Raw genomic sequence first — 56509 nt, forward strand, 5'->3', positions numbered from 1 at the left:
CTCGGCGTCGCCCGCGGCCAGCGCGTCGACGATGCCGGCGTGCTCCTCGCAGACCCGGTCCTGCCGGTCGGTGGCGCGGTAGAGCGCCTCGACGCCGACGAGGATCTGCCGCGCGCGGAGCTTCGCGTACGTGCGGCTCATGAGCTCGCTGCCCGCGGCGTCGACGAGGAGCTGGTGGAAGCGGCGGTCGTGCTCGATGAACTCCCGGCCGCTCTCGCGCGGCGGCGTCGCGACCATCGCGCGCTGCTGCTCGAGCACCTCGCGCATGGCGTCGAGCGGCGTGCGGTCGTGCTCGACGGCGCTCGTGGCGGCGTGCCGCTCGAGGACGCCGCGCAGCTCCATCAGTTCGGCGATCTGGCGGCCGGTGATGACGGGGATCCGGGCGCCGCGCTTCGGGATCATCTCCACCAGGTCGTCGGCGGCGAGCAGCAGCAGCGCCTCCCGGACGGGCGTGCGCGAGACGCCGATGCGCTCCGCGAGCTCCTGCTCGTTGAGGAACGCGCCCTGCTGGTCCGGGTCGGTAAGGACGTGCGCGTGCAGGAACTCGTAGGCCCGCTCGCGGCCGGAGAGGGCGCTCGCCGAGGTGCCTGGATCGCCCGCCTGTTCTCGCATACGATATGTATACATCACGAGGAGGACCATGAAGATCGCGCTCGCCCAGATCATCAGCTCGCCCGATCCCGCAGAGAACCTGGCACGGATCACCGCGTTCGCGGAGGACGCCGCGCGGCAGGGCGCCGAGCTCGTGGTGTTCCCGGAGGCGGCGCAGCGCGCGTTCGGGAACCCGCTGCCGGAGATCGCCGAGCCGCTGGACGGGCCGTGGGCCTCCGGGGTGCGGGCGATCGCCGACCGGCTCGGCGTGACGATCGTCGCGGGGATGTTCACGCCCGGCGCCGACGGGCGCGTGCGCAACACGCTCCTGGTGGCCCGGCCCGCGGGAGCGCCGGCCGCGGGTGCCTCCTCGTACGACAAGATCCACCTCTTCGACGCGTTCGGGTTCCGCGAGTCCGACACCGTCGACCCGGGCGAGGACGTCGCCGTGATCGAGGTCGCCGGCACGCGCGCATCCCTCGCCACCTGCTACGACGTGCGCTTCCCCACGCTGTTCCTGGCGGGCGCCGACCGCGGCGCCGTCGTCAGCATCGTCTGCGCGAGCTGGGGCGCGGGCCCCGGCAAGGCCGACCAGTGGGACCTCCTGCTGCGGGCCCGCGCGCTCGACTCCACGACCTTCGTGGTCGCGGTCGGCCAGGGCGACCCCGCGACGCTGCCCGCCGGATCCCGCGGCCACGACCCCGCGAGCGGCGCGCCCACGGGCATCGGCCGCAGCGCCGTGATCTCCCCGCTGGGCGAGGTGCTGCACCGCCTCGGCGGCGAGGAGGAGCTGCTCGTCGTGGACGTCGACCCGTCGGCCGTGGAGGCCGCGCGCGGCACGCTGCCCGTGCTCGCGAACCGGCGCCGGGGGCTCGAGCAGGCGGTCTGACGCCCACCGCGGATCGGTTCCCCGCGACCGCTCCGCCTCCCGCTCAGCCGGGCGCCGGGCCCGCCGGCGCCCCGCGGCTGCGCACGCGCGACGCCCGCAGCGCCGCCGCGGCGGGGAGGCCGACCGCGCCCAGCGCGCCGACGAGCGCGAGGACGCCCCAGCTGCCCGCGGTGCCGACCGCGGCCACCGCGGCCCCGGACACGGCGGGCGTGATCGCCGCGGTGAGCCCCCAGGACGAGCCCACCATCCCGAGTGCCGCCACGTGGTCGGCGGCGGGGACGCGGGCGAGGATGGTCGGCACCATGCCCGCCGTCACGAGCAGCTCGCACGCCGTCCAGCCGACGCCGAACGCGAGCCAGCTGTCGGTCGCGGCCGTCGCGACCGCGGTGAGCGCGCCCGCGGCGAAGCCGGCCACGAGGTAGGCCGGCGCCCGCTCGTCGCGCACCACGCGGAGCAGGAGCGGCTGCAGGCCGATGAGCAGCACGACGTTGGTCAGCGCGGCGTACACGTACGACCCCGGCGTGGCCGTCGTCAGCGCGAACTGGATCGCGAGGCCCTGCATCAGCGCCGTCCCGGCCAGGGCGACGAGGAGCGACGAGCCCAGGCGGCGGATCGCGGACGGCGACCCGCCGCCGGCCGGTTCGGGGTCGCCCGCCGCACCCGGGGCGGAGCGCGGCACGAGCAGCGCCACGACGAGCAGCAGCGCGCCCTCGACGAGCATCAGGGGCCCGTAGCCGATCCCGGCCGCCGTGACGAGGCCGGCCACGCCCGTCGCGACCACGCTGCCCACGTTCGCCGTCCAGGAGATCGCGGACTGCGTGCGCGCCTGCCGGTCCCCGTCCACCTGCACCGTGATGAGCGTGCCGATGAGCGAGCGCGCCAGCCCCGCCGCCCCGCCCACCACGAGCATGACCGCGGCCAGCAGGAGGGCGGATCCCCCCACCGCGGCGGGCAGGACGAGGAGCGCGGCGCCGTCGAGCGCCAGCGTGCCGATCAGCAGGGGACGCAGCGCGCGGCGCGGCGCGAGGAGCCCGGCCGCGGCGGGGAGCACGACGGATCCGACGCCGGCCGCCGTGAGGATCAGCGCGACCTCGCTCGTCGTGTAAAGCTCGCGGAACCACACGACCGCGACGATCGACGTGAAGCCCGCCGCTCGCACGAGCACGAGGAGCGCGAGCAGGCGGCGCGGCAGCCGCGTCACGCGCGGGCCCCCGCGCCGACGACCCAGGCGACGAGGGCGTCGAGCCGCGCGCGGTCGGTTCCCGCGGCCACGGCGTCGAGCCCGCCGCGGTCCGGCGCGGCGAGCAGCGACCGGGTGAGCCCGCCGAGGTCGAGGGCCGCGAGCTGCGCCGCCGTCCGCCGCCCGGCGGCGGGGTCCGCGTCGGGCCCGGGCATCGCGTCCGCGTCCGGGCCCGCGCATCCGGCCAGCGCGGCCACGCGCGGCGCCTCCCGGGACCCGAGCGCCGCGAGGTCGCGGAGCAGCAGCGACGCGTCGCGGCGGGCCAGCGCGAGGCGCAGGATCCCCCAGCGCACCGCGGTCGGCCCGTGCCGCTCGACGAGCGCCGACGCGGTGATCCCCGCGGCCGCCGCCTCCCGCGGGGACCGCCCCTCCACGCGCAGGTGGTGGTGCACGTGGAGCACGTCGGCGGTCGGCGCGTCGAGCGCCTGGCACAGGAGCGGCACGAGGGTGAGGTGCAGGTTGAGCAGGCCCTTGCCGAGCACCTGGATCCGCGTCGCCGCCTCCGCCCACCCCGCGTCGGGCCGCGGCGCCAGGTAGCTCGCCGCCGCCACGAACCCCGAGTGGATCACCTGTCCGGGGTCGCCCGGCACGGGCACGCCGTGCCCGCCCGTGCGGGACGCCGACCGCGAGACGCTGAGCGTCGCGGGCGGGGCCGCGCTCGCGCGCCCGAGGGCCGCGGCCGGGCCCCGGAGGTCGACGCGCGCGCGGAACGCGGCGATCCCCTCGGCGAACGGCGCGACGCGGAGGAACCAGTTCGGCTCGCCGTCGCCCGGGGGCGCCGGGCTCCCGCACCCCGCGCAGGCGGAGGTGGCGGAGGCGTCCGGCAGGGCCCCGCACCGGGAGCATCGGGGCCGGGCGTGCACCCCGCGCTCGAGCGCGCCCCGCGCCGCGAGCGCGTCCCACGCGGCACGGGCGTAGTCGGCGACCGCGGGCTGCGCCGTGGATCCCACGACGACGTCCCCGCCGGCCACGGACCGCGCGAGGGCCCCGAGGTGCGCGAGCGGCGGAGGCGGTCCGCCCGCGAGCGCGGGGATGCTGTGCTCGTCGCGCGTGGCGACCACCGCGGGGGCCCGGCCCCCCGGGCCCCCGCCGAGGATCGCCCCGAGGGCCCCCGCGACGACGAGGTCCGTCGCCCAGCCCGCGTGGTCGTAGGAGTGCGCGGACGCGGGCGGGACGGTGATGACGGCGCCCGGCCCCATCAGTATAGCGCGTTGCCGATGTAATTGGGCAGCGCCTGCAGCCGGCGCTCGAGGTCGTCGAGGTCGGCCGGGTACTCCTCTCTATAGCGCTGCGTGATGCGGTCGACGCCGTGCCAGTCCCGCGGCGGGCCGTCGGGGGAGTAGCGGTCGGCGACCTCGGAGTAGAGGGGCGTGCCCGGCCGGAGGAACAGCTGGTTGAGGCCGAAGTAGCCGGGGATGGTCGCCGCCCAGTCGACGATCTCGCCCGACTGGCACGTCGGGTCGTCGGGCAGCCCGAGCAGCACGAAGGCGAACGGCGTGATCCCGGCGTCCGCCAGCCGCTCGACGGCGAGCTGGATCTTCTCCGCCGGGATCCGCTTGCCCACGCCCGTCTCGCTCACCGCCGGCGACTCGGCACCGAGCCACATGCCGCGGCACCCGGCCTCCGCCCACGCCTCGACGTCGGTGCGGAGCACCACCTCCGTGCGCGTCTGCCCGGTCCAGCTCACCCCGCGGCCGGTCAGCCGCTCGCAGAGCTCGGTGTAGAAGGTCTTGTGCAGGCCGAAGACGTAGTCGAGGAAGAACACGTCCGAGACGCCGCGCGCGGTCTGCTGCTCGATGGAGGCGAGCGTGGTCTCCACCGGCTCGGCGCGCATCCGCGTCCCGAAGGGCAGGTGGCAGAACGTGCACCCGTAGGTGCAGCCGCGGACCCCGAGGGCGATGCCGCACGTGCTGCGGTGCAGGGATCCGTCGGTGAAGGTCTCGGCCGTGTAGAGGGAGGGGTCGATGAGCTCGTAGTCGGGCACCGGCATCTCCTCGGGGCCGAGCGGCGGGAAGACGCCGGAGAAGGGGAGCACGCGCGACAGCGGGGTGCCACCCGCCTCGAGCAGGCGGACGGCGCCGATCGCGGCGGCGTCGGACTCGCCGCGGGCGACGAAGTCGACCCCGAGGTCGTCCAGGGTGGCCTGCGGCAGCTGCGTGCCGTGCGGGCCGACGGCGATCACGTCGGCCGCGGGCCAGCGCTCGCGGAGGCCGGCGACGCAGGCCCGGACGGGCGACAGGTCGAGCGGGTAGCACTGGGCGCGGTCGGCGATGGCGGTGACGACCACGACGTGGTCCGGATCGGTCCCTGCGGGCGGTTCGTCGGCGACGCGCTGGTCCCAGATGACCACGTCGTGCCCGGACCGCTCGAGCACGGTGGCGGCGATGAGGGCGTCGAGGGGGTGCTGGAGGAAGTCGCGGGAGAACTCATCCTCGACGATGGCGAAGGCGGTGGACGGCATGGTGGATCCCTTCCTAGAGAGGTGCGTTGGTGTCGTTCAGGTGCTGCTGGAGGCGGTCGATCAGGTCGACGGTGCGGAGGGAGCCGGCGTCGAGGCGCGGGGGCGACGCCGCCCGGGGGTCGGCGAGGAAGGCGCGGAGCTGGACCACGTGCGGGGCGAGCCAGTCCGACGGCGCGGTCGTCGCGGGTCCCTCGCGGGCGTACAGGCCCGCGTCGGGGACCTGCTCGGGCGACGGCGCGAGGTCGAGCACGGCCGTCTCCGACTCGAGCACGACCGAGCCGGCCGTGCCGTCGAACGCCAGCCGTGGCGCGCGGCCCGGGAACGCCTCCGTCGTGTACCGCACCGTGGTGAGGCAGCCCGACGCGTGCTCGAGCGCGGCGGTGAAGGCGCCCTGCCGCATGCCGGGGCCGCGGCAGGGCGCCCGGGACGCCGTGACGGAGATCCGGTCGACGGGTCCCAGGCACCAGACCGCGAGGTCCAGCTGGTGGTACGCGAGGTTCCACAGCTCGTGGGTCGTGCGTGCGGGCGACGCCCGGAAGTAGGCGTCGGAGCGCCAGAGGGGGAGCTCGACGAGGGCCGTGCGGATCCGGCCGAGGTCGCCCGCGCGGATCCTCTCCCGGACGCGCCGTACGTCGTCGACCCGGCGCAGCTGGCTGATCACCTGCAGGGTGCGCCCGGCGGCCGCCGCGTGCCGGTCGAGCGCCCGGGCGCCCGCGGCCGTGAGCGCGGCCGGCTTCTCCACGAGCACGTGCGTGCCCCGGTCGAGCGCGCGGTGGGCGAGCTCCTCGTGGGTGTCGGGCGGGGTCGCGATGAGGACGGCGTCGAGCGAGGCGTCGTCGAGCACGGCGTCGGGGGAGGCCGCCTCGTCGCGCGGGTCGAGCGGCCGCCAGCCCGGCGGGAGCCGGCGCGCGCCGATCCGCAGTCGGCCCACGAGGGGCGCGAGCGCGGGATCCGTGCGGAGGAGCCGGTGGTACGTCGCGCCCATCGCCCCGAGGCCGACGAGCCCGACGTCCCGGGCCGTCACGGGCGGGACCCGGCGTCGCCGCCGACGACCGGCACGGCGCGCGAGCCGAGCAGCAGGCGCGTGTGCTCGATCATGTCGAGGTCGACGTCGATGCGGCGCGGGCGTCGCGTGACCAGGCGCAGCAGCGCGTCCCGCATCGACACCCGCAGCGGGTCGTCCGGGATCGTCCGCACGCGCCGGCCGTCGGGCGTCTCGTGCACGAGCAGCGCGGTCTGCGCGCTCGGGAACGTCCGCTCGTCGGCGTACGAGGGCGCGAGCCACAGCGTGATCCGCTCCCGCCCGTCCGACAGCCGCACCACCCGGTGGTTGGCCGGGTCGCACGCCGGGTCGTCGTCGGGCTCGAGCGGGACCGAGGGGGACGCCCCCGCGATGCGGCTGTGGAGCACGAGGTCCCGTCCGTCGGCGCACACGGCGGCGAACCGCGCCTCGACGAGGGACCCGCCCTCGTCGACGAGCTCGAGGCGCCGGGCGTCCGGATCGGTCGGCACGAGGTCGTCCCGGCTCGCGCCCAGCGCCCGGGCGATCGCGTAGAGGTGCGGCCACTCGTAGCCGAGCACCCCCGCGATCCGGTCGGTGAAGCGACCGCGGGCCTCGTCGGGCCGCCGGTCCTTGACGAAGCTCACGGTGAGCGCGTGCCGCGGGCGGATCCGCGCCTCGTGCCCGAGGGCCCGGATCGCGACGCTGTCCTGGTACTGCGACGCCACCTCGAGCACGACCCCGGGGTGCTCCGCGATCAGCGCCCGCAGCGCGTCCAGCTGCTCGGGCGAGCAGACGGGCTTCTCCACGAGCACGGCCGCGTCGGGGCATCGCGCGACGATCTCCCGGAGCCGGTCGAGGTGCGTCGCGGTCGGCGTCGCGATGATCCAGACGGCCGTGTCCGCGGGGGCGCCCGCGAGATCGGGGGAGGTCGGCCAGGGCACGGCGCGCGGGTCGAGGCGCGGATCCACGATCGTGACCTCGTGCCCCATGCGGTCGAGGAGGGACGCGCGCAGCAGGCCGATCCGCCCGCCGCCCACCACGGTGACGCGCACGCTCACGCGCCCCGACGGAAGTGGTGCTCGTAGTACCTCTCGTAGACGCCGGAGGTGCGCACCCACCCGTCGACGTCCGCGAGCGGCACGGGCGCGCCGGGCCGGGCCTCGACGCGCTCCATGAGGCGGCCGAGGACGATCCACGTGGCCGCGCGGTACATGTCGTACCCGCCGTTCGGGATCCCCTCGAAGCGGTGCAGGTTGAACGACCGGCCGTCGCCGAGCACGACGGGACCGTCGTCCGGCCCGTCCGCGAGCGCCGACAGGTCGGCGGTCGCGAACGCGGTCACGTAGGAGGTCCGCGGCAGCGCCCGGAGCGTCGCCGCGTCGGCGATGGGCTCGCCCGTGCTGGAGACGAGCAGCGTGGGCGCCATCGCGACGGCCTCGCCGATGGACGGGGTCGTCTCGAAGCCGTCCTCGGCCGCAGCGATGAGCTGGAGGTGGTCGGTGTCGACCACGACCACGCGGCAGCCGAGGGCGCGGAGCCCGCGGGCGATGCGCGCGCCGAGCGAGCCGAAGCCGACGCTCACGACGCGCATCCCGATGAGCTTCTCGCCGCGGAGCGCCTCGCGCAGCCGGCGGATGCAAGAGTCGGCGATCTCGTTGTAGCCGATGCGCTGCTTCACCTCGGACCGCGCCATGTTCGCCACCGGCAGGTCGCGCGCGAGCGGGCTGCGGGCGAGGCGCTTGAGCCCGCTCACGGTCAGCTCGACCGCGGCATCCGGGCGCTGCTGGAGCACGGACCGTCCGTCGGCGCCGGTGAGGCCGAGCAGCCCGCCGTCGTCGATCATCACCACCCGCTGGCCGGATCCGTGCGCGTCGGCGACGAACCGGTCGACGGCGCGGGCGGACTCCTCCGCGCGCGCGGCCTCGGCGCCCGACGCCGTGCCGTCGACGGCGGCGTTGTCGAGCTTCCGCACGTCCACGCCGTGCGCGCGCAGGGTCGCGGCGATGCGCGCCCGGTTGAGCGTGCGGTCGCCCTTGTCGAGCACCATCACCTCCTCGGGCGCGATGCCCGCGGCGAGCAGCGCGCGCACGAAGCCGAGCGAGTTCTCCACGAGGTGGTCGCGGAAGACGATCCGCCAGCCGCCCGGCGCGATCGGGTGGGTGCGGGCGGCCCAGTCGAGGACCGGCATGGCGGCGGACAGCGTGGCCTGCTCCTCCTCGGACAGGCGCCGGTCGTGCCGCTCGACGGCGTCGCGGAGGAGCTCCGCGACCTCCGGGTCGTCCGCCCGGACGATCGCGTGGAAAGCCCGGCTCCGCGGGTTCGCCGGGAGGAGGGAGCGCGGGGCGACGCCGCCGAGGTGGATCCCGACGTGGACGCGACCGCCCGTCGGATCCGTCCACGATCGCTGGCGGAGGTCGGCGTCGTCGTCGTCCGGCGCTGCCGGACGATCGGGGTCGGGGAGCAGGCCCAGCTGATGTGCCGTCGCGTCGAGCGCGGCCATCAGGGGGCGGGGATCGGCGACGCCGGCGATGCTGCGATCGCGGGCCGTCGCGGGAGCGGTTCCTGCAGGTGACGTGGTCGAGAGCATGTTCACGTTACGTGACGGTAGGTCCCCGTCCAGCCCGGCGGAACCGGCTCCGGCTCGATTTGCGCGAACTCTTTGTGGGCCCTAGTATGCGCGGGCCCGGCCTCCGAGATGACCGGGCCCGCAGGTGCGCGACGGGGTCAGCGCCCGACGGGGCCCATGTCCGCGTAGCGGTCGCCGACGGGCGTCGGCAGCGACGAGAGGCGCGCGAGCTGCTCGGCGCTGAGCGTCACGGCGTCCGCCGCCACGTTCTCGTCGAGGCGCGTCACGCGCTTCGTGCCGGGGATCACGGCGATGTCGTCGCCCTGCGCGAGGATCCACGCGAGCGCCACCTGGGCGGGCGTCACGTCGAGCTCGCCCGCGACGTCCTTCACGGCGTCGACGATGCGCATGTTCTGCGCGAACGCCTCCTCCGCGAAGCGCGGCGACGAGGAGCGGTAGTCGGCCTCGGAGAGGTCGGCGACGCTCGAGATCGCGCCGGTGAGGAAGCCGCGGCCGAGCGGCGAGTACGCGACGAGCCCGATGCCGAGCTCGCGCAGCACGTCGAACACGGGGCCCTCGGGGTCGCGGGTCCAGATGGAGTACTCGCTCTGCAGCACGGAGATCGGGTGCACGGCGTGCGCGCGGCGGATCGTGTCGGGCCCGGCCTCGGAGAGCCCCAGGTGCAGGACCTTGCCCTCGTCGACGAGCTCCTTCATCGCGCCGACGGACTCCTCGATCGGCACGGCCGGGTCGACGCGGTGCTGGTAGAGCACGTCGATGCGGTCGGTCCCGAGGCGCTGCAGCGAGGCCTCGACGGCGATCCGGATGCTCGCGGGCGAGCTGTCCATGCCGCGCTCGTAGTCCTCGGCGTCCTTGCCCGGCGCGTGCTTGAGCAGGCCGAACTTTGTGGCGATCACGACGTCGTCGCGACGGTCCTTCAGCGCGGATCCGACGAGGCGCTCGTTCGTGAACGGCCCGTACGCCTCAGCGGTGTCGAAGAGCGTGACGCCCTGGTCGACCGCGCGGTGGAGGGTGCGGATCGACTCCGCCTCGTCCTGCCCGGCGCCGTCGTAGAAGGCGCTCATGCCCATGCAGCCGAGGCCGATGCGGCCGACGTCGAGGCCCGTGCCGGTGTGGATGTGCTTCATGCGGTGCTCCGTTCTCCTGCGGCCGGATGGGCCGCCTCTCGAGCCTAGGCACGCTCCTGACCGCGACGCGCCGCGTTCACGTCGTGTTTTGAACCACTCAAGGGAACTGTGCTTGACTCGGCGCATGCCCACCGACCACGCGCACCACCACGCGCCGCCCCTCGACGCCGACGCCCTGCGCGTCGCGCTCCGCGAGGCGGGTCTCCGCGTGACCCGGCCGCGCGTGGCCGTCCTCACGGCGGTCGACGCGAATCCGCACTCGGACGCCGACGAGGTGCTCCGGGCGGTCAAGGGCGAGCTGCCCGGCACGAGCATCCAGGCGGTCTACGGCGTGCTCGGCGCGCTGCTGGCCGGCGGGCTCGTGCGCCGCATCGAGCCCGCGGGATCATCCGCGCGCTACGAGCGCCGGACGGGCGACAATCACCATCACCTCGTGTGCACAGGTTGCAGGACGATCGTCGACGTGGATTGCGCGGTGGGGGAGTCCCCCTGCCTCACGCCGTCCGACTCGGCGGGGTTCCTCGTGGCCAGCGCCGAGGTGACGTACTGGGGCCTGTGCCCCGCATGCCGGACCGCAGCCGCGGATCCCGGTTCCACCGTCGCGGCCTAGCGGTCGCCACCGGCCCGCCCCTCGGCCGACCACCCGAGCCAGCACCTCCCCGTACCACCGCTGACAGGAGAAACACCATGACCGACCAGAAGTACACGACCACCGACTCCGGCGCCCCGGTCGCCAGCGACGAGCACTCGCTCTCCGTCGGGCCCGACGGCGCCATCCCGCTGCACGACCACTACCTCGTCGAGAAGCTCGCGCAGTTCAACCGCGAGCGCATCCCGGAGCGCGTCGTCCACGCCAAGGGCGGCGGGGCGTTCGGCACCTTCCGCGTCACGGGCGACGTGAGCGCCTACACGCGCGCCTCCCTCTTCCAGCCCGGCGCCGAGGTCGAGATGCTCGCGCGCTTCTCCACCGTCGCCGGCGAGCAGGGCAGCCCCGACACGTGGCGCGACCCCCGCGGCTTCGCGCTGAAGTTCTACACGGACGAGGGCAACTACGACCTCGTCGGCAACAACACGCCCGTCTTCTTCATCCGCGACGGGATCAAGTTCCCCGACTTCATCCGCTCGCAGAAGCGCCTGCCGGGCTCGCACCTCCGCGACCACGACATGCAGTGGGACTTCTGGACGCTCTCGCCCGAGTCCGCCCACCAGGTCACCTGGCTCATGGGCGACCGCGGCCTGCCCTCCTCGTGGCGCCACATGGACGGCTTCGGCTCGCACACCTACCAGTGGATCAACGCGGCCGGCGAGCGCTTCTGGGTGAAGTACCACTTCAAGACCCAGCAGGGCATCGAGATCCTCAAGCAGGAGCAGGCCGACCAGATCGCCGGAGAGGACGCCGACTTCCACATCCGCGACCTCACCGAGGCGATCGACCGCGGCGACTACCCGGAGTGGAAGCTCGAGGTGCAGATCATGCCCTACGAGGAGGCGAAGTCGTACCGGTTCAACCCGTTCGACCTCACCAAGGTCTGGTCGCAGAAGGACTACCCGCGCATCGAGGTCGGCACCATGACCCTGAACCGCAACCCGGAGAACTACTTCGCGCAGATCGAGCAGGCCGCGTTCGCGCCCTCGAACTTCGTGCCCGGGATCCAGACCAGCCCCGACAAGATGCTCCTCGCCCGCATCTTCAGCTACGCCGACGCGCACCGCTACCGCGTGGGCACCAACCACGCGCAGCTGCCGGTGAACGCGCCGAAGTCGCCCGTGCACAGCTACTCGAAGGACGGCCAGGGGCGCTACACGTTCCAGGACGCCGGCACGCCCGTCTACGCGCCCAACTCGCACGGCGGCGCGCACGCCGACCCGGCTCGTGCCGCGGAGAGCGCCGGCTGGGAGCAGGACGGCGAGCTCGTCCGCGCGGCCGCCACGCTGCACGCCGAGGACGACGACTTCGTCCAGGCCCGCATGCTCGTCAACGAGTCGATGGACGACGCCCAGCGCGAGCGCCTCGTCGGCAACATCGTCGGCCACGTGAGCAAGGTCACGAGGCCCGAGCTCCGCGCCCGCGTCATCCAGTACTGGACGAACGTGGACGGCTGGCTCGGTGCCGCCGTCGCCGCGGGCCTGCCGCCGCTCGCCGGCGACGCGCCGGTCGCCGAGGCCACCCCCGGCCCGACGCGCGACGCCGAGGAGGTCGGCGTCGCGGCCCACTGAGCCGCGGCGGTGATCCGCTGATCGAACGACACGACGCCCGTCCCCTCGGTGAGGGGGCGGGCGTCGTCGTGTGCGGGCCGGACATGCGCACATGTCCGCCGTCCCGTCGGCGCCCCGCTCAGGCGAGGGGCAGCTCCATCTCCAGGTCCTTCTGCGTGCGGTCGAGCGCGTAGGGCACGCTGCGGCCCGTGAGGACGAAGCCGCGGCGCTCGTAGTAGGCGCGGGCGCGCGGGTTGTCCTCGTGCACCTCGAGGCGGAGGGCCCGCGCGTTCGGGCGCTCGCGGGCCCAGGCGATCACGGCGTCGAGGAGCATGTCGGTGACGCCCGCGGCGCGGCCCCGGGCGTCCGGCGTGATGTAGACGCTCACGAGCATCACGACGGCGGGGTCGGTGGCGACGTACGCGTTCATCGCGCCGAGCCAGCGTCCGGTCGTGGGATCCACCGCGGCGTAGGCCGTGTTGCCGGGGCGCGCGGAGCGCAGGGTGCGGGCCTGCCAGTCGGCGTCGGGCCGGGTCAGCGCGCTCTCGAGGGTCTCGAGGTAGGCGAGCGGGGTGTCCTCGAGCATCTCGAGGCGGAGCGTGCGGTACTCGCGCCAGTCCTCCGGCCGCACCCGGCGGATCACGGCGGTGGGCGCGCTCACACCAGCTGCCCGTTCACGTGCAGAGCGCCCGCGGGGAAGGCGTCGGCGGGGGAGGTGACGGGCAGGATCATCCAGCCGTGGTCCTGGTGCACGACCTCGGCGGCGCCGAGCAGGGTGAAGCCGTTGTAGTGGCCGGTGCGGTCGGGGAGCGGGATCCAGCCGTGGCGCTCGTAGTACCCGGTGGTCTCCGCGCCCGTCTCGAGGAGGCCGAACGGGACGGCGAGGCGGGCGAGCGCGCCGCGGATCCCGTCGGCGAGCAGCGTGCCGATGCCCTGCCCCTGCCGCTCCGGGTGCACGGCGACCATGCCGGTGGATCCCATGAGCAGGTCGTCCGCCGGGTCGCCCTGGCCGTCGCCGAGCTCCGCGAACACGCGCCGGAGACCCGCGTGCGCGACGATCTCGTCGCCGTCGTGCACGAGGACCCGCAGCTCGGGCTGCGCGCCCGCCCAGCTGCGCGCGCCCACGTAGCCCGCGGCGAAGTCGGGGAAGGCGAGGGCCAGGAGCGCCGCGATCCGCTCGTGGTCGGCGACGTCGAGCGCGCCCTCGCGGACGACGGAGAGGCGGGGTCCCATGGGTCGAGGCTAGCGGCCGGTCACGCGGGTGTCCGGGCCCGGACCGCGGCCCGGTCGCGCGGCCCGCCCGCCCGTAGGGTGGAGCGCATGACCACCCCGCAGTCCGTCTGGCAGGACAAGCTCGGCCGCCTCTCCATCCGCTGCGTGCAGATCCTGGCGGTCCTCGTGGTCGCCATCGCGATCGTGTACGCCGCCATCTCGCTCAAGCTCGTCGTGATCCCGGTGATCATCGCGCTGATCCTCGCCTGCGCCGTGCGCCCGATGGTGCTCTGGATGGAGCGCCGCGGCGTGCCGGACGCGCTCGCTGCCGCCATCGCGCTGCTCACCGGCCTCGTGCTCTTCGGCGGCGCGATCACGGCCGTCGTCTTCGGCGTGCAGAGCCAGTGGCCGACGCTCGTGAAGGCCACCAGCGAGGGCGTCGACCAGCTGCAGACGTTCATCCAGGAGGGCGGACTGCCCATCGACTCCGCGCAGATCGACTCGATCCGCCAGTCGGCCGTCGACTTCCTCACCAGCAGCCAGTTCGGATCCGGCGCCATCGCGGGCGTCTCCGTCGCCGCCGAGGTCGTCACGGGGGCGATCCTCGGGCTCGTCGTCTTCTTCTACTTCGTCAAGGACGGGCCGCGGATCTGGGCCTTCCTCATCCGCCCGTTCCGCGGTCGAGGCCGCAAGCGCGCCGTGCGCGTGGGCCACGAGGGTTCGAAGGTGCTCGGCGGGTACATCCGCGGCACGGCGACCGTCGCGCTCGTCGACACCGTCTTCATCGGCGCCGGCCTCTTCATCCTCGGCGTGCCGCTCGCGCTGCCGCTGTCGCTCGTGGTGTTCATCGGCGCGTTCGTGCCGATCGTCGGCGCGACCGTCGCGGGCATCCTCGCGGCGCTCGTCGCGCTCGTGACCAACGACCTGCTGACGGCGATCATCGTCATCGGCATCGTGATCGCCGTGAACCAGCTCGAGGGCAACCTGCTGCAGCCGGTCGTGCTCGGCAACGCGCTCAAGCTGCACGGCCTCGTCGTCCTGCTGGCCCTGACCGCCGGCACGATCCTCGGCGGCATCATCGGCGCGATCCTCTCGGTGCCGCTCACCGCCGTCGCCTGGACCGCCTGGAAGATCATCATGGAGCCGGACGAGGAGGAGCCGGAGCCGCCGGCACCCGCGCCCCTCGAACCCGTGACGAAGGCGGCGCGCGGGCTCACCGCGATCCTCACGGGCCGCACCGCCACCGCCACCCGCGCCGAGCGATGAGCGCGTCCGGCGCCGCGGCGGGCCTGCAGCGCTCGCCCGGCTTCGCGGTCGCCGCGCGCCTCGGGCACGCGGTCAACGGCCTGCTGCACCTCCTCATCGGCGTGGTCGCGTTCCGCCTCGCGACGGGCGGCGGCGGCTCGGCCGACCAGTCGGGCGCGCTCGGCTCCATCGCGGGATCGCCCGGGGGCCGCGTGCTGCTGTGGGTCGTCGTGGTCGGCCTCCTCGGGCTCGGCCTCTGGCAGCTCGTCGAGACCGTGCTCACGCGCGGCGAGAACGCGAAGCGCACCTGGGCGGCGCGCGCGAAGGAGCTCGGCAAGGCCGTGGCGTACTTCGCGATCGCGGCCACCGCGCTGCGCTTCGCGACGGGCGGATCCAGCGACTCCTCCGAGCAGACCCAGTCGCTCAGCGCCAGGCTCCTCGCGGCGCCCGGCGGCGTCGTGCTGCTCGTGGCCCTCGGGCTCGCCGTCGTCGCGGTGGGCGTCTACTTCGGGTTCAGGGGCGCGACGAAGCGCTTCCGCGAGGACCTGGCCGTGCCGTCGGGGTCGCTCGGGCGCGGGATCACGGCGCTCGGCGTCGCGGGCTACGTCGCCAAGGGCGTCGCGCTCGTCGCGGTCGGCGTGCTGTTCGTCGTCGGCGCGGTCACGGCCGACCCGAGCCGCGCGACCGGTCTCGACGGCGCGCTCCAGTCGCTCGCGGGGCTGCCCGCGGGCGTCGCCGTGCTCGCGATCACCGGGCTCGGCCTCATCGCCTACGGCCTGTACTGCGGCGCCCGCGCGCGCTACGCGAAGCTGTGACGAGCCGTCCGGCCGTCGCGCTCGACGGCGTGCGGCCGGATGAGGTGCACGTCGTGCGGGTCTTCGTCGATGCGGACGGGCGTCACGGCAACGAGCTGGGGATCGTGCTCGCCTCGCCCCGCACCGTCGGCCGGGAGCTCGCGATCGCGCAGGCGCTCGGCTTCAGCGAGACCGTCTTCGTCGATGCGGTGGACGCGCCGGGCGCGGAGCCGCGGGGCGCGTCGATCCGCATCCTCACGCCCGCGCGCGAGCTGCCCTTCGCCGGGCACCCCACCGTCGGCACCGCGTGGTGGCTGGCGTCGCGCGGCGTGCCGGTCGACCACCTGCGCGTGCCGGCCGGGATCGTGGCCGTGACCCACGACGCGGGCGTCGAGCGCGTGACCGCGGACCCGGCCTGGGCGCCCGTCTTCGCCTGGCGCGAGCTGCCCTCCGCCGCCGAGCTGGCCGCGCTCGACCTCGCCGCGGCGGTATCCGAGGCGGGCGCGGACCACCTCTACGCGTGGGCGTGGATCGACGAGTCGGCCGGCTGGATCCGCTCGCGCATGGCCGCTCCCGCCCTCGGCATCGCCGAGGACGAGGCGACCGGAGCCGCCGCCCTGCGGGTCACCGCGCACCTCGGCCGCGGCCTCCGCATCACGCAGGGCCAGGGCAGCGAGCTGGTCACGCGGCTGCTCGACGACGGCCGGGCCGAGGTCGGCGGCTGCACGGTCGCGGACCGCGTGATCCCGCTGCCCTGAGCCGGGACGCGCCCGCCGCCGTCCCGCTAGGCGGTCGCGGCGTCCGCGTCCTCCGTCGCCGGCTCCTCGCGCGGGATGACGAGGATCTCGGAGATCCGCCGCCGGTCGAGCGCCGTCACCTGGAGGGTCACGCCGTCGACCTCGACCGTGTCGCCGACCTGCGCGAGCCGGCCGAGGTTCTCGATGACGAAGCCCGCGACCGTGTCCGACGCGGAGTCGGGCAGCTTCACACCCGTCGCCTCCTCGAAGTCCTGGAAGTTGAGCCGGCCGTCGATCGTGCCGCCGTCCTCCGCGAGGTCGCGTGCGGCCGAGTCGGTGTCGTACTCGTCGAAGATCTCGCCGACGACCTCCTCCACGAGGTCCTCGAGCGTGACGATGCCGTCCGTGCCGCCGTACTCGTCCACGATCACGGCGATCTGGTGGCCCTCGGCGCGCATCATCGTGAGAGTCGGCAGCACGCGCGCGGTCGCCGGGAGGTACGGGATCGGGCGGAGGATCTCGGAGACGGGACGCTCCGGATCCGCCGCGATCGCCTGGTACAGGTCGCGCACGTGCACGAAGCCGATGACGTCGTCGATGGTCTTGTCGACCACCGGGTAGCGCGAGTACGGCCGGTCCTGCACGTCGATCCCCGCCTCGCGGACCGTGCCGGTGCCGTCGAGCGCGGCGATCTCGGGCCGCGGCTTCATCACCTCGCTGAGCTGGCGGTGGCGGAGCGAGAGCACGTCGTCGAGGATCCGGCGCTCGTCGTCGGGGAGGCCCTCGTGGCTGGAGACGATGTCGCGGAGCTCCTCCTCGCTCATCTCCTCGCCGGTCTTGTGCGGGTCGCCGCCGAGGAGGCGCACGACCACGTTCGTGGAGACGGACAGCAGCCAGATCACCGGGCGCATGAGGATCGCGAAGCCGTTGAGCACGGGCGCGACGCCGTACGCGAAGCCGGCGTTGCGCTGGATGGCGAGGCGCTTGGGCGCCAGCTCGCCGAGCACGAGCGACAGGTAGGCGATCACCAGCGTGAGCAGGAGCGTCGCGATCGTGGACGCGAGTCCGGACTCCAGGCCCCACGATTCGAGCACCGGAACCACGGACGGCGCGATCGACGAGGCGCCGTACGCCGCGGACGCGAAGCCGGCGACGGTCACGCCGATCTGCACCGCCGCGAGGAAGGTGTTGGGGTTCCGGGCGAGCGCGGCGACCTTCTCGCCGCGGCGTCCGCGGGCGGCGAGGGCGTTCAGCTGGCCCTCGCGGAGGGTGACGAGCGCCATCTCGGTGGCGGCGAACACGCCGCCGACGAGGACGAACACCACGACCAGGACGATGTTGAGGACGAGGTCGCCGTTCACGAGCGGGGGCCGGTCGGGCGGGTGCCGGTCGAGCGGGTGGCGCCGATCCCGGTGAGGGGCGTGATGGCGCGGAGGGTGCGGGGCGTGCCCGGGGTCATCCGGGCGCCGGGACTGTGGCTGTCGGGAGCGGGCTCCCGCGCGGTTCTGTGCATGGACCGAGGGTAGTGGAGCAGGTGGGGAAATAGCCCGGCGGCGGCAAGGCTTCGGCAAGGCGGGGGCCGTGCCCTACGGTCGGGGCATGGATCAGATGGCGTTCGACGGGTCGTGGATCGGCAGCTCCGGGTGGCTCACGCTCGCCCTCGTGAACGCGGGGCTCGCGGAGCAGAAGGGCCGATCCCGGTGGAACTGGTTCCTCGTCTCGATCGTGCTCGGGCCGATCGCGACGTTCTTCATCGTGACGTGGGAGCGCGTCCCGGCCAAGGGCTCCGCGCCCCACCCTCTCGAGGCGCCGACGAACGGGCTCCTCGCCGTGGGCGTCGGCCTCGCGGCGCTGGCGGTCGTCAGCGCCGTGGTGGCGGGGATCGGCGGCGACACCGGCCTCTGGGTCCTCGCGGCCGCGCTCGCGGTCGCCGGGACGGCCTCCCTCGTCCTGCACGTGCTCGCGCACCGGCGCTGGGCGGCGCTGCAGGCGGCGCGTGTCCGGACCCCCGAGGTCCGACCTGACGCGCAGCCCTAGCGGTCGCCGCCAGGCGGGGTGCCGCCCGGGTCGCCGGCGCCGCCGCCGGAGGGCGCGGATCCCGCCGTCGGCGTCGTCGCCGAAGACGTTGTCGGAGTCGAGCGAGACCTGCGCGAGGTTCGCGCTCGATCCGGCGTACTCGTCGAGCGCGTGGACGGTCCTGCACGCGTCCTCGGGCAGGGCGACCTGCGAGGTCGCGATGGTCCTCGTCGCGTCGGTGATGTCGCCCATGCTCGGGTAGACCTCGAAGTGGATGTGCGGCCAGCGGCCCGTGTAGCAGGCGGGGAACACGGACGTGAAGGACACCGTGCCGTCGTCGCCCGCGAACGGCACGTCGCCGGTCGCCGTGTCGAGGATCGTGAGCGTGAGCGCCATGGGCACGCCCGCCGCGGTGGTGCCGCCGTCGAGGCTCGAGCGGATGTCGCTGCGGACGATGCCGGAGCGCTCCAGGACGTCCGGCCCGTTGGACCCGTCGCCCGGGTACGGCCCCGCGGTCTCATCCGGGATCTCGCCCGTCCGGGCGGCGGCGCTCTCCGTGCCGCCGGATCCCGCGGCCCCGGCCGGTCAGGCCGCGAGGGCGACGGATCCGATGCCCGCCCCGAGGTAGGCGAGCACGGCCCGGCGGCTGAGCAGCGTGCGGAGGTCGAAGCCGGCGCCCTGGTCGACCGCCTCCTCGTCGGCGCGGGCGAGCAGCCGGCCCTCGGAGGCGGGGCCGTCGGGCGTGCGGTCGGGTTCGGGGATGCGGGTCACGGGTCGTATCTCCTGGTCGGGCGTCCGGGCGGTCGGGACGGCACCACCGTGCCGGGCGGTCCGATGGACCGGCCATGGCGATCCGATGAGCCGGCCATGAGGGCGTGGCGTCCCGGAACGCGGCTCAGCCCGCGGGCACGCACGGGCTGTCGCAGCCCGCATCGCGCCGGCGCTGGCGCTCCCGTGCGCGCGCCCGCTCCAGCAGCGACACGTGCAGGTACCCCGCGTAGCCGCCGGGCGTGCGCCCCTCGCGGCGGCTCGAGGTGAGCACCTCGCCGGCGGCCGACGCCGTGATCCGCGCGTCGAGGTCGCGGAGCCGGCTCACGAGGTCGACGTCCTCGTGCTCGGCGACGGCCGGGAACCCGCCGGCCGCGACGTAGGCGTCGGCGCGCACGCCGAGGTTCGCGCCGTGCACGTGCCCGTTGGCGTGGCCGGGCACGCGGGTGGCCCGCCAGGCCGCGATCTGATCCGGGCTGAGGTCCTCCAGCTCGGGGCGGACCGTGCCGACGACCACGTCGGTGCCGGCGTCCGCGAGCTCGAGCTGGCTGGTGATCCACGCGGGCGGCACCGCGGAGTCGGCGTCGGTGCACGCGATCCAGTGCTCGGCCTCGTCGCCGTCCCAGCCCGCGCGGGCCGCGTCGACCCCCTGCGCGCGGGCGGCGCCCACGCGTCCGGCCGCGCTCTCGATGACCTCGACGCCGGCGGCGCGCGCGACCTCCGCGGTGCGGTCCCGGCAGTCGTCGGCGACGAGGATCACGCGCACGCGCACCCCCGCCGCGCGCGCCCGGGACGCGGCGACCTCGACCGATGCGAGGCAGCGGCCCACCAGCTCCTCCTCGTCGCGCGCGGGGATGACGACCGTGACCGCGCGGATCCGCGGGGCCGGCTCCGCCCCGACCGCCGCGGCCGACCCGCCCGTCACCGCAGCCCCGTGCGGGTCGCGACCGAGCGCGGATCCGCCGACAGGACCTCGAGCAGGAAGTCGTCCTCCTCGTGCCGCATCAGCGTGTGCAGGCCGGGGACGGCGGCGAGCCGCGCGTGCACCTCGTCGCCCGCACGCCGGAAGTCGCCCTCCGGGTGCCGCCAGTGGCAGGCGACCAGGGTGCCCGTGGCGCCGAGGGAACCGGGCAGCGCGGCGAGCACGCGGTCGAAGGCGGCGTCGTCGAGGTAGTAGCCGATCTCGCTCATCACGACGAGGTCGAAGGTGCCGGCCGGCCAGTCGTCGCCCACGTCGCGCACCTCGAGGCGCACGTGCGGCGCGTCGGCGAGGCGGACGCGCGCCCGCTCGACCGCGGTCGGCGCGACGTCCACCGCGAGCAGCTCGTCCACGCGCTCGGCGAGGCCGGCCGTCGTGACGCCGATCGAGCAGCCGATCTCCAGCGCCCGCCCGTACCGCTCGTCGGGCAGCGCCGCGAGGGTGGCGAGGCGCTTGCGGCGCTCGTACCAGCGGGTCGTGACGCGCCAGGGATCCTCGGCGCGGGCGTACGCGGCGTCGAAGCGCTCGGCGGCGGAGGGGGTCGCGGGCGCGTCGGCCACGATCAGCACCTCCCGGTCGCGGTCGGCGTGCCGGAGGAAGCCGGGCTGCAGCACGGCCGCGTCCTCGGGCGCGTCGGAGAGCGGATCCACCTGGCTGGCGTGCGCGCGGATCGCCGCGCGCTTGGCGTCCCGCACCCGCGCGTCGAGCGGCAGCGCGCGCATGGCGGCCCACGGCACGCGCGGGTCGTCGGGTGTCGCCCAGTGCCACATCCACACCGGGTACTCGACCAGCCGGATCCCGCGCCCGGCGGGCAGCGCGCCCACCAGCTCGGCGACCACCTCGCCCGTGACGCGGTGGTCCCGGTGCCCGTCGCCGCGCCAGGGAGCGGCGACCCACGTGCCCGGCGCGGCGTCGGCGAGGAGCGCAGCGAGGTCGTCGCGCACGGCGTCGCGGCGTTCGCGGATGCCTCCGTCGGGGTGGCCGAGGAGCACGAGGCGGGCGTCGGGCGCGACCGCGTCGAGGGCCGCGCGGGCCTCCTGGCGGCGGAGGGCGACGAGCTCATCGGGCGTGCGGGTGGGGGATCCGGGGTGCGAGGCGGCGCCGTCCGTCACGATCACGAGGGTCACCGGCACGCCGCGCGCGGCCGCCGAGGCCATCAGCCCCGCGGCGCCGATCGACTCGTCGTCGGCGTGCGCGGAGACCACGAGGAGCGCGGCCATCCCCGCGAGGTCGGGGGCGTCGAGCGCGCCCCAGCGCGGATCCGCGTCCCAGACGTCCGCGTCGGTGCCGGGCTCGCGCGCATCGAAGGCGACGCCCGTCGCGGCGGTCGTGGCGGTATCGGTCGCGGTCGCTTCGGTTGCGGTGGCCTCAACCGACCGCCGCCCGGCCGCCTCCGCGAGCGCGCCACCCAGCGAGGCGTCGTCGCGCTCGGCGTGGTGCTGCCGTACGTACAGCCCGAGGTCGGCCACGCGCTTGGCGTGATCCGCGTCCTGCGCGAGCGGGGCCGGCCCGAGGGCGTGCGCGACGTGCGTCAGCGTCTCGTCCACGGCCCGCGCGACGACGGCGCGTACCCGCTTCGCGAGCAGGCGCCCCTCCTCGCCCGAGGCGAGCCCGCGGTCGACCAGGCCGGCGGCCTCGGCGAGCGATGCGCGCGCGCCGTCGAGCGCCGCGTCGACCGCGCCCAGGTGCATGAGCAGCAGGCGGTCGGCGCCCTCACGGGACGCCGCCCGCAGCAGCGTGCGCGCCAACCCGACCGCGCCGCCGTACCAGCAGGCCGCGACCTGGATCCCGCCCCAGTGGAACCCGGGCCGCTCGAGATACCAGCCGGGCGCGCCCACGCGCCGCGCCGGCACATCCTGCATGCGCAGCGGCCCGCTCGGGACCTCCACGAGCCCGCGGGCGACCCAGGCGCCGGGCACGACCTCGACGCCGGGCTGGCGGAGGTCGACGGCGAAGAGGCCGCGCGATCCGTCGTCGACGGCGGCGGTGATGAGCGCGTGCGTCAGCGACCCGGCGAGCGAGCACCACGGCTTGGTCCCCGACAGCCGCACCGCGTCTGGCCCGTCGGCGTCCGTCAGGGCCGTCAGCGGATCCCTGCCGCCCTCGGCCGCGAACACGCCCCACGTGCGCGGCTCGGCGTCGCCCTCGCGCGCGGCGCCGGTGCCCGCGATGGCGCGGCCGCCCGCGGCGTCGCGCTCCTGGTCGAGGATCGCGAGCGCGTCGAGGTGCGGCTCGACCGTGCGGGCGAGGCCCAGGTCGGCGGCGGCGAGCGTCGCGAGCGCCTCCCAGAGGTCCGCCGTGCCGCCGGCGCCCGGCCGGGCACCGCCGTCGCCGAGCGCGACGGCGAGCGCCAGCGCCCGCTCGGTCGTCCATCCCGCCCCCGGTGGCGTCGCCGCGAGCGACTCGCGCACGAGGGAGACGGCTGGCCCGGCGGCGGCGTCGCCCGGCGGCACCGCGCCGGAGGCGAGGCGGACGCGCGCCGGGGCGGTCGCGTCGGGGGTGGATGCGGGCAGAGGACCGGATGTCACGGGGAGGGGCGCCAAATCGTCGAGGGGTCGTCCGGGCGGGGCCCGATCGTCCTTCGAACCTACAAGCGTCCGAGGTCGGCTGCCCGCCGGCGGCGCGGCACCGCCCCCGTGTGAGATCCTGGCGGCCTCGGATCCCCCGGTCACGTGGGTGTGGGACCCTGACGGCGGGGCTGGGGCGCGATCCGCACCGACCACGCACGACAGAGGGGACCCACCATGGACCAGCACACCGACCCGCACGCCGCCGAGGCCACGACCGAGGGGCCGGCCGACCAGCCCACGCCCGAGGCGGTCGAGGAGTTCGAGCGCCTCGCCGTCCTGCGCATGGGCGGCCAGGACATCGAGGGAGCCCTCGACGAGCTCCCCGACGCGGACGCCCGCGAGGTGGCGGAGGTCGCCATCGACCGCGTCGTCCGCGGCTACGACCACCTGTAGATCCGCGCCGGGCGTCCGCCGACCGGCGGCGCCTAGCGCCCGGTGAGCCGCGCGATGAGCTCCCGGTACCGCTCCGCCGTCCGCTCCACGATCTCCTGCGGCAGCACGGGCGGCGTGCCGGTGCGATCCCAGTTCGCCGCGAGCCAGTCCCGCACGATCTGCTTGTCGAAGCTGTCGGTGCGGTTGCCCGTCGCGTACGCCTCGGCGTCCCAGTAGCGCGACGAGTCGCTCGTGAGCACCTCGTCCGCCAGCGTGGTGATGCCCGTGCGCGGGTCGATGCCGAACTCGAACTTGGTGTCCGCGAGGATCACGCCGCGCTCCTCGGCGATGGCCGACGCGCGGCGGTAGACGTCGAGCGAGAGGTCGCGCAGGCGCGCCGCCTCCTCGTGCCCCACGAGCTCCTCGGTGCGCGCGAACGTGATGTTCTCGTCGTGCTCGCCCTGCGGCGCCTTCCACGCGGGCGTGTAGATCGGCTCCGGCAGGCGGTCGCCCTGCGCGAGGCCGGCGGGCAGCGGGATGCCGCACACCGTGCCGTGCTCGCGGTACTCCTCCCAGCCGGATCCGGCGAGGTAGCCGCGCACGACGCACTCGATGGGCAGCATCTCGAGAACCCGGCAGAGCATCGCGCGCCCGCGCACCTCGTCCGGGATGCCGATGCGGTCGAGGGTGTCGCCGTCGACGAGGTGGTTCGGCACGTCGAGCCGGTCGAACCACCAGAGGCTGAGCTGCGTGAGGAGCTCGCCCTTGCCGGGGATCCCCGGCTCGAGCGCGAAGTCGTAGGCGCTCACGCGGTCGGTCGCGACGACCAGCACGTGCGGCTCGCCCTCGAGCGCGCGGTCGTCGGTGTCGTCGACCGCGGGGCTGAACAGCTCGCGGACCTTGCCCGAGTAGGCGTGCTCCCAGCCCGGCAGGTCCCAGTCGACGGCGTGGCCGGCGGGCGTCCCGGCGCTCATCGGATCACCTGCGCCGCGATGTCGGTGCGGTGCTGCGACCCGTCGAGCGACAACCGCCCGACGGCCTCGTAGACCCGCGACCGCGCCTCCACGAACGAGGACCCCGTCGCGACGACGCTGAGCACGCGCCCGCCGGTGACGACGAGCCCGGCGTCCGACTCGGCGGTGGCGGCGTGCGCGATGCTCACGCCCTCGACCCGCTCCGCCTCCTCGACGCCCTCGATGACGCGTCCCGTCAGCGGCGCCTCCGGGTAGCCCTCGCTCGCGACCACCACGGTGACCGCGACGTCATCGGAGAACTCCGGCCGCGCGACGCCGCCGAGCTCGCCCGACGCGGCCGCGAGCAGCAGCTGCGAGAGCGGCGTGACGAGGCGGGGCAGCACGACCTGGGTCTCCGGATCCCCGAAGCGCGCGTTGAACTCGATCACCCGGATCCCGTCCGCGGTGAGGATGAGCCCGCAGTAGAGCAGCCCGATGAACGGCGTCTGCTCTTCCGCGAGCTTCCGCACCGTGGGGAGCGCGATGGTGTCGATGACCTCGTCGACGAAGCCGTCCGGCAGCCACGGCAGCGGCGAGTACGCGCCCATGCCGCCCGTGTTGGGCCCCGCGTCGCCGTCGCCCAGGCGCTTGTAGTCCTGCGCGGGCGAGAGGGGGACCACATCGTGCCCGTCGGAGAGGAGGAACAGCGACACCTCCTGCCCGGCCAGGAACTCCTCGACGAGCACGGTGCCCTGGCCGAGGTAGTGGCGGGCGTGCTCGAGGGCCAGCGTGCGGTCGGCCGTGACCAGCACGCCCTTGCCGGCGGCGAGGCCGTCGGCCTTGATGACGTAGGGGGCGCCGTACTCGTCGAGCGCGGCCTCGACCTCGTCGACCGTGCCGGCCTGGGCGGCGCGGCCCGTGGGCACGCCCGCCTCCTCCATGATGCGCTTGGCGAAGGTCTTGGATCCCTCGAGCGCGGCGGCCGCCCGGCCCGGCCCGAAGACGGGGATGCCGCGCGTGCGGAGCGCGTCCGCGACCCCGGCGACGAGCGGCGCCTCTGGCCCCACGACGACGAGCTCGACGCCCTCCGCGAGCGCGTGCTCCGCGACCACCGCGGGGTCGTCGATGTCCATCTTCACGACGGGCACGACGCGCGCGATCCCGGCGTTGCCGGGTGCCGCGACGATCTCGTGGCCCGCGTCCTCTCGGAGCAGGGCCGTGACGATGGCGTGCTCGCGCGCACCGGAACCGAGTACCAGGATCTTCACGCCCCCACCCTATCGACGCCGACCCCACCGGACCGGGCCCCTGGGGGCGCCGCCGGGAGCGCCGGATCCCCGCCCCGGGAGGGGGAGAGGAGGATGGGAGACCGACCCGCCGCGGGCACGTCACGGGTCGGCTCCCTGCCCTCTCCGGCGTTCTTCGGGTCCGCCGGCGGGCGCATCGTCCCTGCCCTCCCGTCGCCCGGGGAGACGACGGGAGGGAGGACGTCCTGCCGTGCCGAGCGGGTCGTGTCACCGCCGGGCACTTCCATACACGGTAATGGATGTCCCCCAAAGTGCGGACCCGACGCGACGCCCCAGTAGGAGGGGTGCGGCGACCCGGGACGGGCTGCGCGACCTCGCCGCTCTGGCATCCTGGGGCGATGGCCAAGGCGCGCATCCACCCCACCGTCGGACAGCCCGCCGTGCGGGCGGCCCTCGCCAAGGGCGCCGACGCCGACCGGGAGACGCGGGCCACCGCGGTCCGCTTCCTGCTGCAGGCGTTGGCGGATCTCGCGCCCGGCGGCACGGTCGAGGTGCGCGTCCCGCCGTTCGGGGCCGTCCAGTGCATCGAGGGCCCGGGCCACACGCGCGGCACGCCCCCGAACGTCATCGAGACCGACCCCGCCACGTGGATCGCGCTCGCCACGGGCGGCACGACCTGGGACGCGGGCGTCGAGGCGGGCGCCGTGCGCGCGTCCGGGCTCCGCGCCGACCTGCGCGGACTCCTGCCCGTGCCGTGGGAGCTCGCCGCCGACCGCTGAGCGCCGGCCAGCGCCGCCGCGGTTCGTGCGGGGTCGGCGGCGCGGGGGATGATGGACCCATGACCAACGCCCGACCCCAGCCCGACGACGAGCGCCGCACCGAGGTCCTCGTGCGGCGGTCCCCCCGCTACTTCCGCTTCATAGGGGTCGGAGCTGTCCTCGGGATCATCGTGGCGATGGTCCTCACGCTCACGTTCCCGCCGAACCCGGAGTTCTCCGAGGCCCAGGTGCTGGCGTTCCTCGCGCTGTTCGCGGTCGTCATCTTCGGCGGGCTGGCCGCGCTCCTCGCGCTGGCGCTCGACCGCGCGGCGTCGCGCCGGTCGCGCGTCCTCACGGCCGAGCGCGAGCCGGGCGAGCCGGGCGCCTGATCCCGCATCCGACCTCCTGGCCCCGCGTCGCGCCGATCAGCTGAGCTGCGTGCGCTCCAGCCAGGACAGGTACTCCGGCGTCACGTTGCCGGTGATGTACTCGCCCGTGAAGCAGCTCATCTCGAGGTCCTCCACGCCGGTGGATCCCTCGAGGATCGCGTCGCGCATGTCCGCGACCTCCTGGTAGATGAGGTGGTCGGCGCCGAGCTCGGTCGCGATCTCGGGGATCTTCCGCCCGTGCGCGATGAGCTCCTGCCGCGACGGCATGTTGATGCCGTACACGTGGGGGTAGCGCACCGGGGGAGCGGCCGAGGTGAACGTCACCTTGTTGGCGCCGGCCTGCCGGGCCATGGTGACGATCTCGCGGCTCGTCGTGCCGCGCACGATGGAGTCGTCGACGATGAGGATGTTCTTGCCCTGGAACTCCGAGCTCATCGCGTTGAGCTTCTGGCGCACGGACTTCTTGCGCTGCGCCTGCCCCGGCATGATGAACGTCCGGCCGACGTAGCGGTTCTTGTAGAAGCCCTCGCGGTACTCGATGCCGAGCGTCTGCGCGACCTGCATGGCCGACGGGCGCGAGGAGTCCGGGATGGGCATGACGACGTCGATGTCCCCCGCGGGGCTGTGCTCCGCGATGGTGGCGGCGAGCCGGTTGCCCATGCGCAGGCGCGCGTCGTACACGCTGATGCCGGACATGACCGAGTCGGGCCGCGCGAGGTAGACGAACTCGAACGCGCACGGGATGAGCCGCGGCGTCGGGTGGCACTGGCGCGCGTGCATCTCGCCGTCCATCGTGATGAACACGGCCTCGCCGGGCGCGACGTCGCGCACGATCTCGTAGCCGAGCGACTCCATGACGAGCGACTCGCTCGCCACGACCCACTCCATCCGGCCGCCCTCGAGCTCGCGGCGGCCCAGGGTGAGCGGGCGGATCCCGAACGGGTCGCGGAACGCGAGCATGCCGTGCCCGGCGATCATCGCGATCGAGGCGTACGAGCCCTCGACGCGCTCGTGGAGGCGCTCGACGGCGGTGAACACCTGGTCGGGGTCGAGCGCCATGCCGGACACCTGCGACTGCAGCTCGTGGGCCAGCACGTTCACCAGCAGCTCGGTGTCGGAGCTCGTGTTCGTGTGGCGGCGATCCACGTGGAAGAGCTCCTGCGCCAGCTCCCGCGTGTTCGTGAGGTTGCCGTTGTGCACGAGGACGATGCCGTAGGGCGCGTTCACGTAGAACGGCTGCGCCTCGTCCTCGTCCGTGGCGCTGCCCTTGGTGGCGTACCGCACGTGGCCGAGGCCCATGGTGCCGAGCAGCGATCGCATGTCGCGCGTGCGGAAGGCTTCGCGGACCTGACCGCTGAGCTTCTTCACGTGGAAGGTGTTGCCCTCCGCGGTGGCGATGCCGGTGGAGTCCTGACCGCGGTGCTGCAGGAGCAGGAGGCTGTCGTAGACGAGTTGGTTGACGGGTTCGGACGATACGACGCCGACGATGCCGCACATGCTTCGGCTGACTCCTGAAGAGTAGAAGAGGTGGGGGAGCCGCCAGTCTCCCACACGGGAGCGACGCGCCCGGCCGCTACTGTGTCTCAGGTGACCACCAAGAGCTCGTATGCAGAGGCCGGCGTCGACACGGAGGCCGGCGATCTCGCGGTCCAGCTGATGAAGGAGGCCGTGTCCCGCACGCACGGCCCCGAGGTCGTCGGCGGATTCGGCGGGTTCGCGGGGCTGTTCGACGCGAGCGCCCTGACCCGGTTCCGCCACCCGCTCCTCGCGACGTCGACGGACGGCGTCGGCACCAAGGTCGCCATCGCGCAGACCATCGACAGGCACGACACCATCGGCCAGGACCTCGTGGGCATGGTCGTCGACGACATCGTCGTGGTCGGCGCGCGTCCCCTCTTCATGACCGACTACATCGCCTGCGGCAAGGTCGTGCCCGCGCGCATCGCCGACATCGTCGCCGGCATCGCGCGCGCCTGCTCCGACACCGGCACCGCCCTCGTCGGCGGCGAGACGGCCGAGCACCCGGGGCTCCTCGGGCCGGACGACTACGACGTGGCCGGTGCCGCGGTGGGTGCGGTCGAGGCGGACTCGGTGCTCGGATCCGAGCGGGTGCGCGACGGCGACGTCGTGTTGGCGCTCGCCTCCAGCGGCCTGCACAGCAACGGCTTCTCGCTCGTGCGCCACATCCTCGCCACCGCGGGCATCGGCTTCGGCGACACCTCGGCCGAGCTCGGCGGCGTGGTCGGCGAGGTGCTGCTCGAGCCGACGCGCCTCTACACGACGCCGCTGCTCGACGTGCTCGCGCAGCCGGAGCTCGGCCCGGCCGTCCACTCCATCAGCCACGTCACGGGCGGCGGCATCGCGGCGAACCTCGCGCGCGTGCTGCCGCGCGGGTCCTTCAGCGAGCTCGAGCGCTCCACGTGGTCGCCGCCCGCGGTCTTCCGTGCGCTCGCCGGCATCGCGGGCTCGACGCTCGAGAGCGCGGAGGGCACCTGGAACCTCGGCATCGGCATGATCGCCGTGGTCGACGCCGCGGCCGCCGACGGCATCGCGCGCGCGCTCACCGCCGCGGGCATCCCCACCTGGGAGGCCGGCCGCGTGACGATCGGCGACGCCCCGGCGGGCGCCGGCTTCGAGCAGGGCGCCAAGGGCGTCGACGGCGGGGCCGTGCGCCTCACCGGCCGCTACCGCGACTGATCCGCGTCGCGCTGGGTGCGTCCGCCCCGGGGGACGGCGTCGCGCCCGTGCCGACGAGCGACCGCGGGCGCACATGAGCGGACCCGCCTCACCAGGAGGCGGGTCCGACGCTCATCCGACCGGGGCCGGAGGCGGGATCAGGCGCGCTTCTGCTCGTCGCCCGGGACGTAGGCGTCCGGCTCGTCGGCGTACTCGTCCCACTTGGCGGCCTCGGCCGCGTACTGCTCGTCGACCGCCCCGTGGGTGGTCAGCTCGCGCTCCAGCTGCGTGTAGTCCACATTGGGACTGAACGACTTCAGCTCTCGCGCGATCTTGGTGTGCTTAGCTTTTTGACGGCCGCGCCCCATGCGAGACCCCCTCACGACTCAGGCCCCGACGGGCGGTGACAACGCTGGATGCAGCGGACAGGGATTGGAGAAAACCTAGGGGCTACCCTAACATGGGGCCCTAGTCGCCCCGGGCGTGTCCTCCCTGTCCGGAGAGCGTGCACGGGCATCGTACGACCTCGTCCCGAAATCGCCCTGCGCCCGCGAGCGGGCGCTAGCCTGGTCGTCCCATGACCTCCGAGCCGACAGAGACCCAGGTCGTGGTCATCGGTGCCGGACAGGCCGGCCTCTCCGTCGCGTACCACCTGCAGCGGCTCGGCCTCCGCATGGGCGCCGACGCCGTCGTGCTCGACCGCGGGCCCACGACGGGCGGTGCCTGGCAGCACCGGTGGGCGGCGCTCCGCCTCGGATCCGCGCACCGCGTGGCCGACCTCCCCGGCATGTCCGAGCTCGGCATCTCGTTCGCGACGGCCGACCGTCGTCTTCCGGCGCGCGACGTGGTGCGCGACCACTACGCCCGCTACGAGCAGCACTTCGACCTGCGGGTCGCGCGCCCGGTCGAGGTGCGCGCGGTGCTCGACGCGGACGTGCCCCCGCAGGCCGCGTCGCGTCGCCGGGCCGCGCACCCCTCCGACTCCGTCCGCCCGCTCCTCGTGCGCGCCACCGACGGCGACCGCGTCGCCCGGTTCGTCGTCAACGCCACCGGCACGTGGGGCGCGCCGTTCATCCCCTCGTACCCCGGGCTCGGGTCCTTCCGGGGTCGGCAGCTGCACACGTCGGGCTATCGCGCGGCGGCCGACCTGCGGGGGCTCCGCGTGCTCGTCGTGGGCGGCGGCACCTCCGCCATCGGCTTCCTCATCGAGCTGGAGGGGGTGGCGGCGCGCACCATGTGGTCGACGAGGCGTCCCGTCGACTTCCTCAAGGCGGGCGAGCTCGACGTCGAGGCCGCCGTGCGCGCGGTCGACCTGCAGGACCGGGCCGCGCGCGCGGGGGAGGCGCTGCCGAGCATCGTCAGCGGGACGGGGGTGCCGCGCACGCGGCGCATCGTCGCGGGGATCCGGCGCGGGGTGCTCGACAGCAGGGGCCCGGTCGCGCGCTTCGAGGAGGACGGTGTGGTCTGGGCGGACGGCGGGCGTGACCAGGTCGACGCGGTCATCTGGGCCACCGGGTTCCGGCCGGAGATCCGGCACCTCGCACCGCTCGGCCTGCGCGAGAAGGAGGGCGGCGTGCGCGTCGAGTCCGGCGTCTCGGCGCGGGATCCGCGCGTGTTCCTCGCAGGCTACGGACCGCAGGCGTCGACGATCGGCGCGAACCGCGCGGGTCGACGCGTGGCGCGGCAGGTCATCGCGGCCCTCGGCTGAGGCGTCGCGCCGGGGCCCGCGGAAGAGGGGGCGTGGGGGCCCGCGCCGTCTGCGGGAACTCGCGGCGAGGCCCCCGCGTCCATCCGGACCTCACGGGTCGGTCCGGACGTGACCCGACCGGTCCAGGGTGCGCCGACATCGGCGCACCCCGGGGCCTGGTCGACCTGCACGAGCTCTCGGGGAAGAGTTCGTACACCAACGAGTCTATAGCCGTGTCCTCCTTTTCGAGGACACGGGGCCCGGCCGCGCGCGTCGGTCGCCGCCGAGCTCGGCTCCGGGACGCGTCGCTGCCCGGCTCCGCGGCGGGACCTAGGGCGTCCTTCGGCCGCTCGTGTGCTTCACGGGCGTCGTCGGCGGCGGGCCGGATCGGCGGACGGCGGGGCGCACGGGCTCGCCACGGCGATCCTGCCCGGGCACCGGCCGCGACCGACGGCCGTAGATGAGCTCCGACGAGTCGAGCAGCCACGGCACCAGCGCCAGCGTGACGCCGTGCACGAGGAGCAGCTTCTGGCGGATCCGTCGGGCCTTGTGGTTGTGCAGCAGCGTCTCCCACCAGTGGCCGACGATGTAGACGGGCGTGTAGACCGTGATGATCTCGCTGCCGTGCTCGGCCCGGCGGGACTTCAGGTACTTGATGAGCGGGAAGCTGATGTCGCGGTAGGGGGAGGCGACGATGCGCAGCGGCATCTCGATCTCCATCTCGATCCACTGGCGCTCGAGCAGCTTGGTCGCCTCGTCGTCGACGGAGACGTGCACCGCCTCGATGCTGTCGTGGTTGGCGGCGATGGCGTAGTCGAGCGCCTTGAGGACCGGCTTCTGCATCCGGCCGACGAGCACGACCGCGTGGTCGCCCGTGGAGCCGAAGACCGTGACGGGGTCGACCTCGATCTCCTTCTCCACGTCGCGGTAGTAGCGGTTCACGCCGAGCATGAGGAGGAACAGCACCGGCATGATCGCGAACACGAGCCAGGCGCCGTGCGTGAACTTGGTGATGGTGACGACGATGAGCACGAGCGCCGTGAGCAGCGCTCCGAACGCGTTGATGGCGAGGCCGCGGATCACCTCGCCGCGGTTCGCGCAGCCCTCGCGGAGCATGCGGGTCCAGTGCACGACCATGCCCGTCTGCCCGAGCGTGAACGACACGAAGACGCCGATGATGTAGAGCTGGATGAGTTGCGTGAGGTTCGCCTGGTAGACGACGAGGATGAGCGTCGCGCCGAGCGCCAGCAGCAGCATGCCGTTGCTGTAGACGAGGCGGTCGCCGCGGGTGAGCAGCGACTTGGGGGCGTAGGCGTCCTTCGCGAGCACGGAGCCGAGCAGCGGGAAGCCGTTGAACGCAGTGTTGGCCGCCAGGAGCAGCACCGCGGCGGTCGTCGCCTGCAGCAGGTAGAACATCACGCTGCCGTTGCCGAACGTGGCCCCGGCGACCTGCGCCATGAGGCTCTTCTGCGGCTCCGTGGCGCACCCGGTCCAGCCGATGAGGTCGCACGGGTGCTCGCCGTAGTGCACCTGCGCGATGAGCGCGAGGGTCGTGAGGCCGACGAACAGCACGATGGCCGTGCCGCCCATGATCACGAGGGTGGCCTGCGCGTTCTTGACCTTGGGCGTGCGGAACGCGGGGACGCCGTTGGAGATGGCCTCGACGCCCGTGAGCGCGGAGCAGCCGCTCGAGAACGCGCGGAGCAGCAGGAGGATGAAGGCGACCTGTGACAGGCTCGGGGTCTCGACCGTGTAGGCGGCGGACTCGGCGACGGGCGGGTCGCCGAGGGCCGTGCGGACGAGGCCGACGACGATCATGAGGCCCACGCTCGCGATGAAGAGGTACGTGGGCACCGCGAAGGCCTTGCTCGACTCGCGCACGCCCCGGAGGTTGACGGCCGCGAGGAGCGCCACGAAGAACACCGCGATCTCGACGCGGAACGGCGCGATCTCGGGGATCGCGCTGATGATGTTGTCGACGCCGGAGGCGACCGACACCGCCACCGTGAGGATGTAGTCGACGAGGAGCGCGGACGCGACGACGAGGCCGGCCTTCTCGCCGAGGTTCTTGTGGGCGACCTCGTAGTCGCCGCCGCCCGACGGGTAGGCCTTGATGAGCTGGCGGTAGCTGAGCACCACGACGACCAGCAGGATCACGACGCAGGCCGCGACCCACGGCGCGAAGCTCAGGAACGCGAGGCCGCCGAGCGTGAGGATGAGGAGCAGCTCCTGCGGCGCGTACGCGACCGAGCTGAGCGGGTCGCTCGCGAAGATGGGGAGCGCGAGGTGCTTGGGGAGCAGCTGGCCCTCGAGCTTGTCGCTGGCGAGCTTCTCGCCGATGAGCAGCCGCTTGGCGGGACTGCTCTCGGGTGCCTGGGGGTCCGGAGTCACGAGCGGCCACGATACATGGCGACGCGCCCGGGCCGCGACGGCGCCGGGAGCGGGCCGTGAGGCCGCTGGATCCCCGTCGCCCCGCGGACTACCCGACCGTCGCGACCGGGCCCGTGGGGAGGGTGCCCGCGGCGTCGTCGGGGGCGGCGCCGCGCGTGCGACGGCGGGGCGCGCGGGCGGGCACGGGCAGGTCGAACAGGGGGAGGGTGCGCTGGACGATGGGGCCGATGAGGAGCGCGAACGCGAGCGTGCCGAGGCCCACATCCCCGCCGAGGGCCCAGCCGATCGCGAGCACGACCAGCTCGGTGCCGACGCGGACGCGCCACACCGGCCAGCCCGTGCGCCGGTGGATCCCGGTCATGAGGCCGTCGCGCGGGCCCGGTCCGAAGTGCGCGCCGATGTAGAGGCCCGTCGCGAGGCCGAGGAGCAGGAGGCCGGCGGCGAAGAGGGGGATGCGGATCCACAGGCTCTCGACCGCCGGGACGACCGCGAGTGCGACCTGCGCGCTGTAGCCGACGAAGACGACGTTGAGGACGGTGCCCCAGCCGGGGCGCTGGCGGATGGGGATCCAGAGGAGCAGCACGAGCGCGCCGATGATGTTGGTGACGACGCCGAACGGCAGGCCCGTCTTGAGGGCGGCACCCTGGCTCAGCACGTCCCAGGGGGAGACGCCGACGGCGGCCTGCAGCATCATCCCGATGGCGAAGCCGTAGAGGAAGATGCCGAGGGCGAAGTGGACTGAGCGACGGAGCATGTGGGAGATCCAATCGCGCCCACGGGTTGCGGGACAAGAGGCCAATCGTCAGGCTGTGGCCTCATGACCCTCGCTGGATCCGCTCCCTCCGCCGTGCTCGGACCGACCGCCCTCACGGCGCTGCTGGGGGAGTGGGCGCGACCCGGCACCCCCGCGTACCAGGCGCTCGCCGACGGGATCCGGCACCTCGTCCTCGACGGGCGCGTGCCCGTCGGCGCGCGGCTCCCCGCCGAGCGGGAGCTCGCGGCCGCGCTCGGCCTCAGCCGCACCACGGTCGCGGCGGCCTACGCGGCGCTGCGCGGGACCGGCCACCTCGCGAGCCGCCGCGGCTCGGGCAGCATGACGCGGATCCCCCGGAGCCCGCTCCGCGCGGAGGGCGACGGACGCGAGGTGGCGGACATGAGCCGCGCCGCCGTGCCCGCGGCACCCGCGCTCGCGGACGCCGCGATGCGCGCCGCGGCCCGGCTGCCCGCGCACCTCGAGGGGCACGGCTACGACGTCGACGGGATCCCGGAGCTGCGCGAGGCCATCGCCGCCCGCTACCGCGCGCGCGGACTGCCGACCGAGGCCGACGACGTCATGGTGACGGTCGGCGCGCAGCACGCGATCGGCCTCCTCGCCTCCGTCCTCGTGCACCGCGGCGACCGCGCGCTCGTCGAGCAGCCGAGCTACCCGCACGCGATCCAGGCGCTGCGCGACGCCGGCGCGCGGCTCGTGGGGGCGGGAGTCGGCGTCGACGGCTGGGACGAGGACATGCTCGAGCAGACCATCCGCCGCACCCGTCCCGCGCTCGCGTACCTCATGCCGGACTTCCACAACCCGACCGGCCGCACGATGCCCGAGGACCAGCGGGCGCGGATCGTGGCGCTCGCCGAGGCGCACGGCGTGACCGTGGTCGCCGACGAGACGACGGCCGAGCTCGACATCGACCGGGCGACCGCGCATCCGCCGCTCGCCGTGCACGGGTCGCCCGGCGCGGTGGTGCTCGTGGGGTCGGTGGGCAAGACGGTGTGGGGCGGGCTCCGCGTCGGGTGGATCCGCGCCGGTCGGCCGCTCCTGCGCGATCTGGCCCGGGCGCGCTCGGCCCGCGACCTCGGCACGCCCGTGCTCGAGCAGCTCGTGGTGGCCGAGGTGCTGGGCGGGATGGACGGGATCCTCGTCGAGCGCCGCGCGCGGCTGGGGGAGACGCGCGACCACGTGGAGGCCGAGCTCGCGCGGCGGTTCCCCGGGTGGGAGGTGCCGCACGTCGACGGCGGGCTCGCGGTGTGGGTGGGCATCGGCGCGCCCGTGAGCACGGAGCTCGCGCTGGCCGCCCGGTCGCGGGGGCTGGCGATCACGGGCGGGAGCCGGTTCGGGCACGACGGCGCGTTCGAGCGCTTCCTCCGGATCCCCATCACGGCGCCGCCTGCCGCCACCGACCGGGCGCTCGACATCCTCGAGGACGCCTGGCGCGGTCTCGCGCCGGACGCCGGCCGGCCAGCCGCCGGCCGGGAGCACGACGTGGTGGACCGGTCGGTCCTGGTCTGACGGCCGCGTCCGGGGCTTGGGGACGCGACCGACGGCGGGCGGGGCGATCCCGGTACCGTTCCGGCGTCCGCGCGTCCCCCGAGGGCCGTCCCCCACCACCTCCGCACAGGCGAGCGACGTCCCCGTCGGGTCGCGAACCGCACGAGCCTGGAGGAACGACATGCGCATCCGACCGCGATCCACCACCGCATCGACCCCGGCGGCTCCGGCCGCCTCCCGCACCCCATCCCGACGGGCGGCGGCCGCGGTCGCCGCGCTGGCGCTCGCCGGCGGACTCGCCTCCGCGTCCGTCCTCGCGGCGCCCGTCGCGGCCTCGGCCGAGGACGCGTCCGTCGTCGTCGCCCCCGCGTCGGCCGACGCCGCCACCGCGCACTGGACGGACGAGCGCCGCGCCGCTGCCCTCGCGGCGTCCCCCGCGGTCGCCGCGTCCGTGTCGGCCTCCGCCGCGACGGCCTCCCCGGAGTCCGTCTCCGACGCCGCGGGCGCCTCCGCGACCGCTCCCGTCCCGCACCCGGACCAGCCGTTCGTCGGGGTCCTCTTCTACGTCGACGGCGGACGCGACCGCGCCTGCACCGCGAGCGTCGTCGACACCCCGGACGGCGACGCCATCGCGACCGCCGCCCACTGCCTCGTCGACCGGCGCACCGGCGCCGCGTCCACCCTCGCGACCTTCGTGCCCGGCGCGCAGGGCGCCACGGCACCGCACGGCATCTGGCCGGTGCGCGTCGCGGCGGTGTCCTCCGCGTGGACGACGAGCGGCCGCGCCTCGGACGACGCAGGCTTCGCGCGCGTGAGCGGCCCGGCGGGCGAGGTCCTCGGCGCGGAGGTCGGCGCCGCGGAGCCCGTGTTCGGATCCGCTCTGGTGCCGGCGACCGGGCTCGCGCCGCGGCTGGCGGTCCTCGGCTACCCGACCGCGGGATCCCCGACGGCCGTGCTCGAGGCCTGCGCCGGACGCCCGGAGCACGACAGGGGTGGCCAGACCTCGCTGCCGTGCGCGCTCGGCACGGGTGCGGCCGGATCGCCGGTGCTCACGGCGGCGGGTGAGCAGCGCGCCGTCGTCGCGCGCCCCTCCGCCGGGCGCGGCGTGCTCCTCGCCTCGTGGGGCGCCGACGCCGAGCGGGCGCTGACCTCGCTGCACGGGCGGTAGCCACTACCCCGGGCCGCGGCCCGGTGTCCGCCGAGCGCCGGACACCGGACCGCCGCCTGGGGATTGCCCTTCGTGCACGAAGGAGTTGGGCGGGCGCGAGCATACTGAACCGGTGACCATCGATCTCCCTCCCATCAGCCGCTCCTACATCAGCCGTCCGTACCCGCTCGGCGCGACCGTCGTCGCGCGCGACGGCGGCCTGCCCAGCGGCCTCAACGTCGCCGTGTACTCCGAGACCGCCGAGGCGGTGGAGGTGTGCATCTTCGACGACGACGGCACCGAGTCCCGCACGCGCCTCTCCGAGCGCACCGGCCACGTCTTCCACGGCCTCGTCGAGGGCGCCGGCATCGGCACCCGCTACGGCCTCCGCGTCCACGGCGAGTGGGACCCGTCCCGCGGCCTCCGCCACAACCCGGCCAAGCTCCTGCTCGACCCCTACGCCATCGCGATCGAGGGCCACCCCACCTGGGGCGAGGACGTCTTCGCGCACACATTCGACGACCCGGACGCCATCAACGAGGCCGACTCCGCCGCCTCCATGCCCCGCTCCGTCGTGGCCGACCGCCGCTTCGACTGGGAGGACGACGAGGCCCCGCGCACGCCCCTCGACGAGACCGTCGTCTACGAGGTGCACGTGAAGGGCTTCACGCAGCAGCTCGAGTCGGTGCCCGAGGAGATCCGCGGCACCTACGCCGGCCTCGCGCACCCCAGCGCCATCGAGTACCTCACCGACCTCGGCGTCACGAGCGTCGAGCTCCTGCCGGTGCACCACTTCATGCAGGACTCGCACCTCGAGGAGAAGGGCCTCCGCAACTACTGGGGCTACAACTCCATCGGCTTCCTCGCGCCGTACTCCGACTACAGCTCCGCGGGCGACGGCGGGCAGCAGGTCGCCGAGTTCAAGGAGATGGTGAAGGCGCTGCACGCCGCCGGCCTCGAGGTGATCCTCGACGTGGTCTACAACCACACCGCCGAGGGCAACCACATGGGCCCGTCGCTGTCGCTCAAGGGCATCGACAACGCGTCCTACTACCGGCTCGTCGAGGGCGACGAGGCGTCGTACTTCGACACCACCGGCACGGGCAACAGCCTCAACGTCGGCCACCCGGCCGCGCTCGCCCTGATCATGGACTCGCTCCGCTACTGGGTCGAGGAGATGCACGTCGACGGCTTCCGCTTCGACCTCGCCACGACGCTCACGCGCCAGGACGGCGACGCGGAGATCCACAGCGCGTTCCTCACCCTCATCCACCAGGACCCCGTGCTCGCGCCCGTGAAGATGATCGCGGAGCCGTGGGACACCGCGGGCTACCAGGTCGGCGGCTTCCCCGCGGACTGGTCGGAGTGGAACGGGAAGTTCCGCGACGACGTGCGCGACTTCTGGCACAGCGGGCAGAACGTGCTCGGCGCGCTGGCACAGCGGATCACGGGCAGCCCGGACGTGTACGAGTCCGGCCGCCGCTCGCCGCTGTGCAGCGTGAACTTCATCACGGCGCACGACGGCTTCACTCTCGCCGACCTCACCTCCTACGACGAGAAGCACAACGAGGCCAACGGCGAGGACAACAACGACGGCGAGAGCGACAACCGCTCCTCCAACGCCGGCGTCGAGGGGCCGACCGACGACCCCGAGGTCAACGCGATCCGGGACCGCCAGCGCCGGAACTTCCTCGGCACGCTGCTGCTGTCGTCGGGCGTCCCGATGGTGCTCGGCGGCGACGAGATCGCCCGCACGCAGGGCGGCAACAACAACGCCTACTGCCAGGACGACGAGATCTCGTGGTTCGACTGGGAGAACGCGGGCCGGGAGCTCCAGGACTTCACGCGGAAGCTCATCCGCCTGCGTCGCGGCAACCGGGCGCTGCGTCCCATCTGGTTCCGCGGCGACGACGTCGAGGGCGCCGAGGAGGCCGTGCGCTTCATCCGGGCCGATGGCGTGACGCTGGAGCCGCAGGACTGGGAGGACCCCAACGCCTTCAGCATCGGCGTGATCATGAAGGGCAAGGACAGCGACGCGTTCTTCGTCGCGTTCAACGCGGCCGAGGGTCCGGTCGAGTTCCAGCTGCCCTCTGGGATCGGCGTCTCGTGGCACCTCGCCATCTCGTCGGACTCCGAGCAGAACGTGACCGAGGACGCGACGAGCATCCTCGTGCGCGACCGCTCGTTCACCGTGCTGCGGGCCGCGCGCTCCTAGCCGCACCCGCGAGATCGACCGACGCGCCCTCGGGAGACCGGGGGCGCGTCGTCGCGTCCGGGCACGGCCCCTGGCGGGCGTAGCGTGGGGAGGCCCCGTTTCCACCCCCGGGGAGATCGGATCCCGTGTGACGTCATCGCCCGCTCCCCGGCCGCCGTCGACCCGCACGCTCGACCTCGAGGCCGCGATGCGCGCGAGCGTGGGGCTCCTCGTGCCGCTGCTCGTGCTCCTCGCGATCGACCGGCTCGACCTCGCGCTGTACGCGTCGTTCGGGGCCTTCACCGGGCTCTACGGGCGGAACGAGCGGTACCGGCTGCGGCTCGCGAGCGTGGGAGCCGGGGCCGCGATGATGCTCGTCGCGATCACCACGGGCGTGCTGCTGTCGCTCGCCGACGCGCCCCTCGCGCTCGAGGCCGTGGGGCTCGCGATCGTGCTGGGCGGAGCGTCGCTCGTGTCGACGGCGATGAGCCTGGTGCCGCCGCATCCGCTCTTCCCCGTGTTCGGGCTGGTCGTCTGCGCGGCCGTTCCGGTGGACGGCGCCCAGGCGCGCGACGCGCTCGTGACCGCCGTCGCCGCGATCCTCTTCTCGGCCGGCGTGTGCATGTCCGGCTGGCTGCTGCGGCGGTGGGCGCCGGACGCGCACGCGCACCGCTTCCGCGCCCTGCCGCGGATCCCTGTGCGCGACGCCGCCGTGCACCGCGACCCGGCCGCGTGGACGGCCGTGGTCGCGAACGTCGTCGGCGCGCTCGTGGCGGGCGCGATCGCGGTGGCGCTCGGCCTCGGGCACCACTACTGGGCGGTCGTGACGCTCGTCGCCGTGCTGCCGGTGGTGCGCGGGCCGCTGTCGTTCACGCGCGTGGCGCACCGGGTGCTCGGGACGGTCGCCGGGTCGGTCGTGGCCGCGGGGATCCTCGCGCTGCACCTGCCGGCGCCGGCCGTGATCGCCGTGGCGGTGGCCTGCCAGTTCGCCGCCGAGCTCGCGGTCGGCACGCACTACGGGCTCGCGCTCGTCTTCATCACGCCGCTCGCGCTCGTGATGGGCGGCCTCGGCCGGACGCTGCCGGTGCTGCCGCTCGTGGCCGACCGGGTGGTCGACACGATCGTGGGCGCGGCGGTCGGGGTGGTGGTGATCCTCGTGCTGCGGGCGCTGGCGGCCCGGCGTCGGCGGTACGCAGGCGGGACGAGCCCGGCCTAGCCGACGACCGTGGTGCTCCAGCCGTAGATGCGGCCGTTCGCGCCGAAGAGGTTCCAGCCGTCGGCGCAGGTGACGGTCGCGGGGTCGATCTCCGGCGGCCACCAGGTGTCCTGGATGGCGCTCATCTGCAGGTCGGTGCAGCCGCCGGGGGCGGGAGCGGGCGTCGCGGTCTGGACGGCGACGATGCTGCCCTTCTTCGCCTCGGACTTGGTGCGGATGAGCGTGCCGTCGGCCGGGATCCACGTCGGCATGGACGCGCCGAGCGCCGTCTGGGCGTCGGCGGTGGTGGCGTAGATCTCCGTCGTGGGCGTCTGGAACTGCGACTGGACCCCGCATCCGGACAGGAGCGCCGCGCTCGCGACGGCGGCCAGGACGATGAGGGTCGGTCGATGCATCCCCCTAGTGTGCCTCGTCAGCGACGGCGGCGGATGCGGATCGGCCCCTTGGCCGTGGATGGGTCGACGACCGACCCCTTCTGGGTGATCTCCACCTCACCCGCGTCGACGAGTCGCCGGGCCGCGCGGCGGGTCGGCTCCATGAGGTCGCTCCAGTCGTCGGGCGACTCCGCGCGGGCGGCCTCGGACGGGCAGATGGTGGCGCCGCCGGCGCGGTGCGCGAGGAGGTCGAGGATCCGCCGTTCGAGCGCCGCGTCGACGTCGGTGACGCCGCGGCGACGGCACGCGTCGCTGCAGTAGCGCACCTGGTCCCAGTCGCGCTCCCACTTCCTGCGCCACTCGATGGTGCGGCCGCACGAGGCGCAGGTCTTGGGCGCGGGGACGGTGCCATTCGTGCTCGATGCCCGGTGCGCCATCCCTCCAGCATGCTCCGTGCGGATGGGTGTCGGCCGGATGCGGTGACGGCTTTCCGAAAACCCGGCGCGAGCGGGGATTTCCCGACGCCGGGTGCGATACTTCCTCCACGGGGCGGGTTCCCGGTGCGGGCGATCAGCGGTCCGAGCGACCGCCGCACCCGCGGCCCGCGTCCCACAAGGAGCACCCCCTGCATCTCCTCTCCGTCTTCAGCCTCCGCAACCGTGCCCTGATCGCGCTCATCACGATCGTCATCGGGGTGTTCGGCGGCATCGCGCTGACGACGCTCAAGCAGGAGCTCATCCCGTCGGTGACGTTCCCGCAGCTCGCGGTCGTCACGGCGTACCCGGGCGCCTCGCCTGCGGTCGTCGACTCCGACGTGTCGACGCCCATCGAGCGCGCGATCCAGGCGGTGCCGGGCCTCGAGTCCTCCACGGCGACCTCGCGCACCGACTCGTCCGTCATCTCGGCGTCGTTCACGTACGGCACCGACCTCGCGACGGCCGAGCAGAAGATCGACCAGGCCATCAACCGGATCCGCACGACGCTGCCCGACGGCATCGACCCCGTCGTCATCGCGGGCAGCATCGACGACCTGCCCGTGATCCAGATCGCCGTCACGAGCGACCTCAGCCCGCAGGACCTCACGGCCGCGCTCGAGCGCTCGACCCTCGCCGACATCCGCAAGCTCGAGGGCGTGCGCGACGCGAGCCTGCTCGGCACGGTCGGGCAGCGCGTGGTCATCACGCCGGACCCCGCGAAGGTGCAGGCGGAGGGCCTCACGAACCAGGCGATCCGCGACGCGCTCGACGCGAACGGCTCGCTGCTGCCCGCGGGATCCGTGACGGAGGACGGCACCACGCTGTCGGTGCAGTCGGGCACGCGCCTCGGCTCCACCCAGGACCTCGCGTCGCTGCCGCTGCTCGGCGCCGCGGGCGGGCGCGCGGTCACGATCGGCGACGTCGCCACCGTGGAGCTCGGACAGGATCCGACCACCGGCATCTCGCGCGTCGACGGCCAGCCGTCGCTCACCATCGCCGTGACCAAGACGCCCGCGGGCAACACGGTCGACGTCTCGCACCTCGTCACCCAGCTCCTGCCGCAGCTCTCCGACGACCTGGGCAGCAACACCAAGTTCACGGTCGTGTTCGACCAGGCGCCCTTCATCGAGCAGTCCATCTCGAGCCTCACCACCGAGGGCCTGCTCGGCCTCGTGTTCGCGGTGCTCGTGATCCTCGTGTTCCTGATGTCGATCCGGTCCACGATCGTGACGGCGATCTCCATCCCGGCGTCCGTGCTCATCACCTTCATCGGCATGCTCGCCTCCGGCTACACGCTCAACATCATCACGCTCGGCGCGCTCACGATCGCGGTCGGGCGCGTGGTGGACGACTCCATCGTCGTCATCGAGAACATCAAGCGGCACCTCTCCTTCACGCCCGACCGGCTCGAGGCGATCCGCGCGGCCGTGCGCGAGGTCGCGGGCGCCGTCACGGCGTCGACCGCCACGACCGTCGCGGTGTTCCTGCCGATCGCGCTCGTGGGCGACATCACGGGGGAGCTGTTCCGGCCCTTCGCGCTCACCGTGACCATCGCGCTCGCCGCGTCGCTGTTCGTCGCGCTGACGATCGTGCCGGTGCTCGCGTACTGGTTCCTGCGGCCCGAGGGGGAGTCGCGTCGGGCGCGGAAGAAGGCGGCGGCGGCGGAGACCACGCGGACGGGCGCGCATGCCGCCGTCCGCGGGTCCGTCGACGATCGCGCACGCTCGGGTCGGCGAGCCCGCGGATCGCACGCCGGGGACGGCCAGGGGGAGGGTCAGAGCGGGAGCGAGGGCATCGGCGCCCCGACGCGCCTCCAGCGCGGCTACCGGCCGATCCTCGCGTGGACGCTGAAGCACTCGGCCGTCACGCTGGTCCTCGCGATCCTCGTGCTCGGCGGCACCGTGGCCCTCATCCCGAGCATGAAGACCAACTTCCTCGGCGACAGCGGGCAGAACACGCTCACGGTCTCGCAGGAGCTGCCGAGCGACACGAGCCTCGAGGCGCAGGACACCGCGGCCACGAAGGTCGAGCAGGCGCTCATCGGCGTCGCGGGCGTCGAGACCGTGCAGACCTCGATCGGCGCGGACAGCACGTCGCTCACGTCGGCCTTCGGGGGCGGCGGCGGGATCACGTTCGCGCTCACCACCGATCCGGACGCCGACCAGGACGCCATCCGCGAGGGCGTGCGCTCCGCGGTGGACGGCCTCACCGACGTGGGCGACGTGTCGCTCGCGGCGGCGTCGGGCGGGTTCTCCTCGAGCGACATCGAGGTGCAGATCACCGCGAACGACGCCGACGACCTGAAGACCTCGGCCGACGCGATCCTCGCGGCCGTGAAGGACGTCCCGTCCATCGAGCAGGCCACGAGCAACCTGTCCGAGACGCAGCCGTACATCGCCGTGACGGTCGACCGGGCGAAGGCCGCGGCGGCCGGGCTCAGCGAGCAGGCCGTGGGCGGCATCGTCACTGCGAGCCGGCTGCCGGCCGCGGTCGGGCAGGTCGTGATCGACGAGAAGACGCTGTCCATCTACATCCAGGACCCGGACGCCGCGCAGAGCCTGCAGGGGCTGCGCGACTTCCGGATCCCCACCGCGCGCGGCCTCGTGCCGCTCAGCGATCTCGCGACCGTGGAGGTGACCGACGGCCCGGCGACCGTGACGACCACGGGCGGCTTCCGCAGCGCGACCGTGAGCGCGACGCCGGGCAGCGACGACGTGGGCTTCGCCTCGTCCGAGGTGTCGCAGGCCGTCGCGGACGTGCAGCTGCCGGCCGGCGCGCAGGCGTCGCTCGGCGGCGTCGCGTCGCAGCAGTCGAACGCGTTCGGGCAGCTGGGGCTCGCGGTGCTGGCGGCGATCCTGATCGTCTACATCATCATGGTGGCGACGTTCCGGAGCCTCATCCAGCCGCTCGTGCTGCTCGTCTCGGTGCCGTTCGCGGCGACCGGCGCGGTGCTGCTGCAGGTCGTGACGGGGATCCCGCTGGGCGTGGCGTCGATCATCGGCCTGCTGATGCTCGTGGGCATCGTGGTGACCAATGCCATCGTGCTCATCGACCTCGTGAACCAGTACCGGACGCGCGGCATGGGCCTGCGCGAGGCGATCCTGCAGGGCGCCGGGCGACGGCTCCGGCCCATCCTCATGACGGCGCTCGCGACGATCTTCGCGCTGCTGCCGCTCGCGATCGGGCTCACCGGCCACGGCGGCTTCATCTCGCAGCCCCTCGCGATCGTGGTGATCGGCGGCCTGCTGTCGTCCACCGTGCTGACCCTGCTCGTGCTGCCGTCGCTGTACTCGCTCGTGGAGCGCGCGGCGCTGCGGATCCGGGCCAGGGGCGAGCGGAGGCGGGCCGAGCGCGGGCTGCCTGCGGGCGGATCCGCGACGACGACCGAGGCCGGCACCGCGGGCTGACCGCGCTCCCGACTCCGCCCGGGGCGCCGCGGGGCGCGCCCGGGCGGAGTGCTGCCCTGGTGCCTGGAGCGCCGGTCCGGTAGTGTGCTCCAGTCGGCTCTTGACACCGCTACCGGACCATCCATCCGGGCGGATGGATTTGTCAGTCAGGTGGGCCGGTTTCCCCCTCTCGTTCCGCAGAGGGGTACGTCACGCGATGACACGGCCCCCGGTCGACGACTGCCCGGGTTGAGAGCAGCTCTGCGCACCCTGATCCTGTAGCGCGCTGCTTCGAATGAGCATTGTCATGCACTCGAGCAGAACGAGGAATCCCTCATGCCCTACAACAACGACTCCCCGCGCGGCGCCAAGCGCGCCCCCGCGGGATCCCGCAGCCCGAACCACCGCGGCTACAACTCCGATCCCGCGCCCAAGAAGCAGCGCTGGAACGCCGACGAGCGCGCGCAGCGCTCCGGCCAGGACGACCGCCCCCAGCGCGGCGGCGCGGCCCGTCCCGCGCGCGGCGGCGACCGCCCGAACTGGGAGCCCCGCGCCGAGCGCCCCGCCGGTCGCGGCGAGCGTCCCGCGTACGGCGACCGCCCGAACCGCGCCGGCCAGCGCCCCGAGCGTGGCGACGCCCGCCCGCAGCGCGGCGAGCGCCCGTCGTACGGCGGCGGGAACGACCGCGGCCAGCGCGGCGAGCGTCCCTCGTACGGCGCCGAGCGCGGACAGCGCTCCGAGCGTCCGTCGTACGGGAACTCACGTCCCGACCGTGGCGGCGAGCGCTCCGAGCGTCCCGCGTACAACGACCGCGCGCCGCGCGCCGACCGTCCCTCCTACGGGAACGACCGGCCGCAGCGGTCGGAGCGTCCGTCGTACGACGACCGCGCCGAGCGCCCGTCGTACAACGACCGTCCGGCCCGCAGCGAGCGTCCGTCGTACAACGACCGTCCGGCCCGCAGCGAGCGCCCGTCCTACGGCGACCGCGCCGAGCGGTCCGAGCGTCCCGCGTACAACGACCGACCGGCCCGCGCGGAGCGCCCGTCCTACGGCGACCGTCCGCAGCGGTCCGAGCGTCCCTCCTACGGTGACCGCCCGCAGCGGAGCGAGCGCCCGTCCTACGACGACGCTCGCCCCAAGCGCGACAGCGACTTCTACCCGAGCAAGGAGGGCGCCCCGCGCCACGCTCCCGCCGAGGACGTCGTGCTCGAGCGCCTCGAGGCCCAGGCCACGACCGCCAAGGACGTCGACGGCGTGACCTTCGCCGCCCTCGGCCTCGGCCAGAACATCGTCCGCGTGCTCGAGGAGCTGGGCGCGGCGAGCCCGTTCCCGATCCAGGCCGCCACGATCCCGGACGTGCTCGCGGGTCGCGACGTGCTCGGCCGCGGCCGCACCGGATCCGGCAAGACCATCGCGTTCGGCGCGCCCCTCGTGGAGCGCCTGCTCGAGAACGACGGCGCGAAGAACCGCAAGATGGGCCGGAAGCCCCGCGCGCTGATCCTCGCCCCGACGCGCGAGCTCGCCATGCAGATCGACCGCACGGTGCAGCCCATCGCCCGCTCGGTCGGCCTGTTCACCACCACGATCTTCGGCGGCGTCCCGCAGTTCAAGCAGGTGGGTGCGCTGCAGCGCGGCGTCGACATCCTCATCGCGACCCCCGGCCGCCTCGAGGACCTCATCGACCAGGGTCGCCTCGACCTCTCCGAGATCGTCGTCACCGTCCTCGACGAGGCCGACCACATGTGCGACCTCGGCTTCCTCGAGCCCGTGCAGCGGATCCTCCGCCAGGTGAAGAAGGACGGCCAGCGCCTGCTCTTCTCCGCCACGCTCGACAAGGGCGTCGCGACGCTCGTCAACGAGTTCCTGCCGTCGCCCAGTGTCCACGAGGTCGCGGGCGAGGACCAGGCGTCGTCGACCATCGACCACCGCGTGCTCCTCATCGAGCAGCGCGACAAGGCCGCGATCATCGAGCAGCTCAGCTCGGGCGAGGGCAAGACGCTGATCTTCGCCCGCACCCGCGCCTTCGCCGAGCAGCTCGCCGACCAGCTTGAGGACGCCGGCATCCCGGCCACGTCGCTGCACGGCGACCTCAACCAGGCGCGCCGCACGCGCAACCTGCAGCTCCTCACGAGCGGCAAGGTCCGCGTGCTCGTCGCGACCGACGTGGCCGCCCGCGGCATCCACGTGGACGACATCGGGCTGGTCATCCAGGCCGACGCGCCCGACGAGTACAAGAGCTACCTCCACCGCGCCGGCCGCACGGGCCGCGCGGGCAAGCAGGGCACCGTCGTGACGCTGATCACGAAGGCCCGCCGCCGTCGCATGGACGACCTCCTGGGTCGCGCCGAGATCACGGCGACGACGGTCATGGCCGCCGCCGGCGACCGCGTCATCGCGGACCTCGCGCGCGTCTAGCGACCACGCACGACCCCGACGGCCGTCCCACCCCTCGCGGGTGGGGCGGCCGTCGTCGTGCGGGACCGGGCGGTCTGGCATCCTCGATGCCGTGCCCGACCGGATCCGCCTGCTCACGCTCGACGACGCCCCCGCCCTGTCCGCGCTGCGCCTCGCGAGCCGACCCCACCTGGCGCCCTGGGACCCGATCCGGAACCCGGACCACGACACCGCCGCCGGCCAGCGCGCCGACCTCGAGGCGGCCCTCGCGCAGCACACGCAAGGGCAGGGCGTGCCGCTCGCGATCCTCGACGACGACGGATCCGTCGCGGGACGGATCACCCTGAACAGCATCGTCCGCGGCGCGTTCCAGTCGTGCTCTCTGGGGTACTGGCTGGCGGCGGACCGGACCGGCCGCGGGCTCGCGACCTCCGCCGTCGAGGCCGCGGTCGCCCTCGCGTTCGGCGAGCTCGGGCTGCACCGGGTCGAGGCCGGCACGCTCCTGCACAACGCCGCGTCGCAGGCCGTGCTCGCCCGCGCGGGCTTCACGCGGTACGGGCTCGCGCCGCGCTACCTCCGCATCGCGGGGGAGTGGCAGGACCACGTGCTGTTCCAGCGGCTGGCGGACGACCCGCGCGCGTGAGGCCGACGGGCTGGCCGGATAGCCTCGAGCGCATGCAGATCCGCCCCGCCACGGACGCCGACTGGCCCCTGATCCACCCCTTCTACCGCGCGATCGTCGACGCCGGCCGCACCTACGCGCTCCCGGCCGGGCAGTCGCTCGAGGAGGCGCGGCCGAACTGGATGGCCCAGGCGCCGGCCCGCACCTTCGTGGCGGTGGACGACGACGGCACCGTGCTCGGATCCGCCAAGGCCGGCCCGAACCGCCCCGGCCGCGGGGCGCATGTCGCCACGGGGTCGTTCCTCGTGGATCCCGCGCACGGCGGCCGCGGCGTCGGCCGGGCGCTGGGCGAGCACGTCATCGGCTGGGCGCGCGCGGAGGGCTACCGTGCGATCCAGTTCAACGCCGTCGTGGAGACGAACCGCGCCGCCGTGCACCTGTGGGAGTCGCTGGGCTTCCGGATCATCGGCACCGTCCCCGCGGCGTTCGACCACGCGGACGACGGGCTCGTCGGGCTGCACGTGATGCACCTGCCGCTCGACGAGGTCGTTCGCTGACGGCTGGGCCGCACGCCGCCCCGGCTATACAGTCGCACCATGACCGACGACCGCCGCGATGACCTCCCTGCGAGCGGCGTCGACGGCACCGGCGGCGACCTCGACGCCCGCCACGGCGGCTCCTGTCCTGTGCTGCGCGAACTCCCAGTGCGCGCCTTGGACGACCGCCGCTTCCGGATCCACGTCGCCTGGACCATGGCGTCCACCGCCGCGTATGCCGCGCTCGTGGTGGTGATCGCCCTCGTGACGCCGCTGATGCTGTCCGTCCCCGTCGCCATCCTGGTCCCCATGCTCCTCGTGGCGCTGCTCGTCGTGCTCGCAGGCGTGGACGAGGCCTTCCGCGGCGCCAGCGGAGCGATCTCCCGCGGCCTCGGCCAGCTGGTGCCCGCGCTGTGCGGCTCGTTCCTCGGCGGACTCGCCTCCAGTGCGATACCCGTGCCTGGTCTCCTGGTCGTCGCCGGTCTCGCGCTCGGCGCCGGCTTCGGTGTCGGGATGACGCGCGGTCGCTGAACCGCTTCGCGGTCGGCGGGGTGATGAGGTCCACCGGCACTCGTAAAACCATGTGCCTATGTCAGAACATGCGCTACGTTGGACGTGAAGCAGCACCCGCCCACCGCCCTCCACCGCCGGAGAGGAAGCAGCGCCGCCATGAGCCCTGCCGAACACGCAGCCCCTGCCGAGACCCCGATCCACGACGTGATCACCATCGGCCGCGTCGGCGTCGACCTCTACCCGCTGCAGGACGGCGTGGGACTCGAGGAGGTCGAGACCTTCGGCAAGTACCTCGGCGGGAGCGCGGCGAACGTGGCGGTCGCGGCCGCCCGGCACGGCAGGTCCGCCGCCCTGATCTCGCGCGTGGGCGACGATCCGTTCGGCCGCTACGTCACGCGCGAGCTTGAGCGCCTCGGCGTCTCCGCGGCGTCCGTGACGCCCGTCGACGACCTGCCCACGCCCGTCACCTTCTGCGAGATCTTCCCGCCGGACGACTTCCCCCTCTACTTCTACCGCCGGCCGAAGGCGCCCGACCTCTGCATCGAGGCCGACCAGCTCGACACGACGGCGATCCAGGACGCGCGCGTCTACTGGTCCACCGTCACGGGCCTCAGCGAGGAGCCGAGCCGATCCGCGCACCACGCCGCATGGCGGGCCCGCGCGCGCCGGCCGCTCACCGTGCTCGACCTCGACTACCGCCCCATGTTCTGGTCGTCGCCCGCCGACGCGACCCGCGAGGTCGGCCGGGCGCTCGAGCACGTGACCGTCGCGGTGGGCAACCGCGAGGAGTGCGAGATCGCGGTGGGGGAGACGGATCCGCTGCGGGCCGCCGACGCGCTGCTCGACCGCGGCGTCGAGCTCGCGATCGTGAAGCAGGGGCCGAAGGGCGTGCTCGCCAAGACGCGCGACGAGACCGTCGAGGTGCCGCCGTACCCGGTCGAGGTCGTCAACGGCCTCGGCGCGGGCGACGGCTTCGGCGGCGCGCTCGTGCACGGGCTGCTCGCGGGCTGGGACCTCGAGCGGATCCTGCGCTTCGCCAACGTCGCGGGCGCCATCGTCGCGTCCCGCCGCGAGTGCTCGACCGCCATGCCGACGACCGCCGAGGTCGAGGCTGTGCTGGAGCGGATCCGATGACCGCGGTCGACGCGGCCCGGGCGCCCGCCGAGGCGCTCCGTGCGGGCGACATGCCCGGCGCTCTCCAGGCCCTCCGCGACCTGCGCGCCACGGATCCCGCCGCCGTCGCCCGCGCGCTCGCCGCCCGCGCGCACCGCCCGCTGATCCGCGACGACGGCCGCCTGCTCATCGTCGCCGCCGACCACCCCGCCCGCGGCGCGCTCGGCGTCGGCGACGACCCGATGGCCCTCGCCGACCGCGACGAGCTGCTCGCCGGCCTCGCCACCGCCCTCACGCGCGACGGCGTCGACGGCGTGCTCGGCACCCCGGACATCGTCGACGACCTCGCGCTCCTCGGCCTCCTCGACGACAAGGTCGTGGTCGGGTCCATGAACCGCGGCGGCCTGCGCGGCGCGACGTTCGAGATGGACGACCGCTTCACGGCCTACGACGTCGCGGGGATCGTGCGCGACGGCCTCGACTTCGCGAAGACGCTCGTGCGGATCAACCTGGGCGACGCCGGCACCGCCCGCACCCTCGAGGCCAACGCGCGCGCGGTCGACGACGCGGTGCGCGCCGGCCTGCCGATCATGCTCGAGCCGTTCCTGAGCGCGTGGCACGACGGCCGCATCGTCAACGACCTCACGCCCGACGCCGTCATCACCTCGATCGCCGTCGCGTCGGGCCTCGGCTCGTCGTCCGCGCGCACGTGGATGAAGCTGCCCGTCGTCGACGACATGGCCCGCGTGATGGCCGCGACCACCCTGCCCACCCTGCTGCTCGGCGGGGATCCGCAGGGCGCGAGCGAGGACACGTGGGCCGGCTGGGAGCACGCGCTGGGCCTCCCCGGCGTCCGCGGCCTCGTCGTCGGCCGCACGCTCATCCACCCCGCCGACGGCGACGTCGCCCGCGCGGTCGACCAGGCCGTCGACCTCGTGCACGGCCGCGCCCGCCCCTGACCCGAAGACCGACCCGACCCGCCCGCCACTCGCCGACCGACGAAGGACACCATGACCGACACCGCCCCGCTCCCCGTCGTCCCGCACTGGATCGACGGCGCCCGCTCGCCCTCGACCTCCGGCCGCACGGCGCCCGTCTACGACCCGGCGCGCGGCGTCGTCACGAAGGAGGTCGCGCTCGCGGACGCCGGTGAGATCGAGCGCGCCATCGCGTCGGCGCACGCCGCGTTCCCCGCCTGGCGCGACCTGTCGCTCGCCAAGCGGCAGGCGATCCTCTTCCGCTTCCGCGAGCTGCTCGAGGCCGAGAAGGGCGAGCTGGCGGAGATCATCACGTCGGAGCACGGCAAGGTCGTGAGCGACGCGCTCGGCGAGATCACGCGCGGGCAGGAGGTCGTGGAGTTCGCGACCGGGCTCGCGCACCACCTCAAGGGCGAGTACTCGGAGCAGGTCTCCACGGGCGTCGACGTGTACTCCACGAAGCAGCCGCTCGGCGTGGTCGGGATCATCTCGCCGTTCAACTTCCCGGCGATGGTGCCGATGTGGTTCTTCCCCATCGCGATCGCGGCCGGCAACACCGTGGTGCTGAAGCCGAGCGAGAAGGACCCGAGCGCGGCCATCTGGATCGCCGAGCTGTGGAAGCGCGCCGGGCTCCCGGACGGCGTCTTCACGGTGCTGAACGGCGACAAGGAGGCGGTGGACGAGCTGCTCGCGCACCCGGACGTGCGCGCGATCTCGTTCGTCGGATCCACGCCCATCGCGCAGTACGTCTACGAGACGGGTACGAAGCACGGCAAGCGCGTGCAGGCCCTCGGCGGCGCCAAGAACCACATGCTCGTGCTGCCCGACGCCGACCTCGACCTCGTCGCCGACTCGGCCGTCAACGCGGGCTTCGGCTCGGCGGGCGAGCGCTGCATGGCGATCTCCGTGGTCGTCGCGGTCGAGCCCGTCGCGGACGCGCTCATCGAGCGGATCACGTCGCGCATGTCGTCCTTGCGCGTCGGCGACGGCCGCCGTGGCTGCGACATGGGCCCGCTCGTCTCCGAGGCGCACCGCGACAAGGTCGCGTCCTACATCGCCATCGCCGAGGAGGACGGCGCGCGCGTCGTCGTCGACGGCCGCGGCATCGAGGTCGACGGCGAGCGGGACGGCTTCTGGCTCGGCCCGACGCTCATCGACGCCCTGCCCACGTCGTCGCGCGCCTACACCGAGGAGATCTTCGGGCCCGTGCTCGGCGTCGTCCGGGTGCGCTCGTACGAGGAGGGCGTCGCGCTCATCAACGCCGGCGCCTTCGGCAACGGCACCGCGATCTTCACGAACGACGGCGGGGCCGCGCGCCGCTTCCAGAACGAGGTGCAGGTCGGCATGATCGGGATCAACGTCCCCATCCCCGTGCCCGTCGCCACGTTCTCGTTCGGCGGCTGGCGGTCGAGTCTCTTCGGCGACACCAAGGCGCACGGCGCCGAGGGCGTGCGGTTCTTCACGCAAGCGAAGGCGATCACCAGCCGGTGGCTCGACCCGTCGCACGGCGGTGTCGACCTCGGCTTCCCGCAGAACTGACCGGCACCATCCCCCGCCCGGCCGGGCACCCGACGACGACGACGGAGACGCGCATGACGACGAACGAGTGGCTGCACCCCCGCGGGAGCCTCGGCCGGGACGGCTGGGAGACCGTGGTCGACGGATCCCTGCCCGGCTGGGAGCACACGGGCCTCCGGGTCGCGGTGCTCGCCGAGGGCGATGCGCTCGAGCTCGCCGCGTCGGGCGTGGAGCGCATGGTCGTGCCCCTCGCGGGATCCTTCGCCGTGCGGCACCGCGAGGGCGACGGCGACGAGCGTGCGACCGACCTCGCGGGCCGCGCGTCGGTCTTCGCCGGGCCGACCGACGTGCTCTACCTCTCGTGCACGTCGACCGCGGTGGTCACCGGATCCGGTCGCGTCGCCGTCGCAGAGTCGCCCGCCACCCGGCACGTGCCGAGCCGCCGGCTCGCCCGCGCGGACGTGCCCGTGGAGCTCCGCGGCGCCGGCCGGTCGAGCCGCCAGGTGCACAACTTCGGCACGCCCGGCACGCCCGGGTCCCTCGACGCCGAGCGCCTCATCGTCTGCGAGGTGCTGACGCCCGCCGAGAACTGGTCGAGCTACCCCGCGCACAAGCACGACGAGGAGAAGCCGGGGGAGGAATCGCGGCTGGAGGAGATCTACTACTTCGAGACCGCGGTCGGCCGGGCGCTGGACGCTCCCGCCGACGCGGATCCGTTCGGCCTGTTCCACACCTCCTCGTCGCCCGCGGGCGAGATCGCGATCGACGCCGTCGTGCGCACGGGCGACGTCGTGCTCGTGCCGTACGGGTACCACGGGCCCGCGGTCGCGGCGCCCGGCTACGACCTCTACTACCTCAACGTCATGGCGGGGCCGGGCGCCGACCGCGCGTGGCTCATCAGCGACCACCCCGCGCACAGCTGGATCCGCGGCACGTGGGCCGGACAGGAGATCGACCCGCGCCTGCCGTTCGCCCCCGATGACGCTGCCGCCGCCGCCGACGCCGCCGCACCCGCACCCGCACCCGCACCCGACCAGGAAGCACCCGCCCGATGACCGAGCCCACCGCCCGCATGACCGTCAGCCAGGCGCTCGTCGCGTTCCTGGCGAACCAGTGGACGGTCGACGGCGACCACCGCGAGCGCACCATCCCCGGCGTCTTCGGGATCTTCGGCCACGGCAACGTCGCCGGGATCGGCCAGGCGCTCATGCAGGCCAACGCGCAGGATCCCGACCTAATGCCGTACCACCAGGCCCGCAACGAGCAGGCGATGGTGCACCAGTCCGTGGGCTTCGCGCGCATGCACCGCCGCCTCGCGACCTACGCGAGCGCCGCGTCGGTCGGCCCGGGCGCCGCCAACATGCTCACGGGCGCGGCCCTCGCCACCGCGAACCGGCTGCCGGCGCTCCTCCTGCCGAGCGACACCTTCGCGACCCGGGTGGCGGATCCGGTGCTGCAGCAGCTCGAGCACCCGCACGACACGGGGATCAGCGTGAACGACGCGTTCCGCCCGCTCTCCCGCTTCTTCGACCGCGTGCAGCGGCCCGAGCAGCTGTACTCGATCGCGCTCGCGGCCATGCGCGTGCTCACCGACCCGGCCGAGACGGGCGCCGTGACCATCGCGCTGCCCGAGGACGTGCAGGCGGAGGCGCTCGACGTGCCGCTCGCGTTCCTCGCGCCGCGCGAGTGGCACCTGCGCCGGCCGCTCCCGGAGCGCGGGTCGCTCGCCCGCGCGGTGCAGGCGATCCGCGACGCCCGTACGCCGCTCATCGTCGCGGGCGGCGGCGTCATCTACTCCGCCGCCGAGCAGGCGCTCCTCCGCTTCGCCGAGGCCACCGGCATGCCGGTCGGTACGACGCAGGCCGGCGGCGGATCCCTCGCCTGGGACCACCCGCAGCACGTCGGCGGCATCGGCGCCACCGGATCCACCGCCGCGAACCGCCTGGCCGCCGAGGCCGACGTCGTGATCGGCATCGGCACGCGCTACTCCGACTTCACGACCGCGAGCCGCACGGCGTTCCAGCGCCCGGGAGTGACCTTCGTGAACGTCAACGTCGCCGCCTTCGACGCGTACAAGCACGGCACGCAGCTGCCCGTGGTCGCCGACGCGCGCGAGGCGCTCGAGGCGCTGACCGACGCGCTCGCCGGCACCCGCGTCGACGCCGCGTACGCCGACCGCATCGCCCGGGAGAAGCGCGAGTGGGATGCCGCCGTCGACCGCGCGCTCGCGCCCACGGGCGGCGCGTTGCCCGGCCAGCCCGAGATCATCGGCGCGGTGCAGGCCGCGAGCGACCCGCGCGACGTGGTCGTGCAGGCGGCCGGATCCCTGCCTGGCGACCTCCACAAGCTCTGGCGCGTGCGCGACGCGCTCGGCTACCACGTCGAGTACGCGTTCTCGTGCATGGGCTACGAGATCCCGGGTGGCCTGGGCGTGAAGCGCGGGGCGGAGGCGTACGGCGACGACCGCGACGTGATCGTCATGGTCGGCGACGGCTCGTACCTCATGCTGCACACGGAGCTCGTGACGGCGGTGGCCGAGGGGATCAAGATCATCGTCGTCGTGATCCAGAACCACGGCTACGCGTCCATCGGCCACCTGTCCCAGACGGTCGGCACCGAGCGCTTCGGCACCCGGTACCGGGCGCTCGATCCGGCGACGCGCAACTTCGAGGGCCGCGAGCCGCTGCCGGTGGACCTCGCGGCGAACGCGCGCAGCTACGGCGTCGACGTGATCGAGGTGGAGTCCGGCCCCGACGCGACGATCGCGCTCGGCGACGCGGTGCGGCGCGCGAAGGCGTCCGACCGCACCACCGTGATCCACGTCGAGTCCGACCCGCTCGTCTACGGCCCCGACGGCGAGGGCTGGTGGGACGTGCCCGTGCCCGGCGTCTCGGAGATGCCGTCGACGCGGGCGGCGCATGCCGAGTACGTGGAGCGGAAGCGGGCGCAGCGGCCGCTGCTCGGCTGACGCGCGGCCCTCCACGAGCGCGGGCGAGCGCCAGGTCAGACGTTCGTCTGGCGTTAAGGGGGATGCCGGCGAGAAAAGCACGATGCTCCACGCGTAAGGACTACCTTGCGGTGGCGGCGGCACAAGCCGCCCCTAGAGAGAGGAACCCGCATGTCCAGCACTCGCCGGACCCGCACCACCCGCTCCATGCTCACGACCGTCGCCATCGGCGCGGTCGCCGCCGTCGGGCTCGTCATCTCCGCCCCGGGCAGCGGCGCGTTCGCGGTCACGGATCCGCACTCGCCCGAGGCCCGTGTGGGCCACTCCATCGAGACGGGGCACCTCCTCGACGACATGGAGTCGGGACGGATCACGGAGTCCGACATCGTCCGCGCTGCCAGCGTCGGCATCGACGTCGGCGGTCGGCACATCGACAACTGGATCGACCTCTCGGCCGCGCAGGCCGCCGAGATCCAGCCGACGGTCGACCGGCTGGACGCGGCCGCGAAGGCGGACCCCGAGATGATGGCCGCCCGGGACAGCCTCGCGAAGAGGGACGGCCTGCCGGAGGCGGGCGGCGCTGCCTCGGCGGGGCACGCGAGCACGGGCGGATCGATCGCGGAGTCCAAGCACTGGTGGAGCCACCTGATCCACTGGGTGACGCTCTACATCAACCACAACTGGCTCCGCGGGCTCATCGGCGTCAGCGCCGGTGCCGCCAGCGTGGCGGTGTGCGTCTTCTTCGACCTCAGCCGGGTGACGTGCGGGATCCTCGGCGCGTTCTTCAGCGGCGGCCTCGCGGAGGTCGTCAAGGGCAGCGCCTCCTGCAACGGCAAGGGCGTGTACATCAAGCTCCCCGACACCTGGAACTCGCATTGCGAGGAGTAGCCGCCGGGTCATCGACGCGCTGATCCGCAGGCCGCGCGGCGCCGTCGACCGCCGGATCGCGACGGGGTCGGGCGGGGGAGCTCCTCCCGCCCGGCCTCGGCCGTCGACGCCGGGTGTCGTCCTCCACCGTCCGCTCGGATGCTATTTCCTATAGGATCTGGATCCCGGGCATCCGGGCCCGACGACCGCGATGGAGCAGCATGCCGGAGACGACCGCGACGACCGTAACCACCCCGGGATCCCCGGCCGAGCCTGCCTTCAGCGCCGCGGACTGGCCCATCGCCACCTGCCTGCACGGCTTCTCGACGGTCGGCCGGGACGGCGTCGCCCTCCACGACGCGGAGGCCGCGGTATGGGACCGCATGTTCGCCGACATCGCGCGCGAGGGCTTCACGCTCGCCGAGCTCGCCGACAGCCACGTGCGGCCCGCCGACCTCGAGCCGTCCCGCCGCGACGAGCTCGTCTCCATCGCCCGCTCTCACGGCGTCGGCATCCCGTCGGTGCACCTGCAGCGGCAGAGCGTGATCATGCCCGGCCACGAGGAGAAGAACCTGGCCTACGCGCACCGCACCATCGACGCGATCGCCGAGATGGGCATGGACGTCTTCTCGACCGGCCTGCACCAGCCGTTCAGCGACGCGCAGCGGAAGGCGCTGTGGTTCTGGACTGCCGAGGGCCCAAAGGACCCCGACGACCCCGAGGTGTGGGATGCCGCCGTCACGCGCCTCCGCGAGCTCGGCCGGCACGCCGCGCAGCTGGGCCTCCGCATGGCGCTCGAGATGTACGAGGACACCTACCTCGGCACCGCCGACAGCGCCGTGCGGCTCGTGGAGGAGATCGGCCTCGACAACGTGGGGCTCAACCCCGACGTCGCGAACCTCATCCGCCTGCACCGCCCGGTCGAGAGCTGGCGCGAGCTGTACGCGAAGACGCTGCCGTACGCGAACTACTGGCACGTGAAGAACTACATGCGCGACGAGGCCGCCGACGGCAGCTGGGCGACCAGCGTCCCCACCACCATGAAGGCCGGCCTCATCGACTACCGGCAGGTGATCCGCGA

51 protein-coding genes (2 of these 51 running past the window's edge) are annotated in these 56509 nt (G+C 74.2%); 28 read left to right on the forward strand and 23 right to left on the reverse strand.

The annotated features are described in order from the left end of the window. Window positions 1–612, reverse strand: the 5' portion of a protein-coding gene (locus CMN_RS03315) for a GntR family transcriptional regulator (protein ID WP_015489439.1). The gene continues 63 nt to the left of window position 1, outside the view; the window shows 612 of its 675 coding nt (coding positions 1–612); the start codon lies at window positions 610–612; the stop codon falls past the left edge of the window. 28 nt (window positions 613–640) lie between these two features. Between CMN_RS03315 and CMN_RS03320 the strand changes: the two genes are divergently transcribed. After that, window positions 641–1480 carry a carbon-nitrogen hydrolase family protein gene (locus tag CMN_RS03320; protein ID WP_015489440.1) on the forward strand — a complete coding sequence of 280 codons (840 nt, stop codon included), beginning with the start codon at window positions 641–643 and terminating at the stop codon, window positions 1478–1480. Between the two features lie 43 nt (window positions 1481–1523). On the opposite strand, the gene CMN_RS03325 is transcribed toward CMN_RS03320, so the two are convergent. From CMN_RS03325 to CMN_RS03355, 7 genes are all read right to left on the reverse strand, one after another. Continuing rightward, window positions 1524–2681 (reverse strand): MFS transporter, encoded by a 1158-nt coding sequence (locus tag CMN_RS03325; RefSeq protein ID WP_015489441.1) that lies wholly within the window; start codon window positions 2679–2681, stop codon window positions 1524–1526. Next, window positions 2678–3919 carry a class I tRNA ligase family protein gene (locus CMN_RS03330; RefSeq protein WP_015489442.1) on the reverse strand — a complete coding sequence of 414 codons (1242 nt, stop codon included), beginning with the start codon at window positions 3917–3919 and terminating at the stop codon, window positions 2678–2680. The genes CMN_RS03325 and CMN_RS03330 overlap by 4 nt, the downstream gene beginning before the upstream one ends. Then, the gene (locus CMN_RS03335; protein WP_015489443.1) at window positions 3919–5181 is read right to left on the reverse strand and encodes a B12-binding domain-containing radical SAM protein; all 1263 of its coding nucleotides are present in this window, start codon (window positions 5179–5181) and stop codon (window positions 3919–3921) included. Before CMN_RS03335 ends, CMN_RS03330 begins: the two co-directional genes overlap by 1 nt. 13 nt (window positions 5182–5194) lie before the next feature. Beyond that, complete coding sequence (locus tag CMN_RS03340) at window positions 5195–6205, reverse strand: Gfo/Idh/MocA family protein (protein WP_015489444.1); 1011 nt, start codon at window positions 6203–6205, stop codon at window positions 5195–5197. After that, a complete protein-coding gene (locus CMN_RS03345) occupies window positions 6202–7242 on the reverse strand; it encodes a Gfo/Idh/MocA family oxidoreductase (protein WP_227077734.1) in 1041 nt (346 codons plus the stop codon). Before CMN_RS03345 ends, CMN_RS03340 begins: the two co-directional genes overlap by 4 nt. Next, entirely contained in the window at window positions 7239–8771 is a 1533-nt protein-coding gene (locus tag CMN_RS03350; protein WP_015489446.1) for a Rossmann-fold NAD(P)-binding domain-containing protein, read from the reverse strand. The genes CMN_RS03345 and CMN_RS03350 overlap by 4 nt, the downstream gene beginning before the upstream one ends. Before the next feature lie 137 nt (window positions 8772–8908). Next, the gene (locus CMN_RS03355; protein ID WP_015489447.1) at window positions 8909–9898 is read right to left on the reverse strand and encodes an aldo/keto reductase; all 990 of its coding nucleotides are present in this window, start codon (window positions 9896–9898) and stop codon (window positions 8909–8911) included. A gap of 124 nt (window positions 9899–10022) precedes the next feature. On the opposite strand from CMN_RS03355, the gene CMN_RS03360 reads away from it, so the two are divergent. Both CMN_RS03360 and CMN_RS03365 read left to right on the forward strand, forming a co-directional pair. Then, a complete protein-coding gene (locus tag CMN_RS03360) occupies window positions 10023–10508 on the forward strand; it encodes a Fur family transcriptional regulator (RefSeq protein ID WP_015489448.1) in 486 nt (161 codons plus the stop codon). Between the two features lie 77 nt (window positions 10509–10585). Further along, window positions 10586–12115, forward strand: a complete 1530-nt coding sequence (locus CMN_RS03365; RefSeq protein ID WP_015489449.1) for a catalase — start codon at window positions 10586–10588, stop codon at window positions 12113–12115. Between the two features lie 118 nt (window positions 12116–12233). Here the strand turns inward: CMN_RS03365 and CMN_RS03370 are convergent, their stop codons facing one another. Continuing rightward, a complete protein-coding gene (locus CMN_RS03370) occupies window positions 12234–12755 on the reverse strand; it encodes a GNAT family N-acetyltransferase (protein ID WP_015489450.1) in 522 nt (173 codons plus the stop codon). Next, the gene (locus tag CMN_RS03375; protein ID WP_015489451.1) at window positions 12752–13327 is read right to left on the reverse strand and encodes a GNAT family N-acetyltransferase; all 576 of its coding nucleotides are present in this window, start codon (window positions 13325–13327) and stop codon (window positions 12752–12754) included. The genes CMN_RS03370 and CMN_RS03375 overlap by 4 nt, the downstream gene beginning before the upstream one ends. Window positions 13328–13414: 87 nt before the next feature. Here CMN_RS03375 and CMN_RS03380 point away from each other — a divergent pair, with 87 nt between their 5' ends. Genes CMN_RS03380 through CMN_RS03390 form a run of 3 tightly spaced genes read left to right on the forward strand, consistent with a single transcriptional unit; the run spans window position 13415 to window position 16103 of the window. After that, window positions 13415–14572, forward strand: coding sequence for an AI-2E family transporter (locus CMN_RS03380; RefSeq protein ID WP_015489452.1), 1158 nt, complete (start codon window positions 13415–13417; stop codon window positions 14570–14572). Beyond that, window positions 14569–15366 carry a DUF1206 domain-containing protein gene (locus tag CMN_RS03385; RefSeq protein ID WP_015489453.1) on the forward strand — a complete coding sequence of 266 codons (798 nt, stop codon included), beginning with the start codon at window positions 14569–14571 and terminating at the stop codon, window positions 15364–15366. Before CMN_RS03380 ends, CMN_RS03385 begins: the two co-directional genes overlap by 4 nt. Next, the gene (locus tag CMN_RS03390; protein ID WP_106389117.1) at window positions 15363–16103 is read left to right on the forward strand and encodes a PhzF family phenazine biosynthesis protein; all 741 of its coding nucleotides are present in this window, start codon (window positions 15363–15365) and stop codon (window positions 16101–16103) included. The genes CMN_RS03385 and CMN_RS03390 overlap by 4 nt, the downstream gene beginning before the upstream one ends. A gap of 26 nt (window positions 16104–16129) precedes the next feature. On the opposite strand, the gene CMN_RS03395 is transcribed toward CMN_RS03390, so the two are convergent. Then, window positions 16130–17443: a hemolysin family protein gene (locus tag CMN_RS03395; protein ID WP_015489455.1), complete on the reverse strand. Its 1314-nt coding sequence runs from the start codon at window positions 17441–17443 to the stop codon at window positions 16130–16132. Further along, window positions 17440–17595 (reverse strand): hypothetical protein, encoded by a 156-nt coding sequence (locus CMN_RS14935; protein WP_155119026.1) that lies wholly within the window; start codon window positions 17593–17595, stop codon window positions 17440–17442. Before CMN_RS14935 ends, CMN_RS03395 begins: the two co-directional genes overlap by 4 nt. Window positions 17596–17681: 86 nt before the next feature. On the opposite strand from CMN_RS14935, the gene CMN_RS03400 reads away from it, so the two are divergent. Beyond that, on the forward strand, window positions 17682–18119 hold the full coding sequence (locus tag CMN_RS03400; protein WP_172638672.1) for a hypothetical protein: 438 nt from the start codon (window positions 17682–17684) through the stop codon (window positions 18117–18119). A 564-nt stretch (window positions 18120–18683) separates the two neighbouring features. Here CMN_RS03400 and CMN_RS15485 read toward each other — a convergent pair. The 3 genes from CMN_RS15485 to CMN_RS03415 form a co-directional block, all read right to left on the reverse strand. Next, entirely contained in the window at window positions 18684–18869 is a 186-nt protein-coding gene (locus tag CMN_RS15485; protein ID WP_051057926.1) for a hypothetical protein, read from the reverse strand. 124 nt (window positions 18870–18993) lie between these two features. Continuing rightward, a complete protein-coding gene (locus CMN_RS03410) occupies window positions 18994–19791 on the reverse strand; it encodes a glycosyltransferase family 2 protein (RefSeq protein WP_015489457.1) in 798 nt (265 codons plus the stop codon). Further along, a complete protein-coding gene (locus tag CMN_RS03415; protein WP_227077735.1) occupies window positions 19788–22373 on the reverse strand; it encodes a PIG-L family deacetylase in 2586 nt (861 codons plus the stop codon). Before CMN_RS03415 ends, CMN_RS03410 begins: the two co-directional genes overlap by 4 nt. 216 nt (window positions 22374–22589) lie before the next feature. Between CMN_RS03415 and CMN_RS03420 the strand changes: the two genes are divergently transcribed. Continuing rightward, complete coding sequence (locus tag CMN_RS03420; protein ID WP_015489459.1) at window positions 22590–22808, forward strand: hypothetical protein; 219 nt, start codon at window positions 22590–22592, stop codon at window positions 22806–22808. A gap of 32 nt (window positions 22809–22840) precedes the next feature. Here CMN_RS03420 and CMN_RS03425 read toward each other — a convergent pair whose 3' ends face one another. Beyond that, window positions 22841–23761 (reverse strand): phosphoribosylaminoimidazolesuccinocarboxamide synthase, encoded by a 921-nt coding sequence (locus tag CMN_RS03425; RefSeq protein ID WP_015489460.1) that lies wholly within the window; start codon window positions 23759–23761, stop codon window positions 22841–22843. Then, entirely contained in the window at window positions 23758–25008 is a 1251-nt protein-coding gene (purD, locus tag CMN_RS03430) for a phosphoribosylamine--glycine ligase (RefSeq protein ID WP_015489461.1), read from the reverse strand. The genes CMN_RS03425 and purD overlap by 4 nt, the downstream gene beginning before the upstream one ends. A 377-nt stretch (window positions 25009–25385) precedes the next feature. Here purD and CMN_RS03435 point away from each other — a divergent pair, with 377 nt between their 5' ends. Next, entirely contained in the window at window positions 25386–25766 is a 381-nt protein-coding gene (locus CMN_RS03435) for a sterol carrier family protein (protein WP_015489462.1), read from the forward strand. A gap of 59 nt (window positions 25767–25825) precedes the next feature. Further along, the gene (locus CMN_RS03440; protein ID WP_015489463.1) at window positions 25826–26134 is read left to right on the forward strand and encodes a hypothetical protein; all 309 of its coding nucleotides are present in this window, start codon (window positions 25826–25828) and stop codon (window positions 26132–26134) included. Between the two features lie 36 nt (window positions 26135–26170). Here the strand turns inward: CMN_RS03440 and purF are convergent, their stop codons facing one another. After that, the gene (gene purF / locus CMN_RS03445; protein WP_015489464.1) at window positions 26171–27631 is read right to left on the reverse strand and encodes an amidophosphoribosyltransferase; all 1461 of its coding nucleotides are present in this window, start codon (window positions 27629–27631) and stop codon (window positions 26171–26173) included. A 90-nt stretch (window positions 27632–27721) separates the two neighbouring features. Between purF and purM the strand changes: the two genes are divergently transcribed. Further along, window positions 27722–28831 carry a phosphoribosylformylglycinamidine cyclo-ligase gene (gene purM, locus CMN_RS03450; protein ID WP_015489465.1) on the forward strand — a complete coding sequence of 370 codons (1110 nt, stop codon included), beginning with the start codon at window positions 27722–27724 and terminating at the stop codon, window positions 28829–28831. Window positions 28832–28968: 137 nt separating this feature from the next. Here purM and CMN_RS03455 read toward each other — a convergent pair whose 3' ends face one another. Next, a complete protein-coding gene (locus CMN_RS03455; protein ID WP_012037444.1) occupies window positions 28969–29178 on the reverse strand; it encodes a DUF3073 domain-containing protein in 210 nt (69 codons plus the stop codon). Window positions 29179–29387: 209 nt separating this feature from the next. Between CMN_RS03455 and CMN_RS03460 the strand changes: the two genes are divergently transcribed. Next, on the forward strand, window positions 29388–30518 hold the full coding sequence (locus CMN_RS03460; protein WP_015489466.1) for an FAD-dependent oxidoreductase: 1131 nt from the start codon (window positions 29388–29390) through the stop codon (window positions 30516–30518). A gap of 309 nt (window positions 30519–30827) precedes the next feature. Here CMN_RS03460 and CMN_RS03465 read toward each other — a convergent pair whose 3' ends face one another. Both CMN_RS03465 and yczE read right to left on the reverse strand, forming a co-directional pair. After that, window positions 30828–32888: an APC family permease gene (locus CMN_RS03465; protein ID WP_015489467.1), complete on the reverse strand. Its 2061-nt coding sequence runs from the start codon at window positions 32886–32888 to the stop codon at window positions 30828–30830. Window positions 32889–32976: 88 nt separating this feature from the next. Further along, complete coding sequence (gene yczE / locus CMN_RS03470) at window positions 32977–33642, reverse strand: membrane protein YczE (RefSeq protein ID WP_015489468.1); 666 nt, start codon at window positions 33640–33642, stop codon at window positions 32977–32979. A gap of 63 nt (window positions 33643–33705) precedes the next feature. On the opposite strand from yczE, the gene yczR reads away from it, so the two are divergent. The 4 genes from yczR to CMN_RS03490 all read left to right on the forward strand — a co-directional run bounded on the left by yczR (window position 33706) and on the right by CMN_RS03490 (window position 39705). Continuing rightward, window positions 33706–35169: a MocR-like transcription factor YczR gene (gene yczR / locus CMN_RS03475; RefSeq protein ID WP_015489469.1), complete on the forward strand. Its 1464-nt coding sequence runs from the start codon at window positions 33706–33708 to the stop codon at window positions 35167–35169. Window positions 35170–35329: 160 nt separating this feature from the next. Continuing rightward, a complete protein-coding gene (locus CMN_RS03480; RefSeq protein ID WP_015489470.1) occupies window positions 35330–36316 on the forward strand; it encodes a trypsin-like serine peptidase in 987 nt (328 codons plus the stop codon). A 112-nt stretch (window positions 36317–36428) separates the two neighbouring features. Next, window positions 36429–38510 carry a glycogen debranching protein GlgX gene (gene glgX, locus CMN_RS03485; protein ID WP_015489471.1) on the forward strand — a complete coding sequence of 694 codons (2082 nt, stop codon included), beginning with the start codon at window positions 36429–36431 and terminating at the stop codon, window positions 38508–38510. Window positions 38511–38637: 127 nt separating this feature from the next. Continuing rightward, window positions 38638–39705, forward strand: coding sequence for an FUSC family protein (locus CMN_RS03490; protein WP_015489472.1), 1068 nt, complete (start codon window positions 38638–38640; stop codon window positions 39703–39705). Here the strand turns inward: CMN_RS03490 and CMN_RS03495 are convergent. Next, window positions 39702–40100: a hypothetical protein gene (locus tag CMN_RS03495; RefSeq protein ID WP_015489473.1), complete on the reverse strand. Its 399-nt coding sequence runs from the start codon at window positions 40098–40100 to the stop codon at window positions 39702–39704. The genes CMN_RS03490 and CMN_RS03495 overlap by 4 nt on opposite strands. 17 nt (window positions 40101–40117) lie before the next feature. After that, window positions 40118–40516 (reverse strand): DUF2256 and DUF3253 domain-containing protein, encoded by a 399-nt coding sequence (locus CMN_RS03500; RefSeq protein ID WP_015489474.1) that lies wholly within the window; start codon window positions 40514–40516, stop codon window positions 40118–40120. Window positions 40517–40704: 188 nt separating this feature from the next. Here CMN_RS03500 and CMN_RS03505 point away from each other — a divergent pair, with 188 nt between their 5' ends. From CMN_RS03505 to CMN_RS03560, 12 genes are all read left to right on the forward strand, one after another. Next, window positions 40705–43962, forward strand: coding sequence for an efflux RND transporter permease subunit (locus tag CMN_RS03505; protein WP_015489475.1), 3258 nt, complete (start codon window positions 40705–40707; stop codon window positions 43960–43962). Window positions 43963–44277: 315 nt separating this feature from the next. Beyond that, window positions 44278–46356 (forward strand): DEAD/DEAH box helicase, encoded by a 2079-nt coding sequence (locus tag CMN_RS03510; protein ID WP_015489476.1) that lies wholly within the window; start codon window positions 44278–44280, stop codon window positions 46354–46356. A 91-nt stretch (window positions 46357–46447) separates the two neighbouring features. Continuing rightward, complete coding sequence (locus CMN_RS03515; protein ID WP_045929114.1) at window positions 46448–46978, forward strand: GNAT family N-acetyltransferase; 531 nt, start codon at window positions 46448–46450, stop codon at window positions 46976–46978. Between the two features lie 32 nt (window positions 46979–47010). Beyond that, window positions 47011–47514 (forward strand): GNAT family N-acetyltransferase, encoded by a 504-nt coding sequence (locus tag CMN_RS03520; protein WP_015489478.1) that lies wholly within the window; start codon window positions 47011–47013, stop codon window positions 47512–47514. A 39-nt stretch (window positions 47515–47553) separates the two neighbouring features. Beyond that, window positions 47554–48024: a hypothetical protein gene (locus CMN_RS03525; protein ID WP_015489479.1), complete on the forward strand. Its 471-nt coding sequence runs from the start codon at window positions 47554–47556 to the stop codon at window positions 48022–48024. 138 nt (window positions 48025–48162) lie between these two features. Continuing rightward, the gene (gene iolC, locus CMN_RS03530; RefSeq protein ID WP_015489480.1) at window positions 48163–49140 is read left to right on the forward strand and encodes a 5-dehydro-2-deoxygluconokinase; all 978 of its coding nucleotides are present in this window, start codon (window positions 48163–48165) and stop codon (window positions 49138–49140) included. 50 nt (window positions 49141–49190) lie between these two features. Then, complete coding sequence (locus CMN_RS03535; RefSeq protein ID WP_420022544.1) at window positions 49191–50078, forward strand: class I fructose-bisphosphate aldolase; 888 nt, start codon at window positions 49191–49193, stop codon at window positions 50076–50078. Between the two features lie 51 nt (window positions 50079–50129). Continuing rightward, window positions 50130–51635 (forward strand): CoA-acylating methylmalonate-semialdehyde dehydrogenase, encoded by a 1506-nt coding sequence (locus CMN_RS03540; protein WP_015489482.1) that lies wholly within the window; start codon window positions 50130–50132, stop codon window positions 51633–51635. Between the two features lie 53 nt (window positions 51636–51688). After that, the gene (iolB, locus tag CMN_RS03545; protein WP_015489483.1) at window positions 51689–52669 is read left to right on the forward strand and encodes a 5-deoxy-glucuronate isomerase; all 981 of its coding nucleotides are present in this window, start codon (window positions 51689–51691) and stop codon (window positions 52667–52669) included. Continuing rightward, a complete protein-coding gene (gene iolD / locus CMN_RS03550; RefSeq protein WP_015489484.1) occupies window positions 52666–54582 on the forward strand; it encodes a 3D-(3,5/4)-trihydroxycyclohexane-1,2-dione acylhydrolase (decyclizing) in 1917 nt (638 codons plus the stop codon). Before iolB ends, iolD begins: the two co-directional genes overlap by 4 nt. 150 nt (window positions 54583–54732) lie before the next feature. Then, window positions 54733–55449, forward strand: a complete 717-nt coding sequence (locus CMN_RS03555) for a hypothetical protein (protein WP_015489485.1) — start codon at window positions 54733–54735, stop codon at window positions 55447–55449. Window positions 55450–55649: 200 nt separating this feature from the next. Beyond that, window positions 55650–56509 carry the 5' portion of a sugar phosphate isomerase/epimerase family protein gene (locus CMN_RS03560; protein WP_015489486.1) on the forward strand. 139 nt of this gene lie beyond the right edge of the window, so 860 of the gene's 999 nt are visible here — the first part of the coding sequence; the start codon lies at window positions 55650–55652; the stop codon falls past the right edge of the window.

It is taken from the genome of Clavibacter nebraskensis NCPPB 2581, from assembly GCF_000355695.1.
Taxonomy (GTDB): domain Bacteria; phylum Actinomycetota; class Actinomycetes; order Actinomycetales; family Microbacteriaceae; genus Clavibacter; species Clavibacter nebraskensis.

Excerpts from the sequence above, each read along its gene's own strand:
- CMN_RS03435 (WP_015489462.1), top strand. The coding sequence starts at position 25,386 with ATGGCCAAGGCGCGCATCCACCCCACCGTCGGACAGCCCGCCGTGCGG.
- iolD (WP_015489484.1), top strand. The coding sequence starts at position 52,666 with ATGACCGAGCCCACCGCCCGCATGACCGTCAGCCAGGCGCTCGTCGCG.
- CMN_RS03375 (WP_015489451.1), bottom strand. The coding sequence starts at position 13,327 with ATGGGACCCCGCCTCTCCGTCGTCCGCGAGGGCGCGCTCGACGTCGCC.
- CMN_RS03350 (WP_015489446.1), bottom strand. The coding sequence starts at position 8,771 with ATGCTCTCGACCACGTCACCTGCAGGAACCGCTCCCGCGACGGCCCGC.
- CMN_RS03335 (WP_015489443.1), bottom strand. The coding sequence starts at position 5,181 with ATGCCGTCCACCGCCTTCGCCATCGTCGAGGATGAGTTCTCCCGCGAC.
- CMN_RS03520 (WP_015489478.1), top strand. The coding sequence starts at position 47,011 with ATGCAGATCCGCCCCGCCACGGACGCCGACTGGCCCCTGATCCACCCC.
- yczR (WP_015489469.1), top strand. The coding sequence starts at position 33,706 with ATGACCCTCGCTGGATCCGCTCCCTCCGCCGTGCTCGGACCGACCGCC.
- CMN_RS03380 (WP_015489452.1), top strand. The coding sequence starts at position 13,415 with ATGACCACCCCGCAGTCCGTCTGGCAGGACAAGCTCGGCCGCCTCTCC.
- CMN_RS03365 (WP_015489449.1), top strand. The coding sequence starts at position 10,586 with ATGACCGACCAGAAGTACACGACCACCGACTCCGGCGCCCCGGTCGCC.
- CMN_RS03500 (WP_015489474.1), bottom strand. The coding sequence starts at position 40,516 with ATGGCGCACCGGGCATCGAGCACGAATGGCACCGTCCCCGCGCCCAAG.
- CMN_RS03440 (WP_015489463.1), top strand. The coding sequence starts at position 25,826 with ATGACCAACGCCCGACCCCAGCCCGACGACGAGCGCCGCACCGAGGTC.
- CMN_RS03495 (WP_015489473.1), bottom strand. The coding sequence starts at position 40,100 with ATGCATCGACCGACCCTCATCGTCCTGGCCGCCGTCGCGAGCGCGGCG.
- CMN_RS03510 (WP_015489476.1), top strand. The coding sequence starts at position 44,278 with ATGCCCTACAACAACGACTCCCCGCGCGGCGCCAAGCGCGCCCCCGCG.
- CMN_RS03355 (WP_015489447.1), bottom strand. The coding sequence starts at position 9,898 with ATGAAGCACATCCACACCGGCACGGGCCTCGACGTCGGCCGCATCGGC.
- CMN_RS03425 (WP_015489460.1), bottom strand. The coding sequence starts at position 23,761 with ATGAGCGCCGGGACGCCCGCCGGCCACGCCGTCGACTGGGACCTGCCG.
- CMN_RS03460 (WP_015489466.1), top strand. The coding sequence starts at position 29,388 with ATGACCTCCGAGCCGACAGAGACCCAGGTCGTGGTCATCGGTGCCGGA.
- CMN_RS03330 (WP_015489442.1), bottom strand. The coding sequence starts at position 3,919 with ATGGGGCCGGGCGCCGTCATCACCGTCCCGCCCGCGTCCGCGCACTCC.
- iolC (WP_015489480.1), top strand. The coding sequence starts at position 48,163 with ATGAGCCCTGCCGAACACGCAGCCCCTGCCGAGACCCCGATCCACGAC.
- CMN_RS03525 (WP_015489479.1), top strand. The coding sequence starts at position 47,554 with ATGACCGACGACCGCCGCGATGACCTCCCTGCGAGCGGCGTCGACGGC.
- CMN_RS03455 (WP_012037444.1), bottom strand. The coding sequence starts at position 29,178 with ATGGGGCGCGGCCGTCAAAAAGCTAAGCACACCAAGATCGCGCGAGAG.
- CMN_RS03400 (WP_172638672.1), top strand. The coding sequence starts at position 17,682 with ATGGATCAGATGGCGTTCGACGGGTCGTGGATCGGCAGCTCCGGGTGG.
- CMN_RS03555 (WP_015489485.1), top strand. The coding sequence starts at position 54,733 with ATGTCCAGCACTCGCCGGACCCGCACCACCCGCTCCATGCTCACGACC.
- CMN_RS03535 (WP_420022544.1), top strand. The coding sequence starts at position 49,191 with ATGCCCGGCGCTCTCCAGGCCCTCCGCGACCTGCGCGCCACGGATCCC.
- yczE (WP_015489468.1), bottom strand. The coding sequence starts at position 33,642 with ATGCTCCGTCGCTCAGTCCACTTCGCCCTCGGCATCTTCCTCTACGGC.
- CMN_RS14935 (WP_155119026.1), bottom strand. The coding sequence starts at position 17,595 with ATGCACAGAACCGCGCGGGAGCCCGCTCCCGACAGCCACAGTCCCGGC.
- CMN_RS03420 (WP_015489459.1), top strand. The coding sequence starts at position 22,590 with ATGGACCAGCACACCGACCCGCACGCCGCCGAGGCCACGACCGAGGGG.
- CMN_RS03540 (WP_015489482.1), top strand. The coding sequence starts at position 50,130 with ATGACCGACACCGCCCCGCTCCCCGTCGTCCCGCACTGGATCGACGGC.
- iolB (WP_015489483.1), top strand. The coding sequence starts at position 51,689 with ATGACGACGAACGAGTGGCTGCACCCCCGCGGGAGCCTCGGCCGGGAC.
- purF (WP_015489464.1), bottom strand. The coding sequence starts at position 27,631 with ATGTGCGGCATCGTCGGCGTCGTATCGTCCGAACCCGTCAACCAACTC.
- CMN_RS03480 (WP_015489470.1), top strand. The coding sequence starts at position 35,330 with ATGCGCATCCGACCGCGATCCACCACCGCATCGACCCCGGCGGCTCCG.
- CMN_RS03360 (WP_015489448.1), top strand. The coding sequence starts at position 10,023 with ATGCCCACCGACCACGCGCACCACCACGCGCCGCCCCTCGACGCCGAC.
- CMN_RS03385 (WP_015489453.1), top strand. The coding sequence starts at position 14,569 with ATGAGCGCGTCCGGCGCCGCGGCGGGCCTGCAGCGCTCGCCCGGCTTC.
- CMN_RS03320 (WP_015489440.1), top strand. The coding sequence starts at position 641 with ATGAAGATCGCGCTCGCCCAGATCATCAGCTCGCCCGATCCCGCAGAG.